33 protein-coding genes and 2 pseudogenes (1 of these 35 running past the window's edge) are annotated in these 57,671 nt (G+C 57.8%); 16 read left to right on the forward strand and 19 right to left on the reverse strand.

Translation table 11 applies throughout. From position 1 onward, the window contains the following. Nucleotides 1–1,380: 1,380 nt before the first annotated feature. Nucleotides 1,381–2,028: an FkbM family methyltransferase gene (locus EHH60_RS34300; RefSeq protein ID WP_124163670.1), complete on the reverse strand. Its 648-nt coding sequence runs from the start codon at nucleotides 2,026–2,028 to the stop codon at nucleotides 1,381–1,383. 1,044 nt (nucleotides 2,029–3,072) lie between these two features. On the opposite strand from EHH60_RS34300, the gene EHH60_RS34310 reads away from it, so the two are divergent. The 3 genes from EHH60_RS34310 (at nucleotide 3,073) to EHH60_RS34320 (ending at nucleotide 7,418) form a co-directional block, all read left to right on the forward strand. Continuing rightward, nucleotides 3,073–3,387, forward strand: coding sequence for a co-chaperone GroES (locus EHH60_RS34310; RefSeq protein ID WP_074448393.1), 315 nt, complete (start codon nucleotides 3,073–3,075; stop codon nucleotides 3,385–3,387). Nucleotides 3,388–3,471: 84 nt separating this feature from the next. Further along, nucleotides 3,472–5,112 carry a chaperonin GroEL gene (groL, locus tag EHH60_RS34315; RefSeq protein ID WP_124163641.1) on the forward strand — a complete coding sequence of 547 codons (1,641 nt, stop codon included), beginning with the start codon at nucleotides 3,472–3,474 and terminating at the stop codon, nucleotides 5,110–5,112. A gap of 755 nt (nucleotides 5,113–5,867) precedes the next feature. Continuing rightward, nucleotides 5,868–7,418, forward strand: coding sequence for an acyl-CoA dehydrogenase family protein (locus tag EHH60_RS34320; protein WP_158626804.1), 1,551 nt, complete (start codon nucleotides 5,868–5,870; stop codon nucleotides 7,416–7,418). A 1,412-nt stretch (nucleotides 7,419–8,830) separates the two neighbouring features. Here EHH60_RS34320 and EHH60_RS34325 read toward each other — a convergent pair. Together EHH60_RS34325 and EHH60_RS38905 are read right to left on the reverse strand one after the other, a co-directional pair. Beyond that, entirely contained in the window at nucleotides 8,831–9,661 is an 831-nt protein-coding gene (locus tag EHH60_RS34325) for a YopT-type cysteine protease domain-containing protein (RefSeq protein ID WP_124163643.1), read from the reverse strand. 679 nt (nucleotides 9,662–10,340) lie between these two features. Beyond that, the gene (locus EHH60_RS38905; protein ID WP_424578361.1) at nucleotides 10,341–10,748 is read right to left on the reverse strand and encodes a DUF7694 domain-containing protein; all 408 of its coding nucleotides are present in this window, start codon (nucleotides 10,746–10,748) and stop codon (nucleotides 10,341–10,343) included. 4,027 nt (nucleotides 10,749–14,775) lie between these two features. Between EHH60_RS38905 and trpD the strand changes: the two genes are divergently transcribed. From trpD to EHH60_RS34360, 3 genes are all read left to right on the forward strand, one after another. Then, nucleotides 14,776–15,789 (forward strand): anthranilate phosphoribosyltransferase, encoded by a 1,014-nt coding sequence (gene trpD / locus EHH60_RS34345; RefSeq protein WP_124163645.1) that lies wholly within the window; start codon nucleotides 14,776–14,778, stop codon nucleotides 15,787–15,789. A 911-nt stretch (nucleotides 15,790–16,700) separates the two neighbouring features. Continuing rightward, a complete protein-coding gene (locus EHH60_RS34355) occupies nucleotides 16,701–17,060 on the forward strand; it encodes a hypothetical protein (RefSeq protein ID WP_245454662.1) in 360 nt (119 codons plus the stop codon). A gap of 1,216 nt (nucleotides 17,061–18,276) precedes the next feature. Continuing rightward, nucleotides 18,277–19,569: a preATP grasp domain-containing protein gene (locus EHH60_RS34360; RefSeq protein WP_245454663.1), complete on the forward strand. Its 1,293-nt coding sequence runs from the start codon at nucleotides 18,277–18,279 to the stop codon at nucleotides 19,567–19,569. Nucleotides 19,570–20,025: 456 nt separating this feature from the next. On the opposite strand, the gene EHH60_RS34365 is transcribed toward EHH60_RS34360, so the two are convergent. From EHH60_RS34365 to EHH60_RS34440, 14 genes and pseudogenes are all read right to left on the reverse strand, one after another. After that, nucleotides 20,026–20,703, reverse strand: a complete 678-nt coding sequence (locus tag EHH60_RS34365; RefSeq protein ID WP_124163647.1) for a 2OG-Fe(II) oxygenase — start codon at nucleotides 20,701–20,703, stop codon at nucleotides 20,026–20,028. After that, nucleotides 20,688–21,911, reverse strand: coding sequence for a GFA family protein (locus EHH60_RS34370; RefSeq protein ID WP_124163648.1), 1,224 nt, complete (start codon nucleotides 21,909–21,911; stop codon nucleotides 20,688–20,690). Before EHH60_RS34370 ends, EHH60_RS34365 begins: the two co-directional genes overlap by 16 nt. 1,182 nt (nucleotides 21,912–23,093) lie before the next feature. Then, entirely contained in the window at nucleotides 23,094–23,957 is an 864-nt protein-coding gene (locus EHH60_RS34380; protein WP_124163649.1) for an electron transfer flavoprotein subunit beta/FixA family protein, read from the reverse strand. Between the two features lie 506 nt (nucleotides 23,958–24,463). Then, entirely contained in the window at nucleotides 24,464–26,281 is a 1,818-nt protein-coding gene (gene nifA / locus EHH60_RS34385) for a nif-specific transcriptional activator NifA (RefSeq protein WP_124163650.1), read from the reverse strand. 181 nt (nucleotides 26,282–26,462) lie between these two features. After that, complete coding sequence (locus tag EHH60_RS34390; protein ID WP_124163651.1) at nucleotides 26,463–27,299, reverse strand: SDR family NAD(P)-dependent oxidoreductase; 837 nt, start codon at nucleotides 27,297–27,299, stop codon at nucleotides 26,463–26,465. 712 nt (nucleotides 27,300–28,011) lie between these two features. Then, the gene (locus tag EHH60_RS34395; RefSeq protein WP_124163652.1) at nucleotides 28,012–29,121 is read right to left on the reverse strand and encodes a nodulation protein NodZ; all 1,110 of its coding nucleotides are present in this window, start codon (nucleotides 29,119–29,121) and stop codon (nucleotides 28,012–28,014) included. 143 nt (nucleotides 29,122–29,264) lie between these two features. Beyond that, nucleotides 29,265–29,676, reverse strand: a pseudogene (locus EHH60_RS34400) (carbamoyltransferase N-terminal domain-containing protein); the annotation flags it as partial. Nucleotides 29,677–29,994: 318 nt separating this feature from the next. Beyond that, nucleotides 29,995–30,783 carry an ABC transporter permease gene (locus tag EHH60_RS34410; protein WP_124163654.1) on the reverse strand — a complete coding sequence of 263 codons (789 nt, stop codon included), beginning with the start codon at nucleotides 30,781–30,783 and terminating at the stop codon, nucleotides 29,995–29,997. A gap of 3 nt (nucleotides 30,784–30,786) precedes the next feature. Beyond that, entirely contained in the window at nucleotides 30,787–31,707 is a 921-nt protein-coding gene (nodI, locus tag EHH60_RS34415) for a nodulation factor ABC transporter ATP-binding protein NodI (RefSeq protein ID WP_124163655.1), read from the reverse strand. Nucleotide 31,708: 1 nt separating this feature from the next. Further along, entirely contained in the window at nucleotides 31,709–33,418 is a 1,710-nt protein-coding gene (nodU, locus tag EHH60_RS34420; protein WP_124163656.1) for a nodulation protein NodU, read from the reverse strand. Nucleotides 33,419–33,431: 13 nt separating this feature from the next. Beyond that, on the reverse strand, nucleotides 33,432–34,061 hold the full coding sequence (gene nodS, locus EHH60_RS34425) for a nodulation methyltransferase NodS (RefSeq protein ID WP_124163657.1): 630 nt from the start codon (nucleotides 34,059–34,061) through the stop codon (nucleotides 33,432–33,434). A gap of 11 nt (nucleotides 34,062–34,072) precedes the next feature. After that, on the reverse strand, nucleotides 34,073–35,449 hold the full coding sequence (gene nodC, locus EHH60_RS34430; protein WP_124163658.1) for a chitooligosaccharide synthase NodC: 1,377 nt from the start codon (nucleotides 35,447–35,449) through the stop codon (nucleotides 34,073–34,075). Nucleotides 35,450–35,465: 16 nt separating this feature from the next. Beyond that, nucleotides 35,466–36,125, reverse strand: coding sequence for a chitooligosaccharide deacetylase NodB (nodB, locus tag EHH60_RS34435; RefSeq protein WP_124163659.1), 660 nt, complete (start codon nucleotides 36,123–36,125; stop codon nucleotides 35,466–35,468). Further along, nucleotides 36,122–36,754 carry a NodA family N-acyltransferase gene (locus EHH60_RS34440; RefSeq protein ID WP_124163660.1) on the reverse strand — a complete coding sequence of 211 codons (633 nt, stop codon included), beginning with the start codon at nucleotides 36,752–36,754 and terminating at the stop codon, nucleotides 36,122–36,124. The genes nodB and EHH60_RS34440 overlap by 4 nt, the downstream gene beginning before the upstream one ends. Nucleotides 36,755–37,586: 832 nt before the next feature. Between EHH60_RS34440 and nodD1 the strand changes: the two genes are divergently transcribed. The 8 genes from nodD1 (at nucleotide 37,587) to EHH60_RS34495 (ending at nucleotide 47,529) form a co-directional block, all read left to right on the forward strand. After that, on the forward strand, nucleotides 37,587–38,531 hold the full coding sequence (gene nodD1 / locus EHH60_RS34450; protein ID WP_124163661.1) for a transcriptional regulator NodD1: 945 nt from the start codon (nucleotides 37,587–37,589) through the stop codon (nucleotides 38,529–38,531). 646 nt (nucleotides 38,532–39,177) lie between these two features. After that, the gene (gene nodD2, locus EHH60_RS34460) at nucleotides 39,178–40,170 is read left to right on the forward strand and encodes a transcriptional regulator NodD2 (protein WP_124163662.1); all 993 of its coding nucleotides are present in this window, start codon (nucleotides 39,178–39,180) and stop codon (nucleotides 40,168–40,170) included. Between the two features lie 570 nt (nucleotides 40,171–40,740). Further along, nucleotides 40,741–40,950, forward strand: coding sequence for a hypothetical protein (locus EHH60_RS34465; RefSeq protein ID WP_199752393.1), 210 nt, complete (start codon nucleotides 40,741–40,743; stop codon nucleotides 40,948–40,950). A 125-nt stretch (nucleotides 40,951–41,075) separates the two neighbouring features. Then, the gene (locus EHH60_RS34470) at nucleotides 41,076–41,780 is read left to right on the forward strand and encodes a MerR family transcriptional regulator (RefSeq protein ID WP_199752397.1); all 705 of its coding nucleotides are present in this window, start codon (nucleotides 41,076–41,078) and stop codon (nucleotides 41,778–41,780) included. A gap of 299 nt (nucleotides 41,781–42,079) precedes the next feature. Next, nucleotides 42,080–43,219: a branched-chain amino acid ABC transporter substrate-binding protein gene (locus EHH60_RS34475; RefSeq protein WP_245333607.1), complete on the forward strand. Its 1,140-nt coding sequence runs from the start codon at nucleotides 42,080–42,082 to the stop codon at nucleotides 43,217–43,219. 1,506 nt (nucleotides 43,220–44,725) lie between these two features. Then, nucleotides 44,726–45,088 (forward strand): hypothetical protein, encoded by a 363-nt coding sequence (locus tag EHH60_RS34480; protein ID WP_036030678.1) that lies wholly within the window; start codon nucleotides 44,726–44,728, stop codon nucleotides 45,086–45,088. 985 nt (nucleotides 45,089–46,073) lie between these two features. Beyond that, complete coding sequence (locus tag EHH60_RS34490) at nucleotides 46,074–46,319, forward strand: hypothetical protein (RefSeq protein ID WP_124163663.1); 246 nt, start codon at nucleotides 46,074–46,076, stop codon at nucleotides 46,317–46,319. Nucleotides 46,320–46,803: 484 nt separating this feature from the next. Then, the gene (locus tag EHH60_RS34495) at nucleotides 46,804–47,529 is read left to right on the forward strand and encodes an outer membrane protein (protein ID WP_124163664.1); all 726 of its coding nucleotides are present in this window, start codon (nucleotides 46,804–46,806) and stop codon (nucleotides 47,527–47,529) included. A gap of 458 nt (nucleotides 47,530–47,987) precedes the next feature. Here EHH60_RS34495 and EHH60_RS34500 read toward each other — a convergent pair whose 3' ends face one another. Further along, nucleotides 47,988–49,019, reverse strand: a complete 1,032-nt coding sequence (locus tag EHH60_RS34500; protein WP_124163665.1) for an IS110 family RNA-guided transposase — start codon at nucleotides 49,017–49,019, stop codon at nucleotides 47,988–47,990. A 1,659-nt stretch (nucleotides 49,020–50,678) separates the two neighbouring features. Between EHH60_RS34500 and hemN the strand changes: the two are divergent. Further along, nucleotides 50,679–52,015 (forward strand): annotated as a pseudogene (gene hemN, locus EHH60_RS34510) (oxygen-independent coproporphyrinogen III oxidase). Between the two features lie 1,852 nt (nucleotides 52,016–53,867). Further along, nucleotides 53,868–55,262, forward strand: coding sequence for a carbohydrate porin (locus EHH60_RS34525; RefSeq protein ID WP_245454664.1), 1,395 nt, complete (start codon nucleotides 53,868–53,870; stop codon nucleotides 55,260–55,262). 960 nt (nucleotides 55,263–56,222) lie between these two features. Here the strand turns inward: EHH60_RS34525 and EHH60_RS34530 are convergent. Beyond that, nucleotides 56,223–57,671, reverse strand: the 3' portion of a protein-coding gene (locus tag EHH60_RS34530; protein ID WP_245454665.1) for a hypothetical protein. 798 nt of this gene lie beyond the right edge of the window; the window shows 1,449 of its 2,247 coding nt (coding positions 799–2,247); the start codon falls outside the window, past its right edge; the stop codon is at nucleotides 56,223–56,225.

The raw sequence follows: 57,671 nt of genomic DNA on the forward strand, positions 1-57,671 counted from the left end.
GAATGGAAGCTCCTGCGCCAAGCCAATCCCACCGATCAGCAAGCCGCCTGACCTTCACCCCGCCGATCATAGAACTAACTGTACCCGCGCGCATGCGTCAATCAGGCGGTCCTCGTGGTATGCGTACGGTAAATCTTGGCACCACGACGCTAATGCGGCTCGCCGCGACGAACGCAGCGCGGCAGGGGGCTGAGGTGTGCAGGATTGCGAGCGGTCTTGCTGGAACTGAGGCGCTCTATAGCACCAGCAATCTAGCACGGGCCATGTGCGACAGCTTCGTGGTTGCCTAGCACGCAGCTTTAAACGAGGGAACGCTCCAGAGCGCTGGCCGCGCCCTGCTCGGAAGTGCAATACAACCGGGCTTCCCATAAAGTGGGGCACGCACGGGCAAGCCACACGCCACGCCAACGGATTACCGCACTTGCGTGATGATGTGGTCTGCCGCTGAGGACATGGCCCCTTGTTTCAATGTGAACAAAGACACCGCTTGGCTCTCCCCCTTTGACCCCGCTCCATATCCCGGACTACCCATTCGTTGTCCAAACATACGAGCCCTCATAAGCCTCTTGGCCCCTGTCCGATCATTGACGTTGCCGGGCAGGATACACCTGAACTTTCTGCGCAACGGCTCGCCGTTCAACTCACGAACTCTCCAAACCACCCGCGCAAGCGGGCTCGACTCTCGCACTGGTTGCTTACTTGCCGCTTGCGGCGCACGGTGCGGAAGAAGCTCTCCGTGGCGCACTATCCTAGCACTCACCCTTGCGGCTCATCGATGCGGCACGCCAGCGCTGGCAACGGCCGTGCGACCTTAATCTAAAGCGTACTGTACACCCCCGAAATTCGATCAATCCGCTCTTGCCCGCTGCTGGCGACTCGGCACCGACGGCGCGGAAGAGACGCTCGGCCCGCATAAGGTCGCGTTCGCCCGGCCGGCTATCTTGCGGCTGAAGAGATCCCTGGCGCCCTCCAATACAGCCAGCCCTATGCCGTTTGGATGGAGTGATATCGGCAAGCCGGACCCGGTTTTCTGCGCCGGTGAAGCCGTGCGATCAGATTCGGCGTGACCGGCGTTAGATCCTGGCGAGTGTCGGTGGTAGAGGCCATGAGCGCGCGAGCGCCGTTCTGCTACATCGGCCGTTCGATCGCCACGGTAGCCCCACGGCCCTGCCTTCCTCAGGACCGCGTGGACCCGAGGACTGCGATGGCGCTGGCCGCTCCCGATGGATCGGCCGTGCACGCCGGCCCAATGGCAACCGCAGCCGCACTGGCTGTCCGGCTCGCGATAGCCGCTCGCCTTGATGATCACCGTTGTGCAGCTGTGGCCAGCATAGAGGCCGCTGGCTAGGCCATGAATGAGACGCTCGATATGAGTAGCCGCTAGGCACGCGTATTTTTGAGCAATACATCACCTTCCACTGCGCGCGGATAGTGAGCCGCCACTTCAAATGATGGCAACAAGTTAAGAATGGCTTGCAGGGACAACTGCCCTTCATAGAGCTCGCGGTCACTATATTCGGTGTAGATGAAGCGCGTGTTGCTCAAGGTCCGCATACCGCCGGCGATAACGTCGGCCTCGGCTCCCTGAACGTCCATCCAGATAAAATCGACTCCGTCCAGCTTGGCTTCGCTGCACCAGTCGTCCAGCCGCCGTGTCTCAACCGAGACAGGGTGATCAAAGCGGACCCAATCGTACTCGGTAAGATGGTTCTTTGGACGGCGTATTGAACCGGATAGGTCCCAATCTTTCGCATCGCCATCTGCATTGCTTGGATGGAAGTCGATCGTTCCGTTTCGATCACTGATGGCGATTTCAAACAGCTTCACCCTATTGAGGGATGAGCCAAGCTTCTTCTTGAAGCGCGCGATCGCTCGAGGATCCGGCTCAAAGCAGTAGAGCTGGGGTTGCGGGCACAGTTCTAGGAACTTTTGCGTATCAGCCCCGTCATTGCAGCCGATATCCAGGATGACTGGGTTCGGCTTCTGAAGAAGTGAGACGATGTGCTGATGTACTTCTACGGACGACACAGCTGCTTTTCCATGGTGCGCGGAGATCTGGTGAAATTTCGACTTCAAATCCGCCTTCACACGCCGGAAGCCGCCGCACAACGTATATCAAGGTATAAGATTCATTTATCCGCCAGTCCTCTTGATCCACGACAGCTGTTTGGATGCCATCGGCATCAACCGGAGAGGCTATCCCTCGCGATGCAGTTCTCGAACCTATTGTTGGAAAGTGCGGCCTCAGTGAGCCAGATCGTCCTCTTAGCTCTTTCGAGTTGCCGAAAGAGCGCCCTCGTTTGAGCGTCACCTGTCAGATATGGATACCAATTGCGCAGAATGTGCTCGGCCGACTGATGGCCGCCATCTCAGATTCGCTGCCAGTAGCTCCCGGCGGTCTTTCCCTCGGGCTCGTGGGCGAGGAACGAAGTCGGCGAAAGCCCCGACGCACGCATCGCTCGGCGCAATCAAGCTTTCGTGGCGCGTGCAACTTTCTTCAAGTGCTGTCGGCGGACGAATGACCAGGGTCAATTCGGTAGGCTTTGAGCGCCCTGCCACGGTTGGACACGGGCAATCCGATACAATTCGATGGTGACCTGCCTTGGAGCACGCCACCTCTTACAAGAACAGCACCCGATTTTCTCGAGATCGTTGCATACATATTCGCATGCACGAGTACGGAAAATTTTGCGAGCCGCTCTTCGATAAAGCTTGTAGACCGCACGCTTCGCCGGCCACACTACTAGATTGTACCGTCAGGTAATCATGTGCAATCCCGACGTCGTCGAAACCCGAGGCCTCTCGATCAGTGCAACCGCCGCCTGAGCAACGTTGAAGTGTCCCGGGGCTCTCTGCGGGTGTTTCGAAGGAGCGCAATGTCATTTTCACAACAGCCGGGCGGGCTGTGCACCTCAGCGGGTTTGCTTCCGGACAAACACACACGCTGCCCGGGCAATGCTTTTGCAGAACTAGAAGGATAGATCGCTCAGCGCATTTCTGGCCTGACTCTTGCTACAGTCTACTTGTCACATTGTGCCTAACTTCAACTGTTCAAACGCTCAGGAGACCTCTATGACTTTCCGTCCGCTTCACGACCGCGTCGTGGTCAAGCGCATCGACGCCGAAGAGAAGACCGCTGGCGGCATCATCATTCCCGACACTGCCAAGGAAAAGCCCTCCCAGGGCGAAGTCATTGCAGTTGGGCCGGGCGGCCGCGATGAGGCCGGCAAGCTAATTCCGATCGACATCGAAGTCGGTGAGCGGGTGCTGTTTGGCAAATGGTCCGGCACCGAGGTCAAGATCGATGGGCAAGACCTGTTGATCATGAAGGAGAGCGACATTATGGGCGTTCTCACCGATGTGTTCTCCAAGAAGAAAGTCGCCTAATCCTGGGCTCGCACAGCTCACCCTCCTGAGGAGAGCCCACCGGGGCGCTGAAGGATGAATTAAACGGAACTGAGGGAATTCTCTATGTCAGTCAAAGACGTGAAGTTCGGAGTAGATGCGAGAGATCGTATGCTGCGCGGCGTCGACATTCTCGCCAACGCCGTACAGGTTACGCTTGGTCCAAAGGGCCGCAACGTCGTGCTCGACAAGTCGTTTGGCGCGCCACGTATTACCAAGGACGGCGTTGCCGTTGCCAAGGACATCGAACTCGACGACAAGTTCGAGAACATGGGCGCCCAGATGGTGCGCGAAGTGGCTTCGAAAGCTGCGGATGCTGCCGGCGACGGCACCACCACCGCGACCGTCCTGGCCGCCGCAATCGTGCGTGAAGGCGCCAAGTCGGTCGCCGCCGGCATGAACCCGATGGACCTCAAGCGCGGTATCGACCTCGCGGTCGAAGCCGTCGTGGCCGACCTCGAGAAGAACTCGAAGAAGGTCACCTCGAACGACGAGATCGCCCAGGTCGGCACCATCTCGGCCAACGGCGATGCCGAGATCGGCAAGTTCCTCGCCGACGCCATGAAGAAGGTCGGCAACGAGGGCGTCATCACCGTCGAGGAAGCCAAGTCGCTCGAGACCGAGCTCGATGTGGTCGAGGGCATGCAGTTCGACCGCGGCTACATCTCGCCCTACTTCGTCACCAACGCCGACAAGATGCGCGTTGAGATGGACGACGCCTACATCCTCATCAACGAGAAGAAGCTCTCCTCGCTGAACGAGCTGCTGCCGCTGCTCGAGGCCGTGGTGCAGACCGGCAAGCCGCTGGTCATCGTCGCCGAGGACGTCGAGGGCGAAGCGCTCGCGACCCTGGTCGTGAACCGTCTGCGCGGCGGCCTGAAGGTCGCGGCCGTCAAGGCTCCGGGCTTCGGCGATCGCCGCAAGGCCATGCTGCAGGACATCGCGATCCTGACCGGCGGCCAGGCGATCTCGGAAGACCTCGGCATCAAGCTCGAGAACGTCACGCTCAACATGCTCGGTCGCGCCAAGAAGTTGATGATCGACAAGGAGAACACCACGATCGTCAACGGCGCCGGCCAGAAGGCCGACATCGAGGCGCGCGTGGCCCAGATCAAGGCGCAGATCGAGGAGACCACCTCGGACTACGACCGTGAGAAGCTCCAGGAGCGTCTCGCCAAGCTCGCGGGGGGCGTCGCGGTGATCCGCGTCGGCGGCGCGACCGAGGTCGAGGTGAAGGAGCGCAAGGATCGCATTGATGACGCGATGCATGCGACCCGCGCCGCGGTCGAGGAAGGCATCGTTCCGGGCGGCGGCGTCGCCTTGCTCCGTGCCTCCGAGCAGCTCAAGGGCCTGCGCACCAAGAACGACGACCAGAAGACCGGCGTCGAGATCGTGCGCAAAGCACTGTCTTGGCCGGCCCGCCAGATCGCGATCAATGCCGGCGAAGACGGTTCGATCGTGGTCGGCAAGGTGCTCGATAACGAGCAGTACTCTTTTGGCTTCGATGCGCAGACAGGCGAGTACGGCAACCTCCTCTCCAAAGGCATCATTGACCCGGCCAAGGTCGTGCGCATCGCGGTCCAGAACGCCTCCTCGGTGGCCGGGCTGCTGATCACAACGGAAGCGATGGTTGCCGAGCTGCCCAAGAAGGGCGGCGCTGGCCCCGCGATGCCTCCGGGCGGCGGCATGGGCGGCATGGACTTCTGATCCACCTTCTCAAGTTCTCGATGACATGCGAAACCCTGGCAATATTGTCAGGTTTTTTTTGCATCGAGCGGCAGGTAGCCCGTTGCCAGCCCCCGAAGGTCCGGCCCATCGGCCTATCCAATGTGCGCAGCGGCAGGACCCCGACTCAAATTTCATGTGCTTCGCGACGACAGTACCGCGTCCGGTACGACGATGGAGCCGGCTATTTTGACTCACGAAGCTGCGTCTGCTCATCCAAATGTTCGGACCCTTGCCGTGCGGTAGACCCGGCGCCGCCTGCCCGCTTTCGACCTCCTTGCCCACTTTCTTTACCTGTCGCGTAACTGGAAGCGACGAAATGCCTTTCGTGACGTTTGCGCACTTACATCTTTTGGCCTAAGGGCTTGTTTGAACCCGGAGAACATTCTCAAAAATCACAAGTATTTTGCGGAAAGTGCGCCGATTATTCTGCGCCTCATTTGGTCCTCGCGGACGGGGCTCCCCTCAACTCCCCTGCTGCGGAGCTCGGGGCAGGACATGCTTTAGAATGATCGCACACTAAAGTCCCAAGGCTTGCTTTGCGTCCAATCTATAGGGAATCCGATGGCAACGGTGGGGTGCTTTCCAAAAGAACTCGCCGGCGGGGCGGCCGCAAGACACTCCGGCCCTCGGCAATGTGCCTATACTGCGCCTGCATCCACACTATACCAATGTCTGGCCAAGGTAGCCGCTCGGATGAATTGGCACGAAACGCGGTCAGGATCATTGTGGTCTTTATGGCCATGCACACCCAAGCTTACGCCCAATTCGCCGAGACGCAGGAACGCTTAGCTGAAGGGCATGCAACTGCACGATACTCCAGTTTCATCGCTGAGCTCAGTCAGCTGAATTTCGCAGACGCGGATGACCGCCGAGCTTTCCCTCCGACCCTACACAGCATCTTGGCAAGGCATGGACTGTTCGGGCTCACCGCACCAAGAGAGCACGGCGGGTTAGCTCTCTCTTTGCAAGAGGCCATCGACCTCACCTCCGCCACGGCATCGTTCGATGTCTCCGCTGCGTCGACCCTCGTTATCCATAACTTCTTAGCTTTGCCCTGCATCGAAGCGGCACCGCACATACCCGCACAAGCCCATATCATTCGGGGTGCAACAAGCGGCGATCTCTGCGCTTTCGCTTTGACGGAGCCTGGAGCTGGTTCTGCCCCGAGACATATAAAGTCTGCGGCTTTCATGCACGAAGATAAAGTGCGTATCTCTGGCCGCAAAATCTGGATCGGCCTTGCTGACTGGGCTCGCTGGATCGTTTGCTTTGCGCGCGCGTCGGGACCCGATGCGAAAGGTCGGCTGGTTGGTGTACTCGTTGACAGACAGGCTCCAGGCCTAAAGGTCACGCACGAGCATCGTACACTCGGCCTACGTGGCATCATTCAGAATACCCTGGAGTTCCAGGACGTCGAGATGCCCCGTTCTTACGTGCTCTCTCGCCATCAAGACGGCTGGGGTGCGGCGGCATCTAGTATGAACCGCGGCCGCATCGGTGTGGCTGCTATGGGTCTTGGAGCCCTTGAGCGCGCTATCCAGGTAGCCGCCTCTTATGCAGGCCAGCGTCGGCTTGGTAAACTGCGCATGATCGAAAACAGTTACATTGAGCAGCTATTTGGACAGATGGTGCTGCGGCGGGAAGTAGTGAAGGCGATGCTAGCAGCATCCTGCCGACTTGTTTCAGCGCACGGTGCGCCGAACGTCCACCTTGCGTCGGCGACGAAGGTTTTGTCCTCAGAGTGGTGCGGCCTTGTCGCCGATCAATGCGTCCAGCTGTTAGGCGGCCGCGGCTACGATGAGGGAACGCCTTTGGCCAAAATCTACCGAGACGCTCGCATCCTCCGCATCTTCGAAGGTCCGACTGAGACGCTCCTATCGCATCTCGGCCGTTGCCTCCTCTCTAAAGCCACGCGCGACGAGATAGCCGATCTGTTTCGGTCGGTTGGGGCGGCATCAGTCCATGCTGCTGCAATTGACGAGCTCTCCGGGCTGAATGAGACTGACGGTGCCGTGCTGATCTATGCGGGTTGGCTCACCACATTGGGACTGGCAAAAGCTGTCATGTCTGCTGATTGCTTCTCAGCCTCAGATTGCGCCGCGGCGGCGGCTGACCTGGTCAGTTCTGAACTGGCATCTCTCCGCACTCGCATGCCGGCACGACACTCTGTCGAAACTCGCAGTCGGGCTAATCGGACACTCGCCACCTTTCTTCACGACGCGGCTTGCTCTATTCGCTCCCCTGTCTTCACAGACGACTACCTTAAATTGCTGCAGTATGTCTGACATCTCCCGCATGTCCGACGTCCTTCCACGCCGTGGTGCCGCGCGCGACGCGCAACTTCCGCAAGCGGAAAGGTCCGTGACAACTCTCACGTCTACATGCGGCACGCGCTGCTGTGAAGGCCTAACCTTCTCATTCCTGGCGGCACGCCGCGGCAGCGAAGGCTTTCGCGTTAAAGAGCACCCGATACCGCTCCCCGATCGGGGCTGGCGCCCGAGAAGGGTGGGCCGCCTCGATTCGCCCCGCGCTGCAAACATCGATAGGCGTGGTGTGTTTTAAGCGTCCTGCTGCCACCTTCTCGCTGGCACATGGCATATGCGAGTTTTCACGACCTCTTAAAGGAGGAGCTTGCGTCTGTAGTCAACGATACTTTTAAGTCAAACTTCCGCTAGGCGGGTGGCGGGGCTCAAGACGGGAGGGCCTCCCCGCACAGGCCGCTTTCGCTTGATGCATGGCGTCGGGTTCGTCAGGTTTCGGAAAGCTCGCCCATCTACATCGATGTTGAAGTTAGCAGCACGTGGTAGGGACAGCGCTTGCCCCGAGTATGCGTGGGGATTTTGGCGCCGAGTCACGTTTCTGCTAACTTCAACCAGTGGTGCGGGCGTGGCAGAGAGAAGATCTGATCCATCCAGTCCGGCCAGGGCCGAGTCGCCCCGCGCTGTTTCCGGCGTGAGACTGGATCAGATCCGCACTACGGGGCGGCCGTCTTCCAGATCAAGCTCAATGCCCGCATGCGCTCGCTCCGTCCAGGAGAAGGATCTCACCTCGCATTATTCGACAAGTCACTCCTCAACGACTTTGTAATCCAGCTCGGCGGAAAATCTCGACCGTGAGGCTCGGAACTGCATAGTGTTGTCACCGAGCTAGTTCGTGGCTGGGGGTTTCACCAAAGCCGGACGATACGGGAAGTGCGGCGACGCGACAAGGCGCCGGAGCTCGTGGCGAGTGAGGACTCGGTTTGGACGCCGGTGCGACTGCATGCAGTTGTCGGCGGCTGCAGCTATTTGGTTGGCGAATCAGTACAGAAGGACTGGCGAGAATTCCGAAGCAGTCGAACTACAGCTTGTGCCGGCTCTGTGGATGCCTGGTCACCGACCTTAGCCCTGAGCGCGATTGGGGTCGGGCATCGGAACCCACACGAGGAAGTTAGTCTAACGGGCCCTCGATCGTGCTCGAGTGCAAGGGCTTTGAGGCGGCGAGGACGCTGGCTCACGAACCTGAGTGATCGGACGACCTATATCGGCTGAACATTCTCCCCTCTCTGCACTACTTCCAGGAGCTTCCGTCGAGAGCACCGATCCAACATCCGAAGAACCGCGTCGACTGCACCATCTAGGGACGCGGCTGTCCCGCACCGACCGAGTAGGTTCCGCGCGGGGGCATCGGGTAAGGTCCGTTGCAACCTAGGAAGTCCTCACGTCACCCTTTGTGTGACGACAGTCGATATGTACATTTTGTTCGGGGGGCTCCTGTAGCGCTCCGCAAGACTCTTGAATAACTCTCCGACCTCATCTGAAGGAACAGAAAATTCCCCATAGTTAGGATCAAAAAGGGTCGTCGTTCCATTCGAGGTCACTGTCGCAATCATGTGGGCGCCACCTGCGGCGAAACGCAAGCTGACCAAATACATGGACGCATCCTGGGTGAGCTCCTTCACGATCTGGTCAATGCACGAAGATGTATCAAACCTATATCGCGTCTCTTCAGCAGACGGCTCTAAGCCAGCGTCGCGTAACGTTGTGTTTTTTGCCTGGAGGTTGTGAGACCCTTCCGCGCCACCGGTTTTCAATTGAGCCTTGAGCTCTTCGTACTGTTCCTGCCGACTTGCCGCTGAGCGGTGCTTTTCAGTGTCCGGGAGCAGAGCCCTCATTCGGGATGACGGGCTGCTTGGGAGATTAAGGAGCCACTCCGCTACCAATCCAACACAGATTCCGTTGACATTGGCTTCGGGCAATTCAGCAGTCCTGTAATCGAATAGAGCGCGGACAGGGCTATCGGCAGAGGATAACTCCGAGCTGGAGGACAGAGAGCTGTGGCGCGAGTTGCTTGGACTATAAACGATTGAATCTGAGGTATGTGGCTTGCTGAAGCAGAGCCCCATCCTGTCGATCAATTCGCCCGACGGCAGGCTCTCTCGTCGCGCGACTTCAGTGAGTGTTTGCGCAAATTCGGTACTATCTGCGGGCCTGATCGATCCGTCGGCTTGATCAGCGCGTGTGTATTGGCCATCGAGTCGATTATACATCCTGGTTCACCTGCTTCTTCGGCGCACGCGTCCTCAGGGAGAGCGCGCTGCTTACATCTTGCTGCGGATGATATCGCAGCAAACTGACGAAGAGCTGACCACCAACAAGCCTGGGGAAGCTACGGCCGCGGCGGCCAATTGGTTGCACGACAGTGCCACTCACGAGCGGGGCTGCAGGTGTGAGGTAGTGGCCGAACGGCTAGTTACTCTTGCACACTACGGAGGGCGCGCTTGGAATTGCAGATGCCGTCAGGATGATGGCTACGCTGGACAGCGCGACCGTCGGTTTGGTGGTCGATCTCACCTTTATCGTGTTGCGCCGCTCGGTCGCACAACTACGCCTCCAACAGTGCGCAATTCACGTCCCCGTGATCGGCCATCGGCGAGTGAGATGCTGTTGTTGCCGCTGACGTACCTTCAGCACAGATCCGAAACCCGGTTTGAATACAAATTACGATCTTGTTCACTCTACAAGAACTGGCGCAGACATTTCTCACGCCCATCAGTGTGCCGTTAGCCGCTCGGACGGCGGCATTTCAGGTTCAGCCCGCCTAAACACTGCAACAGTCGAGCGAGCCCGACATACACCCGCATGTGACACGTCATATCGGGAAGCCGAACCGGTGCTTGTGCGCCCGCTCGACCTCACCTTCTGCTCGCATTTTGTTAGCTCAGCCCGTCATGCTGTCGCGCTCATTTGCGCGAACAACGTTGCCGCATCGGAGGGACTTAATCCAACGACGCCTACGAAGCTCGGGGACGGCATCGGGATGTCTCGATAAGTGGGTCTCCACAAGTGAAGGCAATATCGGCTGTTATTCACGTACCTCGAATGTGGCGGATGCAGTTGCATGACGCACTCTTCTTCATCCCAGAACAAGTCTTTCACAAAGCACATCTCGTCCCAATTCGGACAACGCCGCGGGGTCGAAACAGCGACATGCTCCCAACCGGGACGGACAAACGCACTTATCTTAAGTTCACACCCACAAGGCCCCTGCACAAGGAACAGACCGGAAGGGCCTGACCCTGGAGCAGTAGCGAACCGGCCGTGTTGCACGCGGCCGGCCTCCAGCTTGTCTATCATCTGCGGTCGCACGCCCGCTCCTTTTCTTCTCGGATAGCCCTGACGTCTACGTAGATGACGCTGTCTCGTAACAAGTCAACCTGCTCGGTCCTCGGCCCAGCGTTCCTAAACCAATCTACAGCGCGCCATCCGCGAAAGCCGTAGATGTCTATCATCACTCACTCTCCTCTGATTATTGCTCTAAGACGTACTTCGCCCTCGGGCCGCCGGTCGCCTGAGCATGAGCGGTACCACTAATTGCGCGTCGGGCGAATTGAGCCGCCGATTGCACCTGGCGCTACTTATGTAAGTCCATCATTAAGTCTCTCCGAGGCGAAACAGTTTGTCATCCGTGCCAGGCAGTATTCACTGCTCATCGCCGGCAGAGCGCACATCCCGCATGAGCAGAAGAAATCGGCGACTCTGACGCGTCACCTCGTCTTCAATGAATTGGTCTTCATCATGGCACGCTGCCGTGTTGGCGAAACATCTAGAGCTCATGATGCTCGCGAAACCAGTAGTGGCACCAGATAGATCGGAGTTACATTGCTGCTTCGCGAGAGAGAGTACTTGATCACTCGACGGCCTCCTCGCCAAGGCTGAACAGGCCCAATGCGCCGTTTATGTGAAAATGGTTCAGCTTTATGGCTTCCAAATCGGCATACACATAGCCGCGGACGCCGGCATGCTCCGTTCTTCCAAATGGACCATCCGGCGGATCGCCTGCTATCTTGGTCGTAAGCTAACGGTCAGAAACAATGATTAGTCGATTTCATCGACTGCAACTGCGAATGTTGCCCGATTTTCCGCATCACTAAGATGCAGCTCCTAACGCGTTGTCTACGGCATGGCGCTCGCGAACCGCTCACCCTTTGCCGTTAATCAGGGTGTTGTTTCCGACATGAATGTCGCGACTCAGACGCCGCGCAACGGCTCCGTGTCACCAACCCACCGCATCAAACGCGCTGCAGACAGTTCTACCTCGTGGCATGTCGCTTGCTGTGCTGACAGAACGCGACCTCGCTGTAGCGAGGATGCACGAGCAATGAATCGGCCGAATCGTCGCCGCAACGAACATCGGTTCTGATGCCCCATGAAAAGAGGACTGCTAACTTATGAGTGATAGGAGTCATGCAAAGCTTGGCATTTTTCTGTTCACCGGCGCTCAGCGTAATGAAATGACTCATTGGCGCGCAACAAAGCGCCCAACGATCAAGCATTGCGGCACCGATCGTCCCTCCCGGCGAGCCCAGAAAAGGTGGAACTTGTGGCCTCTGGCCGCACTCCTCATAAATGCGCTGCTTTGGGCCGGGATCTACTTAGTCATCGCAGCGTTCTTCTGAAACACTCTCGCGCATGGCAACCGCGCGATGGACTTCTGGCGCCTCTCGCAACCGCGGGCCGCCACGGCTGCGAACAAACTGATGCCAAGGCGCTTCGCGCTCCTACCGGGATATACAATGCGCTGCTCCGGCGGAAGGAAATGTCGACGCATGACCCAGATGCCTCGAATTAGCGACACTGATGTGCCGCTGCCGCGCGACGAAGTGCCAAATTGACCTGTAGCAGCTCAACCCGTCCGCGGCGAGTGGCATCCGGGCTTCCAAGTGAGGCGCGACGGATCGACTGCAAGTGAGGACTAGTGCCAGTATTCCCCTTATGTGAAAGTTAGCTTTCGAGAAGCTGACGAAACAAGGTGACCTAAGGGAACGTTGGGCAGGCGGCTGGCTCGGGCCCCGTGCGTGTGGCATAGGACGGTCAGGCGTCTTGCCTTCTGGCTCTCTCAACGCTCCGTACAGGCGGCATTGACTTGCTTGCTGAGCGATATCTACCTAGCCAATGGGTCGGGTAGAGATCGACAGGCTGAGGCCTTATGGACCGTAGCGACGCTTTACAGCTCTTGCTCAGGCTACGTATCGTCCTCATTCTTGCGCATCTGCCACACGTGTGCACGCCACGCTAACTTGTCGTACTCCAGGGCAATCTTAAGCAGCCTGTCTTTGGCTTTTCCGTCGATGAGCGCTGCCGCTTTCTTTCGCGTTGCTTCCGCGCGGCCTCGCCAGTGATCGGGCTGGTACAGTTTACTTTTCGGATTCATGCCGAGAGCATGCAATCCGTAGATCAACGAATTGCGACACTGACGCTCCGTATAATCACGTAGGAGCGACGCTCGTGGCTCCGGCTGCCGAAGCAGTCAGTCCCCAGTCCACAGCAACCATTCAGAAACGGCTGAATGCGCATTGCAGACGATGCTCGTACGAAGAATGCACAGTCACCGACAGCTTCAGACCATTGCTCCCACCAAAAGACTTGAATCGCACGCTGCGTTAGATTGTAGGATTCTGGACAGGTGTGGATCACCTCTGACAATCAGTCGATTACTGATAGTTCACGAGCATTGGAAATGCCTCAAACATCTACAATCGCCCGGGACGACCGAATAGAGAGCCTAACATCATCCAGATGCGAGCCTGCCCGCGATTCATCGAATGCTATTCCTCTTTCTGCTGTACGTAATCGCGCGTTAGGAGGTCTGCGCGGCCGACTCCGATCAACTCAGACTCGGCTGACCCGACGCAAGACGAAACCTACCTCACAGAGATACCCCCCAACCTCTTCACATAAAGTGGAGCAGAAGCGCGATGACACCAAACATTGCCTCAGCGCGCCATCATGGTCGCTCTTGCCAGGCCGAATGCATCATCAACAACGAGAGAAGCACATCTGGCCTCCCTAATATGTATGCTTCGCCACAGCTGGCCAGGGCCGCGTCGAGCCGGCATCGTGGCGAGTCCGCCGTCACTCACCGGCCGGCGATTAGGCTGACCATAGCACCTCAGGTCATGTCAAGCAGACTCAAGCAATCCTCGAGGCATCGAGGCATGCACTGGCTGCACAATCACAGCAACTCCAAGACCTTCATCTGGTGCGTCGGCGCAGCTGCTACTAACTCCCCTCTTTCGTAAGGCTCTGCCGGTATGCAAGGTGTCGTTCCTGTCCTCCTGGACAAATGACGAACTCCGTACAGTGAGAACGGCAAAAGTAGAACAACGAGCTTGCAGACAGCTAAGCAGATCCGCCTGTTTCCCGGTTTGCAGGTGATGCGTTCCGGGCAGCAAGAACAATAATCAGCTCCACCGAACTGAAGAAATGTCATGGTTCAAAAACAACAAATTCGGCCGGCTCCGCGCCTCAGGCTCTACTACCGCGATATCGCCCTAGGCGTGGCAATGGCAACTGCAATGCTTGCGCCGGTCAACGCGCTTGATCGAACGCCGACCGCAGAGGAGAAAGAGGCCTGCATGGGAGACGTGTTTCGCCTTTGTAGCAGTCACATACCAGATCGTACCGCTATTACTGCCTGCCTCAGATCCAAGCAAGATCGTCTCAGTCAGCAATGTCGCTACGTGATCTCCGGGCGGGACACCGGCAATAAGAGCAGCGGATCGAGGTGAAGATGCTGCGAGCTGTCCGCCCGACTCCTCTCCAGAAGTCGTCCCAGCTTGACGTGCAGCACGTCACACGAGGGTTCGCCCAACGGCTCACCAGCTCATGCGGGCCGGTCAACGGACGCGTCCATCGCTCCTTGGAGGCTTTCATGCGCAGGTTCATTATAGTGAGGTGGGGTCATTTCGTAGAGCCAGCTAAGCTCAGCCTGGAATTGGCATCGATATATTCATAGCACGTGCGGAAGCCGCTCTGCGGCTCCGCCACGGCGGCACCGGAAAGCGAAGCCTTGTGATCCGGCCGGAACATCGACGGCAAGCGGGCGCGAGACAGAGCTGTTATCCTCGCATCAAGCAACTCAGTGCTCTGACTAGCCGCCGATGTCCTCTCGAGGGCACCATCGAACGGAGGGAGCTTGACCCTGACGTAGCGTCAGGTTGTAGCGTCGCCACGGGTGCCACGTTCATCCGACGGCCCGCCTCAAGGACTCGTGCGGCATAGCGAGTGCGGATAGACCGGCAGCTGCATCAGGGCGCCCGGTTGCGAAGACGCCTGGCTGGACGGACGGACCCTAGATTGGATAAGGAACGTGTAAAGTTCGATGGAACCGCTTAAATCGATCATCGGCAAAGTTGCCACCGGTGCCACTCTGACCCGCGAGGAGGCCGCGTTAGCGTTCGACAGCATGATGTCCGGCGACGCAACTCCCTCGCAAATCGGTGGCTTGTTGATTGGGATGAGGGTCCGCGGGGAGACGATCGAAGAAGTCACGGGCGCCGCATCCGCAATGCGAAATATAATGCCCACCGTCGAGACGCGATGTGACCCCATCGATATCGCTGGCACGAGCGATACCGTTATGTGTTCGCTCAACGTTTCGACGTGCGCTTCGTTCATCGTCGCCGGGGTCGGCGTTCCCGTCGCCAAGAATGTCAACCGCGCGGCATCTTTGCGCTCAAGCACCGCAGACGTGTTGGCGCGCCTCGGCGTAAAGGTCGATCTCAAGCCTGAGGCAATTGCACGTTGTGTGCACGAAGCCGACATTGGCTTCATTTTTGCGTCACCCGACTATCCGGCGATGCAGCGCATCAGGCAGATCCGGAGCGTACTTGGAACCCACACGATGTTCAATCTAATCGAGGCTCTGTCGAATCCAGCCAGGGTCAAGCGGCAGATTCTTGGAGTGTTCACTCCCGAATGGGTGCAGCCTCTGGCGCAAGTCTTGAAGAACCTTGGTGCCGACTCGGTATGGGTTGTTCATGGCTCGGACGGGCTCGATGAATTATCCCTCACCGACACAAGCTTTGTTGCTGCGGTTGAGGCGGGTACAGTCCGCACGTTCGAAGTCACGCCGGAGGAAGCCGGGCTCCCCCGCTACCGCGCCGATGAGCTGGAGTGCAGTGATGTCGAGGCTCATGCCTTTGCGTTACAAAAAGTGCTTGATGGGCTGCCAGGTCGTTTTCGTGATGCCGCCCTTCTGAATGCGGCGGCCGCACTGGTGGTGGCCGGGCGGGCCTCGAACCTACAGGAAGGCGTGGCGCTTGGACAAGAATCACTTGATCGGGGCGCTGCCGCCGCTCGACTGAATCGCTTGATCGCCGTTTCAAACGCCTGACAGCCGATCTGGTTGATGCCGCATCCTTGCGATCGATAGTGCAGCTTACGCGCGAGAAAACTGTTGCAGCCGCGAATGCGGGTTACTTGTGCCGATTTCTCATGGAGCGCCCGCTTGCGCAAGTCCTGGTCAAAACAGCTCCGCGCTGAACACTCAGCCCGACAGCCAACATTTGGTGCACTAGAGGTTGTTCGCGCCCCGGTTGCTGAGGTGAGGACCCGCGACGAAGCGTGCGCAACGCGGCAAAGGAGACGATCGAAGATGCCCTGGCAGAGGATTGAAACACTTGGAACTATCGCAACGATAGAACACATCATTCGGAAGTTTCGGGAATTGATCGATACAGATAGCTCGATCCCGCCGGAGCTGCGGCGTGCGCTGCACGAGACGCTGGATGGGCATCTTCTGGAGGCAAAGCGGCGTGTTCTCCTGAGAGAAGAATAGGTCCGGATGCCGTTTACACACGGAGAGACACTGGCAGGCCGGCGTTGCGCTCTATGCCCACGCTCAAAACGCTTGCGGCCAAGCTTGGCTTCGAGCTGCTCGCTCGTTCAGCGGTGATTCCGATGGCGATTGCTCAGCGCCGCTCATCTCGCCGCGGACTGGCCATCGATGGTGATGGCCCGCATACGCACCCTGACCAACTCTACATTTCGTCCAAACTCGGCGCACTGGGGTCATGCGTTGGACACGCCGCCGGCGCATTCGCCGGATCGCTCCTAAGGCCTCAGCCACAGGCTTCCCCCTCAGGGTGGCGCTGAATGCTTGCGACACCAGCCCCTCGGGGGCCCTCTTCGGGTCGCATGAGCTTGGCCACGTTCTCATTTGCCCGCAAAAAGGGGCTTGAATCTGACGTAACGTTAAATCGTAGGCTCTTGAGGTGTTACCTACATGGGTGTGAAGGACTTCGGATGCCTCAGTTGGTCAGATCCGCGGACCGGTCGCTGGTCATGCTCCTTATGCCCGATGGCCCATTGGTCGAGAGGGCTTTGCACCAAGTTCCAATCGCGGCGCTAAGGGTAGCAAGTAACTTTCAATGCTGCGGCATTTCGGATCTGGACGAAGTGGCGGTCGCGTACCGCCCCGCCAGAGAGCCGATAACGACAGAATTGATCGACGTAGAACTCAATCCGAAGCGCCTAGATGGTGCTGCTTTCCTCAAGCTGACGCAAGCCCGCCTCTGGCGCAGCAGCGCACAAAATCAGTTTGCCGAACCCGCTACCTTCAAGCTGCTTTCCCGCACGTGGCGTCTCGATCGCGCAAAGGTGTGACAGACGGTGGGCCTGCGCAGGTTTTCGAAGTGACCCGGCGTCTTGCTCCGCGTGACCAGCGCGGCATCGGACGTTATTGCATGGCATGCGGGAGCAGCAAGTTGAAAGACCCGGCCGGCCTTAAGAAGGTTCTGTGTGTTTGATCATATTGAAGGTCAGTGCCGCTGCATCATCGGCTTCAATGATGGAGATATGAGAGCGCCATATATGTGCGGCGCCTCTGTATATCAAAGGCGCGGCAAGAAACCCTCTTCGTGGTGCGCCTGTCACAACCGACAGATGCACACGACCGCAGCAGAGCCGAGCGAAGTGAGTGATCAATCGGCAGATTTCCCTCAAGAAATAACCATCGTTCGCAACCCATGACAACCATTAAGAGCCGGCCAAAAGAAGCATATGACTAGGGCGTCGCCAAGCACTCCGGGCTTCCGATGAAACGCATCGGCACAAACACAATGTGCGGACCTGATGCACATGAATAGCGAGTTGGATTCTCCACCTTCGTCGAGCAAAACGCCAAGTATACTCCTGACAAGACCACGATCCATTTCGAACGGAAGACGCCCAGCTATGTCATCCTCAATCGACTGATCGAGCGGATCGCTCGCGCCTTCGAGAGCCAGTTTGGTGTCCAGAGAGGAGGCCGAATCAAGATGCCCCGACTCGCAGGGGACTTTGGATGCTGCGACGCAGATGGATCTTTTCCGCTTCACGACGCCAAATCAGCACTCGGTTACTTCCGCCGAGAACATCTACCTAGCGAAAATAGAGCGAGTGCATACGTAATATCCAGATCTAGCCGAATGCGGCCGGTCGGTCGAGCCGATGCGCGCTGGGAAGAAGTACCGGTCGCTTATATGACCAAGCGACTGGGGTGCGAGATCGAGGCAGACGCGCTGATCGCACATGTTTGGTCACGGTCCGTTTTAGCGTGCCGCGCGAAATCATTTCACACGAAGCATTCCGAACATCGCACTACCCAACGTCCCGCGCTTTTTCTGAAGCGAATAGCCATGCGACCGAGCTATCAATTGAGATCGGCAGATCTGAGACGGGCCGTTCTCTCCCACTACATCGCAGGTGACATCGAGACGGCGCAAACTCTCCCTGTCTCAGCGCCTTACCACGGGGTGGCACGGCTGTCATGCTTGCCATGACCATCCCATCCTGATCAAGTCCAGATGCCCGGAGGTCGCGAATGCCGCGGATCCTAATTATGAATGCCGGTACGCCTCAGATGTCGGGCGCCCATCTAACAAAGGCTCAACGTTCGCTGGCCGCCAGCTCGGCATACCGTTCAGCGTGGTTTGCTCAGGAGGGCGACCTGATCGTCTCCCCGGTAGCGATCCCGGCGGATCTGCTATCCTTCATTGGCGCGACGCTCGATTTCGATGCATCGCGTCTTCGCCTTGTTGTACCTGCGAGCCGCCAATCGACGATCCTCGATGATTGCACGTTGCTGTCCCAGCCTGTTGTCGAGCGGCTCAGAAGACATATTCGTCAGAAATCCGCCTGGCGATTGCATCCCTGCTACTTTACAGAAGGTGTCGCACGTTTGGCGGCCACACTGGGCATATCGAAGACCGGGGACGACTTCGCTCTGCAGCGCGGGCCTGATCTGTTGAATCGCAAGAGCCACTTCCGTCAGTTGGCAACAAGCGTCGCACTTCCGCTCCCTCATGGATGTGTCGCGACAGACCCAAATGGACTATTCAAAGCGGTCACTGCCCTCAAATCCGAGACGGGCAGGGTCATTGTAAAGTTGGATAATGGAGCTGGAGGAGTCGGAAATGTCATCTTGACCCGCAGCAAAAGCGATCCGCTACCTGGAGCCAGAGATACTCGGATGATTTCGTGGCCGTCGCTTGATCCTGACGCGCTTTACTCTGAGATCACAACAGCATCGTGTAAGACGCTGGTCGTCGAATCATACCACTTGGCCCGATCTCTATTTTATCTCGAGTATGAAATCCAGGATGATGCATCAATCGCTTTTATCAACAGTGGAAACATACGCCTGCGTAAAAGCACAGATCGGTCCGAACGGGCTCTCACCTGGACGGGGCTTGAGCTTCCAAGCGACCTGGAGAACGAGCAATGGTTGACTGCCCAGGAGCATGCCTACCGATTTGTGGCACTAGCGAGAGACCTGGGCTATCGCGGAATGATCAACATCGACGCCATTTTCACAAAAGACGAACGGTTGCTGTTCAATGAAGCGAACGGCCGCTGGGGTGGCGGATCGGTGTTACACAACATTGCGATCCGGCTGCTCGGCTTCGACTATTCCAGCCGCAACGTTATTCTATCTGTAAGAAATGTGCGATCGCCATCCTTTCAAGCGGCGCATGATCGCTTCTTCAAAGAAGGACTCCTATTCGACCGCACACGTAAGGCGGGCGTGATCCCGCTTGCCGCCGACGAGGAGGCTGGCACCGTGGAGTGCGTTGTGATTGCGCCAGACAGGACTGCGGCCCACGATCAGCAACACCGACTTTTGAGCTCCTAGCGAGCAATCTTCACACGCTCAATTCACTGCCCCGCTCCAAAGCAGCGCTTTATTCGGCCCTACATAAAGAGGGCACAGTCTGAGCAAATAGGTTCGGCGCTGCGGCCGGCTGCACTCCCTGAAGCGCCGGACAGGCGAGAGGCTAGGTTGATCCTTAATGCTAAACGTCGGATCATGATCGTGACCTTGCGCGGGAAATATTCTCACCCAGCTGGTCGATCGCTGCAAGAGGCTGTCCTACGCAACGGCATCCGCTAAGCGCATTGCGTCCATCAATCGGACATTCTCTCGGCGGAGATTAGAGTCATGCTCGAGCGGCTGCGTTTGCAACCGGCGACTTTCGCAACTGCACGCATGCGGCACCAATCTTCGGGTGAGGACGAGGGCCGACCTTATAGTGGGATGATGGCTCGCCTACAACGAGAACCTGGGCAGACTCATATCAGGCGCGCCACCTCATAGCCGAGCGGTAGAACTTTCGATGACCCGGCGGTTCGCGCCGCCCCTTTTTGAACAGAAGTAGACAAGAGATCGGCGCTCCCCGCTCGACACCGGCTTAACTTCATGCCGGACCTTACATGTCGTGACAAGCACGGCGCCGAATGGTGGCCGGAATACGTGCTGTTCGTACACGGTAGGATATACCACGAACTCACCCCCCTCGAAGTCTCTCGCTAGCTGCACAATCACCGCGTACTCGAAGTCCGGATCACTCTTCGCATCCAAATGGATGCCCACAAAGGACCCGGGCGGCATACGATGCATTTGGCATCGGCGAACCACGTAATCTGAGGATGCTCCGAAGATCTGTCTTAGCGCGAAGCTGCGGTCTTTACTTTCAAGTAGCTCCATGATCTGCCCTGAAGCTGTACCACTCACGTTGCTAGGCGCCCGGCCGGGTGGATCTACCCTTACGCGCTTGACAAAGACGCTGTGCAAGTCGCCGGCATCTCCCTCCCGCACTTCTTCCTCGGGAATCTCAGCCTGCAGCTGATCGATCTTGGTCAAGTCGGCTTGAGTGAACAATATCTGGGGGGCGATAACGGCCGTCCCCTTTACTAACAGCTCTATGCGGTACTTTGTCAGCATTTCCTCTGAAAGCTGGCGGGATTTATCACTCATTGCGCGCGCCATTCGAGCTCACTCCTTTGATCTTCGAAGCAGGACTCCGGGTCCTTGTGCATTGAGACGAATGCTTGCTCCCAATGCTCGCCATCGAACTCGGTTATTCTTACGCGCGCGATCGTCCTTCTGTCCAGGCATCGAATATTTACGCTGAACCCGGAGGGGTTCGACCTCGGCCTATAGAATGGCTTTACCCCACAAAGCCGGCAAAACGTGTGCCGAGCAATGTTCTTGTTGAACTGATATGTAGTGAGGAATTCTTCACCGCGCTCGATGCGTAGCTTATCGCCAGTTACGAGTAAGTGGAGAAACCCAGACATTTGACAAATCGAGCAATTGCAACGAACTCCAGAGAGCTCCCGCGGCGCTCTGACGTAGAACTTGACAGAGCCACAATGGCAACTGCCATGATGTTCGATCTCCGAGTGATCATCTCCGGTGCGTGCCGCAATTGCGATGAGATCGCGGCACCACTGGACGCTGACCCGATAGGCTTGGAGGAATTCATTCAAAAAACGATCACTACGGTCAGGCTGCACAAGTTCACCAATCAGCCGGCCTGTCATTTCTCCGTGGTACTTCTCCGCGGGATCTTCTCCGCCCACATGGCTGCGAAAATACTCCAGATCGTCCGGCTGCGCTTTAAACGTTTCGGCCAGGGTGGTCCACAGCGATTGGATCATGTCCGCAGCATGTAGCTCAAAAGCTACCATGTAAGCGCAACGAACGAGGGAGTCTTTCGATGACAATCCGGCGTAGAGAGAATGCAGATACTGCTTCGTCCTAGAGCTATAGTTGGGCAGTATTGCTCGGCCGAGTAGTTGGGAGGCATCTTTCTTCAACAGGTTGGAGTGAAAGCTTTCTGTCAACAGAATATCCGGTAGCGCGGCCTTGCCCCCCTGGAGAATTCGGCCATGGCCTCCGGTCTCGTCCCAACAGATAAAGTTCGCGACCACGCTGGTCAGCTCAATGTCTCTCGCAATATCCCGATTGTGATGCATTGCATCAAATATGAGGTCCCCTTGGGACCCCGCCTGCAGGTACGGGAACGCCTGTGACATCGCCAGATATTCGGGCAGCACCCTGGCAACCTGATCTTCGGACAACTGAGAGGCGAACGGATGCGGGCCGAACAAGGCTCGCGCTTGCTCGGTCAGGTACTCGCAGCATATCTTCGGAGGCTGATCCGCTGCAAATCGAGACGCTTGAGATGTCATGTGATCCCTGCAGATGAGAAGCGAACGGTCCCTGACGAAGCAGCTTCGTGTCCGGGCCACCTATTAACCGCCCTGGGTTCATTTGCTTAGAAGGGCCAATGATTGCGCTCACCTTCCAGGCGAACTTTTGGTAGTTTGCTTCGCGATGGCAGACAGCGGCATGCTCAGTCCAGCTCATAAGCATCGAAGGGAATGCGTTCATTATTGGAGCGGCGGGAATCCAGTCGGATTCCTCTCCACCAGCAGTCCGACGCCGCAGTGCCCGCCCCGACCAGCATTCGCGCGGAGACTCATAATGGATACTGCGCCGCCCACGCCGTTTTGTAGCTAATGTCGCGTGGGCGAGTGGCGTGCCTGGCCGCTCGGCACGCTTGCAGCTTTCGCGATCTTGGGCGAATGGATCAAGCCCTCGCGGGTGCTGCTCCCGCCATTTCGCCGAACCGCTGTCAGCCTGGGACAGCATTGTAGACTCCAATTTGTACCTATGATGCTCTTAAGGTTTTTGGCCCCTGGTGTCACATACCGCTGCTGGCGGCACAAAGCATCTCAAAGAGACCCTCACCCGTTCTTCGTTCGCGATTACCACCTCTAAGTTCTTAGTCGCTCTCAGCAATCATTATGCCAACTCTTGGATTCGCTCCGTAAGATCTGAATCAGTTGATACAACGGTCGTGTCGCCTCCTCATTGCGAGTGTATCGACCTTGAGAGCCTGCGCGCCGCTGTCAGAAAGCAAACAGCGAAGAGCCAGCGGCCGCTCACATGCGTACAGGTCTGCTCAATCGCGGAGACTGCTTCAAAGGCGACGCATGGGTTGACTTTGCGCCCCGAAGCCAGCGACAGCGCTTTGTGCGTGCAGACGGCAGCGCTAGTATGGTGACCCGGGTCGCTGACTATTGCGTCTTCGCCGTGACCGTTACAAGAGAAGAAATGGCCTTCCACGTCGTCGAATACGACCGAACGGTGACCTGGAACATACGCAGGCCCCTTTGCCTGTGCCCCGACAATCCCCCGCGACTCCGTCGTAGCGTAACGTGGTCTAGGGAACATCCGGGCCCGCTGCTCGCGAGATCGACGGATGCCATGGGCAGACCCTATTGGTAGCTGGCCGAGATGGGTCGCTACATGTTGCGCGCTCTTCGACACGGGTGCGGCGTTGATACATTTCTGGAGCGTATCCACTATCATGGCCTGGACTCTCCGGATCGAGCGCCACGAGCAAGTGCCGCAAGATCGGTTTCGAGCTTCGGTTGAAGCGAGAACATTGCGTCTATCAACGCCTGCGCCGGTTGCTCAGCGGCCTCAACCAGCGCCGCCTTCTCGGCCCGCGCAGAGGGAGCGAACACACGCTTAACGACCGTCGGCGAGCCCTTGAGACCGCAGTTGGAGGTGTCTTCGACACCGGCTTCTTGCGCGCTCCATTTCACGATTTGGGCACGCGCGGCACGCAAGGCATCCGCCATCGCGCCGCGCCGAATCTGATTGGTCGCCTCAAGCATGGTGATGAGGCACGGCAATTTGGTTTGCAACACCTGCACACCACCTTCGCAGCGTCGTTCCACTTCAATCGTTTGAGCGGCGAGGTCCAAGGATCTGATCTTAGCAACGTAAGTCAGCTGCACTACGCCCACTCGCTTTGCGATGCCGGGCCCAACCTGCGCAGTATCGCCGTCGATGGTCTGCTTTCCCGTGAAAATGACATTCGTCGGGCGATAGTCCTTACCGATTTTCCGGATGGCGGTTGCAAGTGCATACGTTGTGGCCAGTGTGTCGGAGCCCGCAAAGCAGCGATCGGTGAGTAGGACGGCGCGATCGGCACCATAAGCCAGCGCCTTTCGCAGGGACTCTTCTGCCGATGGCGGTCCCATGGTAAGCACGGTAATTTCGCCGCCGAACCGATCGCGCAGCTCCAGCGCGGCCTCGAGCGCGAAGAGGTCATATGGGTTGATGATTGTCGGCACTCCCTGGCGCATGATTGTATTGGTCACGGGGTGAACGCGGATTTGCGCCGAGTCCGGAACCTGTTTGATGCAGACGACATTGTGCACGATGTTGCTCCAACAGTTGCGATAGCTGCGAAGAGAACAGCAAGTGTTGTACCATCGCCGTTGCCTGGAATCGGCTCGCTGTCAAAAAGGCTTAAACCGGGCGATAAGTCGCTCCAGCCGCTCTTCCTGACGAACGAATGCCGACACAAGTCAGGGCACCGACAACGCGGTTCCGCTCGTCACGCCAGCCGAGAGACGCAAGGGATGCTCGCAGGATCACTGCTGCGAACCACCTGCGGGCATCGGGCCGATCGACGGTTAAGCATTGCCGCTCACTCGTCCGCAGAATAGGGATGATAGCTTGTTACATGTTCGAGCTACGGAGGACGGTTCACGATTGTATGGCCCCAGGTGAGGCTCTGTAACTCATGGCGCACAAATCCATGTTGCGCGCGCGCCGTCGTCGCCGCAGGCCGGCCCATTCCCTTCAGAGTGCGTAGATTGCCTCTTCGGAATCATTCTTCAACTATCTATTTGGCAGCAGAAGTTCCGACGGGTGTGGTTGTTCAGAACCGCTTTATCTCAACTCCGTATTTTCGCAGCGCATAGCCGATTTGGCGCGGGGTTAGTCCGAGTAGGCGCGCTGCCTTGGCCTGCACCCAGCCAGATTTTTCCATGGCCGCAATGACACGCTCGCGATCGGTCATGCTCGCACCACCAACGAGAACTGTGCCGGCAGGTGCCAGTGGGGCCGGTCCGCAGACAGACTGCGGTGGCAATGTCGTTTGAGCTAGCGGAATGATGGACTTTGCAGGCATCGGCTGCATGGGTACCGCCACGTCGGCCTTGTCGTTCGATGTGCTTTTCCAGAGCATCATGGAAAGGCACTGGCCTTGGCAGCATGCAAAGTCACTTCTCACAATCGATGGCCCGGTACACAGCGTCGCTGTTCGCTCGATGCAATTTTCGAGTTCGCGAATATTTCCCGGAAACCCGCAGTTCATCAGTACCTCGATCGCACTCGCCTCCAGGGTGAGCGTACGGCCGTTCTCGCTGTTGAACTTTCTGAGGAACTCTCGGGCTAGCAGCGGAATATCAGTGCGTCTTTGGCGCAGCGGCGGCAACAACAAGGGAACTACGCTAATACGATAGTAGAGGTCCGCGCGGAACTCGCTCCTTGCCACGGCCTCTTCAAGGTTCTTGTTGGTCGCAGCTATGACTCGAACATCGACCTTAATCGTGTGATTGCTACCGACGCGCTCGAACTCCTGCTCTTGCAGAACTCGCAGCAATTTCGCCTGGAACGGAGCTGAGATCTCTCCGATCTCATCCAGAAATAGCGTCCCTTTGTCAGCAAGCTCGAAGCGCCCCTTGCGCGAGCTGACCGCACCGGTAAAGGCACCTTTCTCATGGCCAAACAATTCCGATTCCAGAACCGTCTCTGGCAGCGCCGCGCAATTCAGTTTAACGAACGGTCGTTTAGCGCGGGACGAGGACTCGTGAATGGCCTTGGCTACGAGCTCCTTGCCGGTGCCGGATTCGCCCCGCAGCAGAACCGTGCTGTTCGATTTGGCTACAACCGCAATCTTCTCGAGCAGAGCGCTCAGCGCGGCGCTGTCGCCAATGATCCCGTGGGCGTGAAGCTTCTTGCGCTCGCGAGCGGCCACCTCAAGCTCAACAATCTTCTGTGGCTGGTCTTTGTCCACTAACAATCGTTCACGATCGCAGGCCAACAAGCGATGTAGCTTGACTGTTTGTCCCACCAAGTTGGCGACCATAGCCAGCAGTCGCGCATCGTACTCGAGCCGAAGACTGGAACTATCGTCCTGGATACGGTCTACCGTCAGCGTACCAACGACCCTCGCTTCAATACGAATAGGAACCCCAATAAACGATACGCGCACGCTGTCGGAGGCGCCGAGAAGCTCCCGGTCGGCAGCGCTGAAGGCTGGCTCGCCGGCTACGCTCTCGACAATAAGAGGCCCGTCTGTCGCTACGATCTGGGCGATTGCTTTCTGCGGCAGGCACGTGCGGTAACGTTCGTCACTGCCTTCGCTCCAGCCGGCGCCAACGGTAATTTCCGGGATACCGTCATCGTGGAATAGCGAGACGATGCCGTGTCGCATCTGCACAAACGATTGCAGCAGGCCAAGGACCTTGGCCAACATGACTTCGAGCCGACCAGGGGCGCTGACTATTTTCGATATTTCGAAGATGCCGGCCAGCGCGCTCTCATACGACGGCTGCCCCGAGGGATCACGCTCCGGCTCCGGTTGCGAGGCAGGTCGTTCGCCCGAGGATGGGATGTGCAGCATGAGCCTGTCTCCGTTGTCTTGATTATCCTCCATGGAGCCATGTTGGGATTGGCGAGCTTCGTTTTGCATGTCACTCTCTGATCTAGCCCCACGTGTTGAGGAGATGACATAGAACCGTGACACCTTATTATGGCACGACACCACACTTGCAATGTGCCCTCGTTTCACTTTTTGCGGATCGTGCGCGTCGTCAGCGGAGAACATACGTGCCGCTGCAGGACACGTCAGCTGCGTCGCCAGAGCGGCGGCTTTACAAATGCTGCCCGCCATTGATCGGCACCTCGGCTCCCGTGACATAACTCGCCGCATCCGAGCACAGGAAGAAGATGACTTTGGCCACTTCATCCGGGGTCCCCACTCTGCGCAGCGGGATACCTGGCACGAGACGGGCTTCCGTGTCTGGCGATAGCATGTCGGTCTTGATTTCGCCGGGCGCGATCGCATTCACACGAATGCCATGCGGCGCATAATCATAGGCCAGCTCGCGTGTGAGGCTCGCAAGCGCCGCTTTCGAGGTCGCATAGGCGCTACCGGCGAATGGGTGCACCCGTGAGCCTGCTATTGAAGTCACATTTACGATTGATCCTGACGCGGCTCTTAGCTCGTCAAACAGACCCTGCGCCAGCAGGATCGGAGCTACCAGATTAAGATGAAACACCCCCATCCAGGTCTCGGTTGACGTGGTCAACGACGTCATCCGATCGCCAGTGGGCGTTTTCGGCGAGACCCCGGCATTATTCACCAGCGCGTGCAAGGGCGCACCAGCCAAGCGCTTCTTGACCTCGGTGATCGCACGCGGCAGCATTCGATGATTGCTGAGGTCGATCTGGAAATGATCGTCATTCCCTGCCTCCCAGGAGCATCGCTCGCCGTCGAAAGGTTGGCGCGCGCAAGAAATGACACGCCAGCCCGCCTCCGAGAAGAGCTTGGCAGTGGCATGACCAATTCCGCGCGATGCCCCCGTGAGCAACATCGTCTTTTGTTCTCTACGATTATCACGCGCTTTATCGGCGTAAACGAGGCAACCCAAATGTGTTTCGGCCAGCGGCTCTCTAATCAGATTGTCATTCGGCAGATCGAGACCCAAGGCCGCCTCCTCTACTGTTAGGGCAGCGGACGATTAGCAGGATTTGCGCCACTGCGGTGCAGGTAAATCACCTCCGTTTTGCGTCCTAACGTCGCGCACACCGAACACTTGGCCGATTTCAGACAGCCGTGGGTGTGCTTTGTGACAACAATGGCAAATCAGCTACGTAAGCTCTCTAGCACACTCGCCTGCTTCATCACAGGGGACGGGCCGCGCTCGCTTTCTTGATCGCGCAACCGAATGAGCTGCGGCTTGTCGGCGCCTCGCCGAAGTCAACGACCGCTCGGGAGCGACCACGGACATTTTGCCGCGCTAACTCTAAAACTGACGTACCAGCCTCGCACGTCAGATTCGTCAATCGTCGATTCTGTTTGTCGCACCCCTGGGCAGAACTGGAAATATCGCTGGACGGGTTGGCTCCAGGCACGAGCTGGCGAACTGATATGTTCATCCACGCTCGAGCACTGATCAGCTCCGATTTGTGGCTGACCGAAGGATGACGACGACGTGTTCCGTCTGCTTAACGCTGCGCAGCACTTTAGGGCGGTTGTTATCGACGTCACGGCTCAAGCGAAGGCACTTAGCCGTCGCTTCGTTCTGCTCTTCGTTGCAACAGCATCACGTTGGGCAGACGATTGTCGCCTGTACAAGAACTGGCAGTACTCTTGGATGCAAAGAGCGACAATCAGGTCGATCAAGCGCGCTACAACTTTCATGAAGCTACGAGCTCTTGCGAGTTGTCTTCGACCAAGATCAACCTGCTCGGATCGTTCAAGTCGAACTCTATAACGCGTGGAGCAAAGAGACGCGCATAGCGCGTGAAGGCGCTCGTTGGGGGAAACCGGATCACCGTGTCGCAGCGCGCAAGGAGATACATCTCAGTGAGGGCAGAAAAGCCACCCTCGGCTCCGAGGGCGGCGTTGTGCAACGGGCCGGCGTGAGGCGCCTGGAACTGTTTTGGAATCGCAAAAACATCGGGAAATATTGCCGACACCTGCTCAAGGATGAGCGCGCTGTCCGTGCACAGGAATGCCCTCACAGGCCTCGCATGTGGTAACGCCCTCGCCTTTTCAATGGCATTACAGACCTGTCGAAACGCGCGCTCCGCGTCCGCCCAGTAGGGAGCATGCCCCATAATGTCCTCACCGTTGCCATGCCGGACATGAATTCCGATCACACTGTACGGCTCAAAGTGCTCGCGGTAGATGGCATCAATCCGAGCCTGAATTGCAGCTCGCGGCTTTATACTCCGAAAGATCTCGCGCTCCGCCTCCTGATCGCAGCGCCACATCAGGCAGGCATCACACACAACCGTGTTAGCGTCACTATCTCTCTGACTTTGGAACAGTTGATCGAGTTGGTCGCGTTCCCGGAAGATCTGCTCGTTCGGGCGGTAGACGCAATCGATAGATGGCTTGTTCCACCATGCCGGAAAGAATGGTCCCGGAAACGAACGTTTGTTGATGTCGTCGTCGCAAATCACCGGCACGCCGGCAATGTCTTCAACCGGTTCGAAGAAGACTGGAAAGGCATTGGTGAATGGTTCATCAAGATAGCAAGAGCCCCGCCAATCGATGGCTAGCGTCCGCCCTGTCTGCTTTGCAAAACGCCAAGCTGCCGCCAGGGACCACAGACAGTCGCCAAAACCCGTACGTCGCCGGGACACTACGAACCGAACATTCATCGCACCGCTAACCATCTCGATTGCCTTTTCGCGCGCTCCTGGTTGGACAAAAGACATCGATACAGACATCTCGGGTCTCTTCTCGCCCGGCGTCACAGTCTGTTGCGGTTCCGGCGAGCTGCGTCGGTAGAACTTCATAGCAGGGCTATCCGTGATGGCCGCGTTCTCTCAACACTTTCTGTCCTTTCTTCAGCGGTGTTGTATCGACCTGCCCGAAGTCCGATGCCCAATACTCCCTGTGCGTCGGATGGGATGGTCCCCTCACATGCAGGCATAGGAGGCGTGGCCACATGCGCTTCGTGGTGATTCACCAAGGAAAGTCGGGACGGATCGATCTCTGCCCCGAACTCCCGTGCCAGAAGCTGCCGCAGCAACAGTTTGGCGTCTAGCGTAACTGGTTGAGAAACAAAAAGACGCTCGAGGATGGTTTTGCAATAGGCTTGTGTCGCGTAGGACGCGATGCGATCGATCATCCCCGAGCTCGACTCCTGCGGCAGACAGGCAGTATCGGGTCGGGCTGCTAGGGAACTTGTTGGAGTGCTTGACACAGTTGAGACGCTCCTCTTCGACAGCAGCAATTACGCGGCCATCCTGCACAAAAACCGCAGTGCCACCGTGAAGAAATGTATTCGGCAGCTCCGGAGAGCTTTCATGGATTCTATCAAGGTCACCACTCAGTCCCGGGCACAACATCCCGTCCTCCATCGTGACGGGAAGGCCAACTGCCGTCCCATCGAACTAACCTGTACAATCACGCTCCGCCGGTGCGCGGGCCAGACAGCACAACATGACTTTGCAAGGCCTGTCTCGGCGCCTAGCGACAGGCACTCAGAAATAGGGTGGCTGACGTCCGACGCCGATAGACCGAACAGGCGGCCATAGATCTGGCTCGATCGCAGCCTCTTAAGGCCGTTGCAGAAGCCGCTGTAACGGACCAGGTCACTCGCGAGCTACCGCGGAAGGACTCATGATACTGCATCGATTGACTTTCTCGCGTTCGCTCAATTGACGTCAACGCAGCAGGCGTCGCCGAAATAGTGCTGTCGACGCGAAAAAGGGCAAGACCGCGTAAACACAAAGCGCACCTACGTGCAGGGCGGCACTGTCGACGCCGCGCTCAAGCATCGTTGGACGAATAAGGTCGACCGAATGTGCGAGCGGCAACAAGCCGGCAAAGTGCTGAAATGAGTCAGGCAGTTGACTCGTCGGAAAGATCGCGCCACAGAGAAACACCATGGGCGTAATGACGAGCGACTGGTAAAACACGAAGTAATCGTAAGTTGGCGCAAGAGATATGACGACCATTGCCAGGCTGGCGAAGACAAGACCCGTAAGGGCGACTGTGGGTATCGCGCACAGAATGGACGTCCAGGATGCATAGCCCAGCGCTGCAGCGACAATCCCGATTGCTGTCCCCGCTAGAACGGACTTACTGGCCGCCCACACCAACTCACCTAGAACGATATCGCCGAGCGTGAGCTGTGTGAACAGAATTCCCTCCCAGGTGCGTTTGACACCCATCCTAGCAAAGGCCGCATATAGGGTTTCAAAGGTCGCGGATGTCATCGCACTGATTGCGACCATACCGGCCGCCAAAAAGGCAATGTACGAAGTCCCCTCAACTCGTCCCACGATAAGTCCGAGGCCAAAGCCAAGGCCCAACAGATTGGTTATAGGGTCTGCGAGATTGCCGAGAAGCGATGCAAGCGCGACTTTCCTCCATGCCAGGAAATTTCGTCGCCATACCGCGATCCAGTTGTACGCGTTAGCCGGCATCACCGACGCATAGCCATCATCCATCGCTCATTTCTCCATCTCGCGCCCGGTCAACCGCAAGAACACGTCTTCGAGATTCGGAGGGCGCTGCAGTACGCGAAGGTTTGCTTGCCCGCGCAGGTGCACGCGGACTTGCTCCGGATATGGCGCGTAACAAAAAAGCGTCTCTCCACTCACTTCGATATGCCGCGCATAAGGCCTGATCAGCTCTCGAAGTTGATTGGGATCACCGCCATAGATCTCAATCACGTTGCAGCCGATATGCTCGTCGATCAAGGCATCTGGTTTGCCTTCGGCGATTTTGCATCCACTCTCAAGCACGCATAAGCGATCGCACAGGCGCTCGGCCTCTTCCATGAAGTGAGTGGTCAAGAGGATCGTCTTGCCACGCGCAAGCAGGGCCCGCAGGCGTTCCCAAATCAGGTGACGTGCATGCGGATCCAGGCCAGTGGTGGGCTCATCCATCACGAGTAGATGTGGATCATTAACCAGGGCACGCGCCAGTGTCAGCCGCCGCCTCATGCCACCGGATAACTCGGAGACACGCACGTCCGCTCTGCTTTCAAGACGCGCAAACTCAAGCAGCGCGGGCGCAACCGCCTCGATTCTGCGAGCGCTCATGCCAAAATAGCGGCCAAACACAAGCAGATTCTCTCGCACTGTGAACTCGAGCTCAAGGTTGTCGAACTGCGGCACCACCCCGACGCGCGTACGCGCCGCACGAGCTCGGGAAGGCACAGGCTCATCGAGGACTGTAATATTGCCTGCGTCGGGCGAAATCATGCCGAGGAGCATGCGCGCAATCGTACTCTTGCCAGCTCCATTCGGCCCAAGCAGTCCGAAGCACTCTCCGCGCGCGACCGAGAACGACAGGTCGTTGACGATAAGGTTGTCGCCAAATGACTTTTTTACCCCGGCAAGGTCGATCGCCACAGTGGACATGTTCATCTTAGGCTGACAGAAGTCGTTCCGTGGACAATGGCTTCTTGGCGACCGTTTTGCTCCAGAGCATGCCCTCGCACCAAACATGCTCGACACGCCCCCATTGGCAAGCTGCCGCAGCGTCCGGAAAGAATCCCCGTCCGTGGAGGTTGGCGCTCGTGTTGCAGAGCAGCGGAATGCCCGTGAGTTGCTCAAATTCGACGAGAAGCGCGGCAATTTCGTGAGGAGAGTTGCGGGAAATTGTCTGCAGCCGCGCCGAGCCATCAAGATGGACCACCGCCGGGACCTTGTCGCGCCAATTCGCCCGGGTCTGGTGATCGAATAGCATGTAAGGATCTGGCGTGCCCGGGCTGAAGATCTCCGGCGCCCGATCCTCCAGACAGATCGGCGCCACCGGTCGGAAGTGCTCGCGACGCTTGATGTCGTTGAGATGATCCTTCATTGCCGGGCACGTTGGAGCTGCAACAATGCTTCTACCGCCCAGCGCCCGCGGCCCAAGCTCGGCACACCCGGAAAGAAAGATCACGGGCTTGTTGTCGGCAAGAATCGACGCAAGTTCACTCAGACTGCAAGGTGCGGCCTCCCAGTCCGGCGGAACCTCGCTCTCCTGGAGGGCAGGACCACTGTAAACTGACCATTGCAATGGCCCGAAGCCATCTTGCGCTGCCATGGCGCCGCACGCCGCGCCGATTGCCGAGCCGCTGTCATTCGGAAACGGCGGCACCCAGACATCATCGAACAATCCCGTCGCGCGAAGCGCGCTGTTCCATTTGATATTGAGACCGCAACCTCCGGCGACACATAGATTTCGCGCTCCCGGAAGCGACGAATATCTTAGCAGAAGCAGCGCGATTTCCTTAACAAGAAGACGTTCCAGAAACACATGGAACGAGGCGAGGACGTCCTCCGCTCGCTTGGCAGCCAGGCGCAACGTGCTTGCCTCGAAGAACGCGTGCATAGCTGCAAGAGACGATTCCGCATTGTTGATGTCTTCGCGGTAGCGGCGAGCCTGCTCCGTGTCGGCCGCCAACCGTGTTTCATAAAGCTCCTGAAACACTTCCACTATGCTTTCATCAACTGAGCCAAGCGCGATGTAAGCCATCAGCTTGCCGGCGATGCCCAGATCCCAACTGGAGCGGTTCGGCTGACGGTACGGCCCGAAGTGAAGGCCCGCGGCAGCATAGGCGTGGCCAATCATAGGAAACAGCGATCCAATGAACCGAGCCCCGCGCGGTTCGACATAGTAAAGACGTGGAAAGATGCAGCCATCCCACACCAGACAGAACGAAGGCTTTCCCGCGGCTGCAAAGGGACTGGTGCTATATGCTGACGCGACATGGCCCGTGACATGCGGGTAGCTCTTATATGGAAACTCCTTGCCTCCGAGGAGGAGGCCAACGCCGTCGACGGGATCAAGGAGGCCCTCAGCATGACGCTCGACATATGGCGCGCCTTTTAGCGCAACCTGCACCGCTCCGCTTAGGAGCTGGAACTGCGATTCATTCTCCCCGTCCCAGCCGTCAACGACGAACTGATCGATATCCCGCGGCTCCAGGCCATGCTCAGCCAAGGCGCGCACGACTGCATCGAGATTGTCAACGGACTGATAGCGTGGACTATTGCCGCGCTTCTCTTGCTCCACGCAAAAAAGAAGCCGACCGTCCTCGACGACAGCAATTGCTCCGTCATGTGTCAACTTTATTCCGCAGATGCGCATACGTACTCCTGGCCTAATGACCGACGTTTGATTGTTCTGACGTGGCGTCCGGCTTTCGAAACTGGACGATCAAGCAGTCTTCGTTTGCCAATCCGGTGGAGCAGTGCCGACGCTCGACCTCCGATAGGCTCTCCTTAAAGAGAGCGATCACCGTTTCGGCACCAGCAGCATGCCCCCAGCGTTGACATATTTCATCACGCGCGGACCCGAAAATCAGAGTGCCACTTGGCGCAAGCATACTCACGAGGTTGCGGATAGCCGCATGCATCTCGCTCACGTCTTTGAGGTAGTAAAGAACCTCGGCCACGACAATCAAATCGAACTGCTCAGTGGACGAGAACCGCTGAATGTCGCAGGTCACCCAAGCAATATGTGACCACTTACTGGTCCGCAGTCGCGCTCGCTCAATTGCCTGCGGCATGACATCCACCACGGTAAGTCGCTCGCATAGCGGAGCCAGCATCTCCGTGAATGCACCGGCTGCACATCCTACTTCGAGGCCAGACGCAGCGTCTCCGTTGCCACACGACATCCGGAGCATTTGCGCGTATCGCTCCTGCTCGAACGAACTACTGTCAAGGCGCCATGGGTCGTCGAGAGCCAACTCTCGCTCTAATAGCTGATGGTTTTCGTCCAGAATCATGAGACGACCACTTATTCGTAGGCAGTCGAGCGTTCACGACCGGAAACACTCTCCGTGGCCGTGAGGCTCGATGGACGGTGCGATACCCCCCCTTTATGAATGACAGTAGGCCCCACCCCTACACTAGCCGCACCTCGTCCGGCATTGGGGCGCAGGATGACACGCTGTTTCTCCTCTTCCGCCGGCACATTAGTAACTTTTCGCGATAGCCAATCGCTATTGCTCAATGTACAAAGCGCATAAGCCTTCAATGGTAGTAAAAGAAAGATATTGATCGGTGTGTGGAGCGAGAAGCCGATAAACCGCAAATCGCGAGCACGAAGTGCTGCCACACTGCACCGGACCATAGTCATTGCAGCAATCGTCAGTCCCGTCCACCAGGGTATAGAGCCACCGATCACGAGCTGTGCAAGGGCAGCAAGTGTTGAGATCGCGAGGAGAAATGGGCCGAGATTCTGCCCGATAACATCTAGGGTCAAATAACCATCGAGCTCTGGCAGCAGGCGCAATGCAAGAAACGTATCTCGAAAGGTACTGCGTGCCCAACGGAGCTGCTGACGCAGATATGGCCCAAGACTGTGCGGGACGACGGTAGCTGCTATCGCGTCTGGGACGTATTCGGTTCGAAAGCCCGCCTTGAGCATGAGTATCGTTAGATGGCGGTCCTCGCCGAAATCACTCGGCTTCCCACGAAAGAATTGCGCTTCGTATTGATCAAGAAGCAAGGTGAGTGCGGAACGCCGATACATTGCACATGGGCCGCAGCAACACATGACGGCACCGAAACGCGCCTGTGCCGCGCGCTCTTCGTTGCACGCGAGCCAATATTCCATATCGATCAGCCTGGTCAGCCAGGTCTGGTTGCGATTACTTGCTACGAGTTGACCCATCGCCGCACCGATTTCCGGGTCATGCATCTTCAATACAAGCTTCGTGACGACATCGGCAGCAAGAACCGTGTCGGAATCGACGTTGAGAACGAGATCCCCGGATGAGCTGCGTATTGCAGCGATCTGCGCCTTGCGCTTTCCGACGTTGTTGGCCAACAAGATGATATTGAATCTCGGATCATTGGCATATATCTGGTGTACAGGCGCGACCACGTCGCGGTTTGCAGACCCGTCATCGACCACATAGACCTGCATCTTTCCGGCGTACTCTTGACTGGCAATCGACTCCAGACATTCGGCAAGCGTGTTTGGATTCTCATTGAAGCACGGCACGATGACGTCCACAGTGGGAAGGACCACCTCGGTTTGTCCGAGGCTGTCCTGTAGCGATGAGTTGATCGTCGGCTGGGCATAAAGCGCTTGCACGCTCTTATAGATAGTCGAGAGCAGCGCATAACTTGAAACAGCAGCAGCACTGGTTGTCGCGAGCAGGTCCATAGGTGTCAGTTCTTGTTTAGTGAAGTTGAGGGAGTGGACGGATTACAAACCCGCGCCGTTGTAGTGCCGGAATCAGAAATGCCAGCGCCTTCGTGGTCTGATCGCGCAGCGTTGTATCGGTGCACAGTCTCTCCTCATCGGGAGGATACCCGTCGTGCAGGAGCACAATTGCACCCGGGCGAACGTTCGCCAGCACCGAATTCACAATTGTATCAACCCCAGGGCGGGACCAATCTCTCGGGTCGACCGACCAGTGCAGAGCCGTGAGACCAGCGCTCGCAGTCATTGCGAGCACCTGTTGCGTCCATATGCCGTAAGGCGCTCGCATATGCCTGGGCGAGGCCTTCGGGCACGCCAGACGGATCGCCTCGCTCGCGGTCAGCACTTCATCCTGTAGCTCCGCAGGTCCGCATCTGGATAGATCAGGATGGGTCATCGTATGGTTCGCAACCTCATGCCCTTCCGCAATCACTCGTCGGATGAGGTCAGGATGCTCGATCGCGTACGTGCCGATGACGAAGAATGTCGCCGGAACCCGATGTTGCGCCAGCACATCGAGCACCTCTGGCGTACAAAACGGGTTCGGCCCGTCGTCAAAGGTCAAATAGACAGCTCGACTTCCGCTCACGTCAGCGTAGTCGCAGCGGACAGTGGATGGGGTGGAACGCTCTGTCACAACTCAGGCCCGTTCCGATCGATGAAAGTCCCGGCCGGCCATTCGCTTATCGAGCGCCCCAGCGGAAACACCACCACGATCACATCCTCGAGGCGGGTCGGCGATAAATTGGGATAGACATCCGGCTGCGTGGAGCGGACGCGAATGCCATGCATCAGGGTGGCGAGCCCCTGCCTTTCGACCAGTCGCGTCATATGTTTCTCAAGCGCCGACCGAACCGTGCCAAAGCCGAATGGAACGCCAAGCTCCTGCAGTACGGGATACATCACGCGCATTGCGTGGCTTATTCCGAGCCCTTCGAGATCCGGACGCACCGCATACAACCCCAGTTCTGCTACGAGGAGATCGACTTCACTAACTTTGATGAAGCGACGTAGTAGCCCGAGGTGGGCCGCTACCCCGCGCGCGTCGTAACCAATTGCACGGAGCTCCGGTCTTGCGCCGGCCCAACTTCGGCTTCCCTCAAAAGGCTGCGCATTGAACGCACCCGTCGGTCCATAACTCTTGCGGAAGAACTCCGCGAGCTCGGCATGATCGGCGAGCCGCAGCTCGTTCTCCCAACGAAGGCTCCACTGCACTTGAGCGCGCGTAGAAGAGCGTTCCGCAGCCGGGGACACGGCAATGTTCATGGCAAGCTTCCTTGCGCCAGTGGAATTAAGAGCGAGACGTTCACGTGAAGTCGTTAGTCGCCGAACCGCCGATCAATGCTGGGATGCGCGGACTTGCTGTGTCGGAGCTCGGCACCGCTCGCCTGCACAGCGCCGCTGGCCCCATGCTCGCGAGGCAGCGAGCGCTCGGTTCGCGCTCCTCATCCGGCCAATGCCCTGCGTGCCATATATCGGAAGATGCCCACGATGCGATTCGACAGGCCAGATGCTGTCTGCACCAAAGAGCTTTTGCGCCTCCTGTCGCTTCGATGTCCGCCGCTTTGATCTCTGAGGGCAGGCGATCGACGCGCGGCCCTCATCGACGGCGCTTCGGAGCGGCATCAGGTCAAACTGGCTTTCATACATCTTCGACACGCCCCGAATGCACTGGACAGGCGAGCCATTTGGAAAGGCGCCTGGAATTATTGGCATCCGCAATCTGCGCCTGCCGCTATTCCCTGACACTAGAATGATGCTGAAAGCGCTCTCAAGTGTACGCGGGTAAACCTCGAATATGGAAACGGATGGCGTCACCATACCAAGGTTTATCGGACCCCGCTTGCCGACCAAACGAGCGCACTTCGCACGGAGACGCAACACGGCTCGCATGACGCGCCTGTAGACGCCCATGAAACGGAATCGGCGGCGCGCTCGCACGTCCAGGAGCTTTCCTCTGAGCTCACCTGAACGACCATAAAGCATTGTGGTGTGCCTGGTTACTTTTTCAAACTTCAGTTTGCTATCCAACATCCCGCAATTTGGTAAAATCGATTGTTTCGATAGAACACATCCACACGATGGATAGACTCACAACATGCGGTTCAAGGGACTCGATCTAAATCTTCTCGTTGCGCTCGATGCCGTGATGACGGAGCGCAATCTCACAGCGGCGGCTCGCAAAATTAACCTGAGCCAGCCGGCCATGAGCGCTGCGATCGCACGGCTGCGCACCTATTTCCGTGATGAACTATTTACTATGAAAGGTCGCGAGCTCGTCCCGACACCTGGCGCGGAGGCGCTTGCAGGTCCGGTTCGCGAGGCCCTGCTGCACATCCAACTCTCAATCATATCACGGGACGCGTTCGACCCGACTCAGTCGAGTCGACGGTTCAGGGTCATTCTTTCGGATTTCATGACGATCGTTTTCTTCCGCAGAATAGTGGACCGCATCGCACAAGAAGCTCCCGCCGTGCGGTTCGAATTGCTGCCATTTTCCGATGAACCCGATGAGCTGCTCCGTCGGGGCGAAGTCGACTTTCTCATTCTGCCGGAACTGTTCATGTCGAGTGCGCATCCTAAGGCGACGCTGTTCGACGAGACCCTCGTGTGCGTGGGATGCCGCGCGAACAAGCAGCTATCCCGACAGCTTACGTTCGATAAATACATCTCGATGGGGCACGTTGCTGCCAAGTTCGGACGGGCACTGAGACCGAACCTCGAAGAATGGTTTTTGCTTGAGCACGGTCTGAGGAGACGAATTGAGGTGGTCGTGCAGGGCTTTAGCCTGATTCCGCCCATATTGTTAGACACGAGCCGTATCGGCACGATGCCCTTGCGACTGGCCAGACACTTCGAAAAGCGGATGCCGCTGCGAATCATCGAACCGCCTCTCCCCCTACCCATATTCACAGAGGCCGTGCAATGGCCCTCGTTCCACAATACCGATCCCGCGAGCATCTGGATGCGGCGGATATTGCTCGAGGAGGCATCCAACATGGCATCTGGTGAGCAAGGGCCTCCAACTCGTAGGCGCTGTTAGGCTTACCGCAGGCTGCGACTCCGAATATCCAAAGCACGCTATGGGCCCTTCGACGTGCTCGGTCCCTTTCCTCGCTTCGGCGTCTCCTGGAGAGACACTGCCACGACCTCACAAGCCAGTGATCCGCTTGCGAAGACTTTTCCAGTTGTAAGCGTGGTGACTTCCCAGGTGTGGTTTGATGGGCTTGCGCTGCGTTCAGGGCTACCCCTGGCAATATCGCGGATAGAACACGCCTCCATTACAAATGTTCAGCTTGGCCATTAAAATGGCTTGAATCGCACATTGCGTCAGGTTGTAGGTTGACCGTCGCGACTTGCGCTGCACGACACAGCCGTCGACGGAGCGCTTTGGGGACCTCACGGCGCTCACGGATGCTGGGACGATCTGCCATCAGCGAGCTGAACGGACCAGCTACGTGGTCGGCCGAAACCGGCGAGACGGATCAGCTTGGAGGGTCCTGAAGCTTTCCCGCCGCGGCCGATCGGCTTACCGCTTGCTGTCCATTCTTGTGGTCATTTCGCGAGCCTCTTGTCGTGATGGCCGGGTTGAGCCGATGTCCATTCGGGCGAGCCAGGACGATTGCTCCAAACGCAGCCGCCACCGCACGCTTTGTCGCAGCAAGGACGTTTGCGCCGGATAAGAAGAGATGCGTTTCAAAGGTCTGGATCTAAATCTTCTCGTTGCGCTGGATGCTCTGATAACTGAGCGCAATCTCACCTCAGCGGCGCGTAGCATCAATCTCAGTCAGCCGGCCATGAGCGCAGCCGTTGCCCGGTTGCGCTCATATTTTGGCGATGAACTGTTTGGGATGAGGGGGCGCGAACTTGTCTTGACCTCGCGGGCGGAAGGGCTCGCAGCTCCTGTACGCCAGGCGCTGGTGCACATTGAACTCTCAATCATGGCGCGAGACGTGTTCGATCCAGCTCGATCGAGCCGGCGATTCAGGATCGCCCTTTCTGATTTCATAACAGTTGTATTCTTAAAAAATGTCGTGGAGCGCGTCACACGAGAAGCCCCCACCGTCAGCTTCGAACTGGCGGCGCCGACCGCTGAGCACGAGGAGCTCCTCCGCCGCGGCGAAGTCGATTTTGTTATCCTGCCAGATTCTCTCATGTCCAGCGCGCACCCCAGGGCGGCCCTATTCGAGGAGAGGCTCGTCTGCGTAGGTTGCTGCACGAACAGGGAATTACAACGCGGGCTTACATTCGATCGATATGTGTCGATGGGTCACGTTGCAGTTAAGCACGGAGGCGCACCCCACACGCCAGTTGAGCAATCATTCTTAATCGATCTCGGTCCTACTCGGCGCATCGACATTCTCGTGCAGAGCTTCAGCATGATCCCGCCCCTCCTTGTTGGGACGAACCGCATAGGCACGATGCCATTAGGGCTCGTGAGGCATTTCCAAAAAACGATGCCTCTTCAGATTGTCGAGCTTCCGGATCCATTCCCCGTCTTCACTGAAGCGGTCCAATGGCCCGCACTTCACAACAATGACCCGGAAAGCCTGTGGATGCGGGAGATGTTGTTCCAAGAGGCCACGCGCATGGCAACTGCGAAAGAACACCCCGTCACCAGCACTCCGGAAGGAGCGGGCAGTGCCGGAAAATCCGCACAATCCGTCTCGCCGTTGCCTTAAGGAGGCTCGTGAAGTCTACGAACCTCACATTCCAACACTTGTCTCAGCACACACACAATTCCACCTACCTGGCTTGCTCTCCTTATCGCGGGATAAAGACCCTCCGGGCGCGCGGTTCATGAGACGTTCTTGATCTCTTTTGCGCGTTGGCGTTAGGCGCGATGTCCGAACCGCGGAATGTTGGCCTGGCTTTAGAGACGGACACGGAGCAGCACGTTTGCCCTTAGGCCAGGCGTTTACGTTGCAGCGCGGCCGCCAAGCGCGTCTCTCAAGAACGCATGGCCGGCACGGAGCTCCGGTCGTCAACTCTCCGAGTTAGTAGTTGCTCCCGATGAATGGAGGCGATCGGCCTCTTTGGAGTCGCAACAAAATGCATCGTGAGCATAGAGGTCGTCGATCATACAGACGAAGCAAGCATCCGCGCTCGCGTGTGGCCCTATGGCATCACTCTACAGTACACCGCATCTCCATCGCTCTGCGCCGCAGGTATGACTTCTTTTGGCCCTACCGCAGCCAAACGTCTTGACGACCTGCGCTGCCCTGGACCCAATTCAAACAAGGAGCTGAAGGTTGAAGCTATCCAGCGGCGTGTTCGATCCAGAAGAGCTTTCTGCCCTCGGACGACTTTATGACAGCGCCGTCGACGCGCTACCCCCATCGATGCGGAGTCCAGAGAATCGCACGGCAATCGCCAAGCTCATCCTGGAGCGTACAGTGGCTGGCGAGACTCAACTGGCATGCCTTGCGAACTTGTTGATCACCCTTTCCCCTCAGGGTTGATCCGCCGCCATTCTAAGGATAGTCACCACTCTCGCGCTGGAGAATGGAAGACGATTCAGGCTGACGCTAAGAAAGCAGCTTGAATCATACGTGACGTCAGGTTGTAGGCTTCAAAATTGAACAACATGAACAAACCTACACCAAGAAGGCGTCGATGGCGCATTGGCGAACTTGCAGAGGCGACCGGAGTAACGGTACGCACGCTGCACCATTATGAGCACACAGGACTCCTAGCAGCCACAGAGCGTACTGACGGCGGCCACCGGATGTATGACCGCGAAAGCCTGCAGCGGGTTCAGCAGATTCGCGCGCTGCGTGAGCTTGGCTTCTCACTTGTCGAGATCCGTAAAGCCATGGAGGGAACGACTTCTCTCACGGACCTGCTGCGCAAACATTTAGAGCGCATAGAACTTCAAGTCGCTCGAGCAACTTTTTTGCGCGACCGTTTGCGCAACATGACCATCGACGGCGAGGCGCAAGTAAGTGTGGATGAGCTGCCTGCCACTCTGAATGCCATGTCGCGAGTCGAGACGCGTAGTCAAACGTCCCCATGCATCTGCAATTTAGCTTCAGAGCGCGAGGACCGGTGGCGGCGAATCCGTGACGACCTTCGCGATTGCATGGATCGGAGCGAGCCCCCTTGCGGTGAGCGCGCAAAGGCTGTCGCAGTTGCAGCACGCTTGCTGATCAGCGAAATCGCCGGCGCCGATTCACGCGTTTCGATGATCCTGAAGGTACTTGCACGACTGAGCGCCCCCCGCGCTCTGGCTGGTTGGGATCCCTGCCTGATGCAATATCTCGATCTCGCCCTTGGCGGGTTGGAGGATTAGCCGTACTGACCCGTTCATGGCCGTTTCCACACGTCGGTTGAAGGCAACCTGACAATGCTAGGTTGACCGGCCGCGCTCTGATGCGGGCTGAAAGCTTTATGAGCTTAAGCGAACAGATGATCATGGCCCGCCGATGCGCGCTCCTGACGCACCCATGCCCCTTAAAACGGCTTGATCCGCACGTAACGTCAAATTGTAGACTCTCCGGAAATTGGAAGCTGGTCGAGCCAACGCACGGTTGGCTTGGAGCAGCCTTGACCTGCAGGGGTGTCTGATCACAACCACTTGGGATCACTTCAGTGAGCATTGAAGGCTATACAATTGCAAATACGCAGCGCGCTTCTGTTGCAAGTGCGGCGATTCTCTTCTGTGCTCTCGCCGCCCCGCTTGCGCTCGGTTCTGAAGTAAAGATCGCCGTGGCTGGTCCAATGACTGGAAGCAGCGCCGCGTTCGGCGCGCAAATGCGCGATGGTGCAGCTGCTGCGGTTGAGGACTTGAACGCTTCGGGCCTACTTCCGGATAATGCCAAAGTTATATTGAGGGTCGCTGACGACGCCTGCGACCCAAGGCAAGCTGTCGCAGTTGCGAATAAGCTCGCGACAGAGCGCGTCCTGTTGGTGGTTGCCCATTTTTGGTCCTCTTCGTCGATCCCGGCCTCCGACATCTACGCTGAAGCAGGCATCGTTCAGGTGTCACCAGGCTCGTCAACTCCTCAGCTAACAGAGCGCGGCCTTAAGACTGTCTTTCGGATCTGCGGGCGCGACGACCAACAGGGAACCGTTGCCGCCGAGTACATTCACGTGAACCATCCCAACGAGAACATCGCGGTGCTCGACGACAAGAGCACTGCTGGAAAGGGCATTGCCGACGTGGTCGAAGCCCAGCTTCATCGATTCGGACGACAAGTCAGTCGGCAAAGCTATGTTGCAGGTGAACGGGACTTCAGAGCGCTAGTCTCAAGAATGAAAAAGGATCGAGTGCGCGTCGCCTATATCGGCGGCTATCATACCGAAATCGGATTGTTTGTGCGCCAGGCATCAGATTCAAAAGCAGACTTCATAGTCATGGCAAACGATCCGCTGATGACCTCTGAATTCTGGGCGATTACCGGCAGCGCTGGGAATGGCACATTGTTTACCTTCATGCCCAATCCGGCCGGGAGTGCCAAGGCGGCCGGCGTGGTCGCCGGACTCAAAGCTTCCGGCCTGTCCGGTGAAGGCTACACGCTATACGCCTATGCAGCTGTGCAAGCCTGGGCAGAGGCGGTGAACCGGAGCGGCTCCTTCCATGCTACGCGGGTCGCCAGCGCACTTCGTTCACGGCCGGTCGACACCGTAATTGGCCCGGTCCGGTTCGACAAAAAGGGAGACAACTCGGCTTCTGGATTTTTGGTTTACCGCTGGCGCGACGGCCGTGTTGAACGTGTCAAGAAGTATTGATTGGCAGGCACCGCCGGCTCCAAACGCAATGTATCACGAATGACGAGACGCCCTCAGAACGTTATCGCAGCGATACTCGCTAGCTCTTTTATACTTGCTGCTTTCGGAGCGTTTTTCGCGTTCGCTGCGGCGCTCGCAGAGCTAGCTAGGGTCGAGCTGACGGAGGTGCTACGTCCGATGATAGACAAATAGCAGCCCCGTTGTCCCGATCCGTCCGGCAGCACAGGACCGCTGAGCGGTCGACTACAGTTCTGGCGGGTCTGAAGGCATGACCTTTCTGCCGCCAAGTGATTGAAGGTTCAGGGGGGAGGAACGGGAAGCTAACGAGTTTATAGTCACGCTATGGCTCAGATGGGGGCGCGTTCGCTACTTCGATCAAACTGACAGCCCGATCGCCATTGACGCATTCTCCTGTACCTATCATATCGCGCAAGCTCGGATCCACGCAGGGGAGAGAGAGCGGGACGGCATGAAGCAATCAGGACCCACCACATAGGCTATAGTCGGGTACGGTGGGTAACCACAGCTGGTGGATCGTAGGCGCCGACATTGCATGTCTGTCTCTTCGGCTTGGGACTACCCCAGAGCTTCAAACTATTCGCAAACGTGCAGCCCTGCGGCTTTTTCTTTGTCAATCATGATCGGTGATCAACGGATCAGCAGCCCTGCCCGACATCCCTTAGACGTTGCTCTGAGCCCAGACCGCGGGAGGCACCAATTAGCCGGCTCCGATGAAGGCGGTGAGACTGCTCGCGGGCGCTATCAACGAACTGGATGCATCCCATCAACACTTTCGATTTTACTAATTCCAGCCAAACACCGCATAAGTCGACGCCGGATTACGGAAAGAACAGTCCACGAATGTCTCGTGACAACGATTCCTTGCAGGTTGGTCGTAGCCCAATTCGTGTCTGTCGTGGCTGCACCACGCAATGTTTGACAACGAAACACGCGGGGCACCAATGCAGTGCGATGAGCAACCGCAGGCGGGCGCGCAGCCTATCACGTTGTCGTCTCTCGCCTTTGCGATGATACTTGGCGGCTCTAAGAAGACAGCTTTCACGCGCACTGTTCGGCGAAGGTAAATGCGTCCGCAGCATAGAACTCGGGCAGGTGAACTGTCCTTTGCACCGGTGCGGGCCGGACTTTTCGCTCTGACCAGAGCCGATAGCATCAACAATCCAGCCGTGTCGCCGCGGCTCCAAGCAAGGCAGTACAACCACCTGTGTGACCCCGACTGGAGTCACTGCAGTTATCCGACACGCCGGACGGCTCGATCACGGTCCAATAGACTTCCGGGCCATCTACAACGCTTGTCGGCTTTTCCATATACGCCCCCTTCCCCTTTGCGATCCTGTCGCGGGACATGTGTGCCGCCCTGTTTGGGGAGCGTGCGCACCTCCTGTGCAACAGCGATTCGTCGGCCGACGCATCCGGCGTCTGGCGAACGGGAAACGACGACCCTTATTCCGCCTGTCTTGCATTTCACCACTTTGGAGAAATACCGTGAAACTTGACCCTTCCAATTCACGCATACAGGATCTCGAGGATCGCATCGACCTGCAACTCGACATCGTGGCCGCGCTCATGCGCGAAGAAGGCAACGAGCTCGAAGCGATCCGACTGCTCAATGCACTCATAGGCCAAATGATTACGGCGGAGCTGGAGCTCGGCCAGCGTGGTGATACGAGCACCGGTGACGGACGAATGCGACTGTTTCGAGACCGTGGCGTTTACCAGCCCGAGGACCTTCAGTTCTTGGGACGCCTCTTCGATCAAACTGTGGCAGCATTACCGGCAGCGCTACGAACTTCCGTCAATCGAATGACGATCGCCAAGCTGATTTTTTCACGTGCGGCGGCGGACTGAACTTCCATTTGGCTTTTTCTGGGTTGACGGCGCTGACCGAACGTTTATCGCTGGACTGACAATCGTGCCAATGTCGTCCGCACCAGATGGAGGGTATGCGGCTTATGGGCTACCCGTCCATAAGCGGGTCGCTTCCGCTGGCTTTCTATATCGCAACTGCTCGCGACGTTCGAGAGCAGGCTCGCTTTATCTCGCACCGCGGACGACACAGTTACGTTCGATCTAGCAAGACCTTGCTGTTCCTCGACGCCTGTGGCCACCAAGAGCTGATAGCGCGGAAGCGCAACCCAACACATACGTTCGAGACACCGGACGGCTATCGCCGCTTCCGACCGCTCCCTGCGCCGACCTTCGAACTCGCTACATGTATCAGATACGATTCCCAAAGCAGCCCTAGGGGATGTGGCGCTTCTTCTTCCGATCAAGATCTACCAGATAAGGCAGCTACGACATGTTGGATGTGTGGTACCCTTGAAAGCTAATGCTCGGAACAGGGCGATCAGCCACTCCGCACGTTAGCAATCTTTCCGCGAGGCACCCCGATATTGTCCGCCGCGCACTGGTGGCGCTGAGACGCGGCGCGCACCACCTGTCCGTATCCGAGAACCTCACATAGCTTTCCGAGATCACAATATTGCGGTTGGGCCGCTCACGTCAGGTTAGTCGTGACTGGCCTGGCGCGGATCTTCCGATTGCAGGAAGAATATCCACAATTTATTGTCGACGCCAATCAACTGCGCACTACGGTAAAGAAGCGCGCTAGAATCCCTGCTCGTTTCACTCCTTTCAGAATTATTCGACTGCGCCTGGCAATACGACATTCGGTCATCCGACTTTCAACAACGATCTATAAACTTCCCTGAAGCACCGAGAGCAGCTCGATCGGGGGTCTGCACGCTGATGTCTCGCTTGCTACACGTCACGAAATCTCGGTTAGCTGTTGGGAGGGTACTCCCTTGTGTCAGGATGTCGAGGAGTGTTTTAGATGGATCAGTTTTCTTCCGACCAAGTGCAGGTGCCAGATGCTGTCGTGAGCGTCGCATTTGACAAGGCTTGGGGCTTCGTCGAGAAGGATCCCTTGCTGGCACATAATCTCAAAGCCGTCCTTCATAGACGATTGCGCACTTACCTTGAGTGTTCGATAAGAAAAGGCGAACGGAATACTCTGAATCTGGCAAACGAGGCGATACGCAACTTGCGTGCTGAACTCGCACCGTCGACCGACCAATGAGCGCTTGCAGCCGTACCGCTGGGAGCGTCCGGCTTGGTAAACGCATCTAACGGGTCTATGCGATAGGCAAATCGGGTCAGAGCGTAGTCGAGCAGACTTTCCTCTACTCATGCTCTGCCCGGCGCGCCCGTAATCAAGGCCTTCATTACCGATCTGTCTGAGCCGTCAGCATGCACGAAGTGTGTAAGCGCGGCCTCGTCTTGCCGTTTGCAACAGAAGGAGCCAAGCACCTCCCAACTTTGCAGTCGCATCGCACGCCATCATGAACGGCTCGTGTCCAAAGAAGGGCCCCGCGAGGCGCCACTGCCGGGCCGCAGCGTCTCGATGGCTGTGGAGCAGCGGCATTTTGCGCGCTCCGCAATCTGACGCCGCGTACGATTGGACACATTTCTTTCCAAGACATGTTGTGCGGCAGTTACAGCAATTCGCGTTCATATTGATAAACGCACGGCGCCGGGGGGCACCGAAAGGAAACGACACTCGAATGAAAAACATTCTGATTCTGACTGCAAGCATCGGCGCACTCGTTGCGGCCACTCCCTCCTTCGGCACGGACTTGGCCGGGCAGCCTGTCAAGGTCAAAGCGGCACCGCTGCCGGCCGCGGCCCCGATTACCGATTGGTCCGGCTACTATATCGGTGCAAATGGCGGCTGGGGAACGAGCCACAATTGCTGGGATTTCAATGGCGCCACTCCCGAGGGCTGCCACAATTCGACTGGCGGGACCATTGGCGGCCAGATTGGCTATCGTTGGCACATCTTCAACATGGTCTACGGCATCGAAGGTCAGGGCAACTGGGCCGACGTCAACGGCTCCAATATCAGCACCGCCTTTCCGGCAAGCACCGTTGGCACCACGACAGATGCATTCGGTCTACTCACGGGCCATATCGGCTACGCGTTCAATGCCGTGCTACTATACGGCAAGGGTGGTGCTGCGGTGACCAGCAACACCTATCAGGTCAACTCGTTGGCTACTGGCACCGAGATTGGCAAAAGCAGTGATGTGCGTTGGGGTGGCGTGCTGGGCGCCGGTGCCGAAGTCAGCCTCACGCCGAACTGGTCAGCTGGCGTCGAGTATAACCACTTGTTCATGCAGCGCAGCAACATCAGCTTCCCAGCGGCTCTTGGTACGGATCGCGTCCACCAGGATGTCGATCTCATCACCGCACGGCTCAATTACAAGTTTGGCTCGCCCTTTGCTAGATAGAGACCTCCACGCGGTCGCGTGAATCGGACCCCGGCCAGCGGTCGGGGTTCTTTCGCGAGTTGATCCCACAAAAACGGCAATCATGACATTGGTAGGGAAGGCGACAGCACCATTTGCGAAGCAGGGACACGAGGTGACTTACAGCAAGAAATGCAGCTTACCTCGGCGGCCCCTCGAGTCCGGCCCTCTCAGGGCCATGTGTGGACGGCTCCGGGTTGGCAAGGAGAATCCTCACGTCGCAGATTGGTCGGAGCAGCCATGTGTTCGGCCTGTTTGTGCGGTTCACATGACCGCTGGCCATAATGCCCTCCGCGGATCAGGTCCCGATCAAAAGCACGCATTCGAAGATGCCGTGGCCCGTATGGGTTGTCCTGATCGCCGGATCGACCGGCGCTGCATTACGTGCTGTTCGCCCTCCCAACCGTTACGTCACGCCGGCGATGTCGGCGCGATCTCGTTTAGGCCGCCAGCGCGGCCGGCTCCTGGTAGCGTTCGTTCCTCGCCATCATCGCCCAGGCCATCCTGGCGAGCTTGTTGGCAAGCGCGATGGCCGCGACCTTGGTGGGCCGGCGGGCCAACAATCGCGTGAGCCATGGCCGATGATCGGTGCCATGGATCTTGGCGTAGCGGATTACGGCGAGCGCGCCAGCCGTAAACAGGCTACGCAAATAGCGATCGCCCTGCTTGCTGATGCTGCCAAGCTTGTCTTTGCCCCCGCTCGAGCTCTGCTTCGGTACAAGCCCAACCCAGGCCGAGAAGTCTCGTCCCGATCGAAAAGCTCTAGGATCAGCAATGCTCGCGACCAGAGCTGTTGCCAGCGCCGGCCCAACGCCGGGGATCGCGTCCAGCCGTTTGCTCGTCGCGCTTGATCGATGCCAGGCGATGATGCGCCGGTCGAACTCCAGGATCTGGGCCTTCAGCGCGCGCAATTGCCCACCGAGAGCAGCAAGACACATCCGGGCGCCCTCCGGGACTCGGTCTTCGGCTGTATCGGCGACGACTTCCAGCAGTTGCTCGACACCCCCGCGCCCGACAGGGGCGACAATCCCGGACTCGGCGAGATAGGCGCGGATTGAATTGATCACGGCAGTCTGCTGGCGGATGAAGAGGTGGCGCGCTCGGTGAAGCATCAGACAGCTCTGTTGTTCAACCGTCTTGGTCGGCACGAACCCCATGTTGGGCCTCGTCACCGCCTCGCAAATCGCCTCCGCATCAGCGCTGTCGTTCTTCTGCCGCTTGACGTAGGGCTTCACATAGGCCGGAGGCATCAATCGCACCGCATGCCCCAATGCCTGCAACTCGCGGGACCAATGGTGTGATGATGCGCAAGCCTCGATCCCTACCAGGCAGGGCGGCAGCTTCTGGAAAAACGTCAGGACTTGCCGGCGCTTCAACTGACGGCGGATGATCACCTGGCCAGCTGCATCAACGCCGTGCACTTGGAAGACTGACTTCGCGATATCCAGACCGATGGTCGAAATTGGCTGCATAGGGCTGCTCCTCCGAATCGTGGGAGCCTCAAACGGCGCCCACACCTTGGCACTCTCGTGCCGGTGGAGGAGCCGTCCACAGCATCAAAAGCGCAGCCCTATTCCAGCCCAGTCAAGTACAAAGTTCGGCAGTTGATGGGACGGTCTACACACGACGCTCGTTAAGGACCTTGACCTGACTGCAGCTCCGGCCGCCCCATCCCCACTTAAGCCCCTTGCGGAAACACAACTAGGCCGCACCTGATGCACAACTTATGAAGGGCTCGGTGGAAAACGGCGAAGAGCTTAGCCAAGATCGTTGAGGCATGATTTCTCCGCTCTTCGCGATCATCTCGCTGCTCTATGCGAGCGTTGGTGAGGCGGGTGGTACTGCATTTCTGTTGCTAATAACTTTCATTGGTATGCCACTGCATTGTACAACAGAGGTCGGGTGGGGCACCCACTTTCGCCTGATCAAGCGCTTGCCGCAATCTCCTCGACGCCTGGGTAGGCTCAGCTCGCATTCGCGCAAGAGCATCTGCAGGCTCGATTGGTCTACCGAACCACAAACTTCCTCAATCCATTGTGACCGGACTGGAATACCAGGATGGGAACGCATTCATGCAATGAAAAGCCGCAAGCTCTCCACCCCGATCCTGCATAGACGGCTCGAGCTCGCAGCATCGAGAACATAGTGACTGGATGGTCGACGCCTGACCAGGCGGCCTATGTGACACTGAGAGCTGCAGGTGCATCACATCGACGCGACGCGAATGAAGGCTAACGGAGTAGATATGCGCGTCTGGCAGCGATCGATAGCTGCAAAGGCTATGTCCAAAGAAAACTACCCAGCTGGTCAGGCAGAATAGACCATACAGATAGTGTTACATCTGATGTATCTGGCCAGAATTCGCTTTGCCATCAGCAGAACGTCCACAACCGTTGTGAGTTGGTGAGCTGCATTAGACAGGAACGAGACGCCGCCGAACCAAGGCGCCCCGACGCACTCGGCCGGGGGGCTGAAAGTGCGCCGGGTTCGCCCCAACATCATCAGTACATCCGTGATGATGCTTGTGGCAATGAGACAAGCAGCGTGGCGGAATTGAGGCTTATGCTTCGATACTAGAGATCAAAGCGAGTTTTCGTCGGCTGCGCCGACAGACTTGAATCGCACGTCGCGTCACGTTGTACTATTGCGCTCCTCTCGCTCTCATCCAGCAAGCAACTTGTCTTCCGTGGCACGCCGGCCTTTGACGGGAGCCATCCTTTGAACCCTGTGAGCAACCAAATCGGCTTTTGCTTGGAAACACCGGTTTGAAAATATGCGCCAGCTCAGCTGCTTCTGGTGAGACCTGCAATCCCTGTTTTCGTCGCAGAATGAGCAGCCCTCAGCGAATGCGGAAACGACGTGCCCTCGTATGAGCGATTGAACGTTGCGCAGGCTCGTCGGGCACGTCTAGTCGCTTCTCCGTGCTCGCACGAGAAATTCATATCCTAAACGTTCAGATAGCCGCCAACGAGCGACTCTCACTCCCTCACCCTGCCCCTAAGCCGCGTTTGCAGTAACATCGAAAACGGGACCAGATCTCAGAAACCACTAGGCGGGTTTGACATATCGCAAAGACATTAGAGAGGGTATTCGTCAGCTTTATGCTGGCCTGAGCATTGGAAAGTTAGGACTTGCCGACCTCCCTTCTGAACAAGTATTGCGATGCTCGCCTGCCTTGGTACACCATCTATCCAACCGTACCGGATTTCTCCGCGTGGTCGGTGCCGAGACTTGTGAGACATGGCTGAGGCGACTGCCGCCCGACGAGCCCGTATCGCTCTACATCCACGTTCCGTTCTGTCGCTCTATCTGTTGGTATTGCGGCTTCCCTACAAGCCTCACTCGCAGCGAGCGACCGGTCCGCAATTACTTGGCAGCGTTGCGAGAGGAGATAGGCTTGGTCGCAGAGCAAGTGCCGCGCGCTCTGCCGGTGAGCGACGTGCATTTTGGCGGCGGGACGCCGACCACCATTGCACCGAGCGATTTTCTCGCCTTGATGGAACTCCTGCGCCACTGCTTTGCGTTCAAAAAATCAGCTACCATCGCCATAGAAATCGATCCGCGTGGGGTCACGCCCGAGATGGTCGAAACGTTACAAGCGGCCGGGGTCAGCCGCGCGAGCATCGGCGTGCAAAGCTTCGATCCTATAGTTCAAAGGTCGGTCAACCGCGCGCAGAGCGAGGTGCTGACGGCTTCTGTCGTCGAAACTCTACGCCAGCATGGGATAAACCGCATCAATTTCGACCTTCTCTTCGGACTACCGCATCAAACGGTGCGGTCCTGCGTCGACACCGCGCGGACAGCTCTGGCCATGCGGCCAGACCGGCTTGCAGTTTTCGGCTATGCTCACGTCCCCTCCTATATGAAACGTCAACGCCAGCTCGATGAGACGGCGCTGCCGGACAATATTGCCCGTGCTGAGCAAGCCGCGGCCATAGCAAATACCCTGGTCTCGGCCGGCTATCGCCAGATCGGGCTCGACCATTTCGCCCTGCCCAACGACGAGCTCGCCCTGGCGCAGAAAGCTGGTCGACTGCGGCGCAACTCCCTCGGTTATTCGGCTGATACCACCAAAACCGTAATCGGCTTAGGTCCATCCGCCATCGGCCGTTTGCGTGAGGGTTATGTGCAGAACGAGATCGCGACCACTTCCTATTACGAACACGTTCGAGCCGGCCGCCTGGCAACCTCAAAAGGCTATTGTCTGTCGGCTGAAGATCGCCTCCGCGCCGCAATCATCGAGCGTCTAATGTGCGATTTGCACGCCGACATACCAGCGATCTGCGCTGCTCACGGATTTGATCCGATTCCTCTTCTCAAGTCTGCAGGCCGGCTGGGAATGCTTGCCGAAGACGGGATAGTGGACATTGAAAAGGGCTTAATTCGGGTCAAGCAGGAGCATCGGTTCGTCGTTCGTGCGGTTGCTGCCGCATTCGACACTTATCTCGACCGTACCCCCATTAGCTAAGCCATGCCTCGAGCGGAGTTGAAGACTCGAGTACACCTGCAGCAGTCTCGGCCTCAAGGCTCGGCTTTCTTCGGTCCTGCGATCATTGGCGCGCCTCCGAGAGAAACAGGCCGTTCTCGTTTGGACCGGCCGAAGGGTTTCCTGGCGCTGCTTGAACAGCCCGGGCTGCCGACAAAGCAGTCGCGGGAGCAGCAGATGGGAGAGGAGTTAAACTCTGCAGCGAGTCGATCCGCGAGGTCCGGATCGTGATCTGATCCAGGATCCCTTTTAGGTCATCACGCTGGGCAACGGCCCGGCGCTTGAGTTCCGCGATCTCATCGTCAGCTTTCTGTTGCGCCTCCCTTATCTCGGACTGAACCTGTCTCCCCTGGTGACGGGCTCATCTTTGAAGCGACGTCCTGCACTTCTGGCGACTCGACAAATTGTTCAAAATGACCCAAAGCCACGCGCCAGAAGCGAGCCGACGAGGACAAGCGGCAGCATCAAACCGGCGAGAATCCGTCTTGACGGCCTGTGCAGGAGCGGCCGCACGTCTGAACCGGCCGCTTGAGCAATCGACTCCATTGCTCCTCCCTCAAAATCCCTTCCAGCAGGTTTCTTTGTCGACGCGAGAGCCTACGATGCTGACGCGCTTCTAAGGGCTACTAGCGTCCACAATAAGCAATCTCGGCCACCTTCCCGATCGGCTGCTCCTGCTTCGATGCTATCCCCTTCAGCAACTCGACAATTTGCGCTCGTTCTCCATGATACAGTCCCGCAGCGAGCAATGGTTGTCGTCGTTTGGCCATGGCGATGGCGCAGCATTTTTTCCTCATTCAGAGGAATATTGCAGATTTTCTCGAGCGTCGCACGAATGCAAATCGTCCGCGGCTTCCTGCATTGTGTTGGATAGAGCAGCCTCGCCTCAGGCCTTGACGACATCACAAACTTCATCCGGGACACGCCACATAGGCACAACGGCTGAACGGCCGACCCGCAATGGCCGATCGGACTAGCTATCATTGCAAACTGTTCAACTCCCAATTCCGGCGGGTTGCTTGAGATGACGGATAGATGGCAAGCGTGACCAACGAACGCCGCGCACGTCATGGACTCCGATGCAACACAGATTTTGCACTGACAACCGCGGTAACAGAGCCAGCAACGTGCTCGCAGATTGGCGGCAAAGCCGCTGTATGGCTGTTCCCTCCGGCCTCCTGGGCCATCAGGTTAGACCTTCTGGTGTGATTGCCGGACGCGCAAATTCAAAGGCGCCTCGGCGAGCTTGGCGATTTTCTCGTCTTTCCGTGACAACGATGCCAATGAAGCGCTTCGTGAAGCCTGGTCTCACCGCCAAATCGGCTGACTCAGGTGAGCAAAGTGGAGATTCGCAACGCTTTCGTGCCCATTGCAGCGAGGCGCTGCGCGCTCGTGATGAGCATCTTGATGAACCAACGCTCGGGGCTGGCTCTCGGCGCACCGGCCTCGTTCATAGCCGTGGTTGCGAAGCGGATCATCACGTCGCGAGCTAACAGCTTTACAAGGCGGGGATGGTTCTTGTCGGAACAATCGAGATCCAGCTCGCCGTCCTCGCCCTCGAACGAGAAAACCCTAAGAGCTTACCGTTGGCCAATCAGGCCGCAGCGCAATCTATTCATGGCCGGGAAAGATGAAAGCAAGGTGCGCCGTGCGTGATTGCTTTCTTGAGACGAGTTTGCCGTGGGGATACCCGGCGGCCAAAGCACTTTCCTTTAATTTAAAGCCGAGAGGAAAGCAACGTTGGCTTCTTATCGCAGTTTCGCTCGCAGCTTATCTGGTCGACAATTCCGTACTGGCACAAACCGCCAGCGGGTTTGATCCTAGGAGCCACCCTGTGGATCAGGCCAGCAAAAGACGAAAGGCTTCTGATCCGGCCGAAAAGCTCCGGATGGGCCTGGCAACCAGCCCTCGTGCCCCGGCGCCAGCACCAAATCCCGGTGCGTCTTTCGAAAAGCGCGCTCGTGCGGACAGAGCTACTCAGACTAGAACGCAAAAGACGGTCGATCCCCTCGCACGGTACGACAATCTGCGTGAAAAAGGAGTGTGGTTCAACATACCTGGCGCTGTGGACACGATCGATCAGGACAAGGGCGGCGTTAGATCAGCGCTTGCAGATGTCGGCATCGGCTACATCGGCTGGACACACAACAGCTTTGCAAACAACCTGCTGCCGAATGCCGCCAGAAGTATTATCGCAAACCAGCTCTATATGGGCCAGAATCCGACCTTCGCGTCGGCAAACTTCATGATCGTCACCTACGATCTCAGCCGGCTTGGCATTTCCGACGGACAAATTGTCATAGGGGCCGAGCAGCAACACTGGACATGGGATCGCCCGGGACCAGATCGAGTGGGGCTCAATACGCTCGCCTACTACCAGACTTTCTTCGACAAGACACTAGAGCTTAAACTCGGCTATCTCAGAAACCAAAATGAATTCACCGGCACATTGTTCGGAGGGATTACAGGATCGAACATGTCTGCCTTGTTCCAGGGGGGCATGAGCACCAATGCCGCACCGACGCCCGCGGTCAATCTGAAGTACAATTTTGACCGTGGCTTGTACAACAAGGTCTCCGTCCAGCGCTCAATTAGCCCAGATGGTCCCTATGTCCAGATAACGGAGAATCCCACGGGCTTGAACTGGAGCACGCCCCATGCAGGCATTCTTCTCATTGATGAAGCCGGCTACAAGAGCAAGGCAGCTCCCGGCGTACCCGATACGTGGCTGCGGGCGGGCGTTGGTTTCAACACCAGCCGGTACACGAGTTTGACGGATCCCAAGCGAGGGAGGGAAAGCGGGAATAACTTTCACTACATCGCTGCGGACAGGCAGTTCTGGCAGAACGACCCCGATGGGATCCCATCTCGCGGGATCTATGGCGGCTTCTCCATTATGGAAGCTCCGCCGGACCTGAACAGGATCAGCCGGTATTCTGAGCTTCGTCTTTACGCCAGGGGAGCATTTGACAGTCGGCCCAGTGATCTGATTGCACTCGTTGCTAGCAACACGAGCTGGAGCAAATTTGCGATGGATGCTGCCCTCGCCAAAGGGCAGCTTGCGCATCGCGACACAACAGCAATCACCGCAACATATACCGCCCATCTCGCTCCGGGAATATATGCAGGGGTCGGACTGTCATACATTCATAACCCGACAAGCATCACGCACACACCCCAGACTAAAGACGCGCTCAATCTGTTGCTATCTACGTTGATATTCTTCTGATCATCGCAACCGCCATTGTGCTACCAACTCCTCGTGACCCGAGGGACTTGAGCTTGGCGATCTCTTTGAAAGGATCCGCCGCATCTGCGCTAGCCAGGCATTGTTGCTCGGCTTGACGGAAAGTCGCTGACCCGGCGGTGACGTGCGCGAGTTCAGCGGGGACGCGAATAGCAACAGACTCATTGAAGCATTAAAGTATCTACGGACCTTTCGCTCGACGGGGGCGTCGTGCCCATCGTGCGTCCAAGGCGCACTCGCGCTAATCTCAATCCTTCCCCACAGAACCGGACTCTCATCAAGCCCGAAGACGCCATACCCACGGACACGCATCGATGGCGCCCCTGTGCAGGACCGCACGCCGCACGAGGCTAATCGGCACGAGGAGCATCAGGGTGGGCAGGATAATACGCCCATACCTCGGCTCTCCACGAAGGACAGGTCCTTGTCGGTCCAGAGCAGCTTCTTAAGAGCAGCTTCGCTGCCTACTGGATCATCTGGGCGACCAATCCATACCCTTGCCATGTTCCGTCCCTTCGCAGGAGCTTCAGCAGCTCGAAAGGACTTACGTGACGAGCTTCAGCGGCAATGGAAGGATCCCCTGGCCTCTCGTTTTCGTTGATCCAGAAGAGTTTACTGTTGATGAGGAGCAGTTCTCGAGGGGGGCTCGACGCAGAGCAGGGCTCTCGGGAGGAACCCTCGGGTAAGCGTTGCAGGAGGGCCCTATCGATCGGGGGGCACACGGCGTTGGCGAGAGACAGTCGTCTTCGAGACCAACCTCCTGTCTGAGTACGAGCAGTGGAGTTGTAGCACGATAAACCGACCGCCAGCACCATCGCCAACGTCACGCCTCAGCTCTGCAATCTACATCGACTGGATGCATGGCCCATCAAGCGCGAAGTGAGCGAAGGCCGCGCGCGAACTGCCCGCCGAGCATTTGGAAATGCAGCCAAGTTTGATTCTTCAGCCACGTTCGGGATAGGCGCGAACGCGCCGGCGTCCCTCGCTTTCCACCAACTCGCCCCTATAAGGCACTCCACGGATAGCGAAATAGGTCGGGCGCCCAACTTCGGGCATGATGCGCTGGCCTTCAAGGACGCGGACGAGGTAATCGGGCAGGAATCGCTCCCGGTGCTCCCATCCGCCCCGAATCAAGTACCCAAGATCGACTGTACCTTCGTCGGGTCGCGCGGCCCTGACGATCTGCGGGGGACGATAGAGGGGCTGCGATGGGCCAGCCTCGTTTATCCCGCCAGCGCGCGGGTGGTGGATCAGGCGAACATCCATGGGGCCTTCCGGCCCGACAGTCGCGGAATAGTGCTCCCCATTGATCACGAACTGACTTGGCCCGAACTGGTTTGGCAGCAGATTGATATTGCTCAATACTTCGATCAACACGTCTGAAGCCGCCTTGGAGCCGTGGCGCCAGTCGGCGCCAACGATCGCTCCGATATCCCGCAGCTCCGGAGCCGCCCCCGGCGGTCCTGCGAACCACGAGGTGGCTGCAAATCCAGGTGCTGGCGCAGAGCGCGCATCGTCACGCAAGTCGTGCGGTGTGGGTGGATCGAGATCAACGAAGGAATCGAGGCCGCCGTAGATGTTTGACGATCGGGGCCTCACCGATGACGGTGATGCGGGTTCTTGCATTTGTTGCCCAAGCCAGGCCCAGGCTCCCTGGCTCGGGGTGGCCGGAGTAGCAGGAAGCTCGAGCGGCGGATGAGCTTGCGCGGCCCAGTGCGGCGCTGGCACTGGTGAGGCGGGTTCGTGGATTTGCTCGCCAATCCAATCCCGGGCTGCCGCGCTCGGCGTTGCCGGGGTTTCGGGAAGCTGTTGCGACGAACCGGCCTGCCAATCGCTGGGCGCTCGCATCGATGTGGTGGGCCCGTGGATCTGCTCGCCAAGCCAATCCCAGGCTCCCGCGCTCGGGGTGGGTGGCGTTGCAGGAGGCTCCTGCATTGAGTGCGGCTGTCGAGCAGCTTCCCAAGAAGGCTGGCCCGGATCCTCAGGAGGCCGCAATCCAAGCGCCCTGTTCGCCTCCAGGATTTGCTCGTATTGGCCAAGCTTGACTAGATCAGGCTTGATCTTGCCGTCTTTGGTTTCGCGCCTGTATTCCTCGACGTCCCGGTCAAGCGCTGGGGTGGAAAGTCTGCCAGCCATTGCCGGCCGATCATGCGTCTGCAGCCACTCACTTAGCCTATACATGCGGCGAGCTTGCCTGTCGATCGTCTCCGGCTCGATCCTGTGCGCCGCCTTTTCCGCCGCCGACCACCTGTCGATGAGGATTGCGTCCGCGCGGTGAGGGGCCAGTCGGCGGAGATCAGGCGCCAGCGCGTTTCCGGCACCGACCTCACGGAGCTTCTTCAAGGCCGCTTTGATGCGTCTGCTTCTGTCCTTTGCGTAGGTATCGACATC

Source organism: Bradyrhizobium sp. RP6, from assembly GCF_003837805.1.
GTDB lineage: Bacteria > Pseudomonadota > Alphaproteobacteria > Rhizobiales > Xanthobacteraceae > Bradyrhizobium.

What these genes read in the sequence shown, in the direction of transcription:
- nodD1 (WP_124163661.1), top strand. Translation starts at nt 37,587, where the DNA reads ATGCGGTTCAAGGGACTCGATCTAAATCTTCTCGTTGCGCTCGATGCC.
- EHH60_RS34320 (WP_158626804.1), top strand. Translation starts at nt 5,868, where the DNA reads ATGGCCATGCACACCCAAGCTTACGCCCAATTCGCCGAGACGCAGGAA.
- EHH60_RS34325 (WP_124163643.1), bottom strand. Translation starts at nt 9,661, where the DNA reads ATGTATAATCGACTCGATGGCCAATACACACGCGCTGATCAAGCCGAC.
- nodC (WP_124163658.1), bottom strand. Translation starts at nt 35,449, where the DNA reads ATGGACCTGCTCGCGACAACCAGTGCTGCTGCTGTTTCAAGTTATGCG.
- EHH60_RS34360 (WP_245454663.1), top strand. Translation starts at nt 18,277, where the DNA reads ATGAATGCCGGTACGCCTCAGATGTCGGGCGCCCATCTAACAAAGGCT.
- EHH60_RS34495 (WP_124163664.1), top strand. Translation starts at nt 46,804, where the DNA reads ATGAAAAACATTCTGATTCTGACTGCAAGCATCGGCGCACTCGTTGCG.
- EHH60_RS34410 (WP_124163654.1), bottom strand. Translation starts at nt 30,783, where the DNA reads ATGGATGATGGCTATGCGTCGGTGATGCCGGCTAACGCGTACAACTGG.
- nodI (WP_124163655.1), bottom strand. Translation starts at nt 31,707, where the DNA reads ATGAACATGTCCACTGTGGCGATCGACCTTGCCGGGGTAAAAAAGTCA.
- EHH60_RS38905 (WP_424578361.1), bottom strand. Translation starts at nt 10,748, where the DNA reads ATGATAGACAAGCTGGAGGCCGGCCGCGTGCAACACGGCCGGTTCGCT.
- nodD2 (WP_124163662.1), top strand. Translation starts at nt 39,178, where the DNA reads ATGCGTTTCAAAGGTCTGGATCTAAATCTTCTCGTTGCGCTGGATGCT.
- nodU (WP_124163656.1), bottom strand. Translation starts at nt 33,418, where the DNA reads ATGCGCATCTGCGGAATAAAGTTGACACATGACGGAGCAATTGCTGTC.
- EHH60_RS34365 (WP_124163647.1), bottom strand. Translation starts at nt 20,703, where the DNA reads ATGGCGCGCGCAATGAGTGATAAATCCCGCCAGCTTTCAGAGGAAATG.
- EHH60_RS34355 (WP_245454662.1), top strand. Translation starts at nt 16,701, where the DNA reads ATGCCTCAGTTGGTCAGATCCGCGGACCGGTCGCTGGTCATGCTCCTT.
- EHH60_RS34395 (WP_124163652.1), bottom strand. Translation starts at nt 29,121, where the DNA reads ATGAAGTTCTACCGACGCAGCTCGCCGGAACCGCAACAGACTGTGACG.
- EHH60_RS34310 (WP_074448393.1), top strand. Translation starts at nt 3,073, where the DNA reads ATGACTTTCCGTCCGCTTCACGACCGCGTCGTGGTCAAGCGCATCGAC.
- EHH60_RS34440 (WP_124163660.1), bottom strand. Translation starts at nt 36,754, where the DNA reads ATGAACATTGCCGTGTCCCCGGCTGCGGAACGCTCTTCTACGCGCGCT.
- EHH60_RS34470 (WP_199752397.1), top strand. Translation starts at nt 41,076, where the DNA reads ATGAACAAACCTACACCAAGAAGGCGTCGATGGCGCATTGGCGAACTT.
- nifA (WP_124163650.1), bottom strand. Translation starts at nt 26,281, where the DNA reads ATGCAAAACGAAGCTCGCCAATCCCAACATGGCTCCATGGAGGATAAT.
- trpD (WP_124163645.1), top strand. Translation starts at nt 14,776, where the DNA reads ATGGAACCGCTTAAATCGATCATCGGCAAAGTTGCCACCGGTGCCACT.
- nodS (WP_124163657.1), bottom strand. Translation starts at nt 34,061, where the DNA reads ATGATTCTGGACGAAAACCATCAGCTATTAGAGCGAGAGTTGGCTCTC.
- EHH60_RS34490 (WP_124163663.1), top strand. Translation starts at nt 46,074, where the DNA reads ATGGATCAGTTTTCTTCCGACCAAGTGCAGGTGCCAGATGCTGTCGTG.
- EHH60_RS34500 (WP_124163665.1), bottom strand. Translation starts at nt 49,019, where the DNA reads ATGCAGCCAATTTCGACCATCGGTCTGGATATCGCGAAGTCAGTCTTC.
- EHH60_RS34370 (WP_124163648.1), bottom strand. Translation starts at nt 21,911, where the DNA reads ATGACATCTCAAGCGTCTCGATTTGCAGCGGATCAGCCTCCGAAGATA.
- groL (WP_124163641.1), top strand. Translation starts at nt 3,472, where the DNA reads ATGTCAGTCAAAGACGTGAAGTTCGGAGTAGATGCGAGAGATCGTATG.